Raw genomic sequence first — 57,671 nt, 5'->3', positions numbered from 1 at the left:
GACAGGCATGGCGGCTTCAAAAGTTGCTGCTTTACCTCGCGTTCGCGAAGCACTGCTTCGTCGTCAACGTGCATTCAGCGCTGCGCCTGGTTTGGTTGCAGATGGTCGTGACATGGGAACGGTTGTGTTTCCTGAAGCTGAAGCGAAAATATTTTTAGATGCAAGTGCTGAAGAGCGTGCGAGTCGCCGCCTTAAACAGTTGCAACAGAAGGGGTTAGATGTTAAATTTGACGACCTTTTGAGCGAGATCCAAGAGCGAGACGACCGAGATCGTAATCGCCCAGTGGCGCCACTTCGCCCTGCAGAGGATGCTCTAGTGCTTGATTCCACCTCAATGAATATTGAGCAGGTAGTAGAAAAAGCACTACACTATATTGAATCGAAACTGGCTGGGTAATTTCGCCGAGCTAGTACGAACGTTGGTCGCAAGGATGATGACCGGCGAATTTATCAACCCCATGCGGTAGGATACCCATGGACGTTTAATTATTGAAGATTAAATAATGACTGAATCTTTTGCTCAACTCTTTGAAGAGTTTCTATCTGAAACTGAATTCCAACAAGGCAGCATCGTTAAAGGTACTGTAGTAGCTATCGAGAACGGTTTCGTTCTTGTAGACGCTGGTCTTAAGTCTGAATCTGCTATCCCTGCTGAACAATTCAAGAACGCTGCTGGCGAACTTGAAGTTGAAGTTGGTGCTGAAGTAGACGTAGCTCTAGACGCTGTTGAAGATGGTTTCGGTGAAACTCAACTTTCTCGTGAGAAAGCTAAGCGTCACGAAGCTTGGATCGTACTTGAGAAAGCTTGCGAAGAAGCTGAAACTGTTGTTGGTATCATCAACGGTAAAGTTAAAGGCGGTTTCACTGTTGAACTTAACGGTATCCGTGCTTTCCTTCCTGGTTCTCTAGTAGACGTACGTCCTATCCGTGACACTGCTCACCTAGAAAACAAAGAGCTAGAGTTCAAAGTAATCAAGCTAGACCAGAAGCGTAACAACGTTGTTGTTTCTCGTCGTGCTGTTATCGAATCTGAAAACAGTGTTGAGCGTGACGAACTTCTTGAAACTCTACAAGAAGGTACTGAAGTTAAAGGTATCGTTAAGAACCTTACTGACTACGGTGCATTCGTTGACCTTGGCGGTGTTGACGGTCTTCTACATATCACAGATATGGCTTGGAAGCGCGTTAAGCACCCATCAGAGATCGTTAACGTTGGTGACGAAATCCTAGTTAAAGTTCTTAAGTTCGATCGTGAGCGCACTCGTGTTTCACTAGGTCTTAAGCAACTAGGCGAAGATCCATGGGTAGCAATCGCTAAGCGTTACCCAGAAGGTCACAAGCTTTCTGGTCGTGTTACAAACCTAACTGACTACGGCTGCTTCGTTGAAATCGAAGAAGGCGTTGAAGGTCTAGTACACGTTTCTGAAATGGATTGGACTAACAAGAACATCCACCCTTCTAAAGTTGTTAATGTTGGCGACGAAGTTGAGGTTATGGTTCTTGATATCGACGAAGAACGTCGTCGTATCTCTCTAGGTCTGAAACAGTGTAAAGCTAACCCATGGCAGTCATTTGCAGAAATGCAAGCTAAGGGCGACAAAGTTACTGGTAAGATCAAGTCTATCACTGACTTTGGTATCTTCATCGGTCTAGAAGGCGGTATCGACGGTCTTGTACACCTATCTGACATTTCTTGGAACGCTGCCGGCGAAGAAGCTGTACGTGAATACAAGAAAGGCGACGAAATCTCTGCTGTTGTTCTAGCAGTAGATGCAGAGCGTGAGCGTATTTCTCTTGGCGTTAAGCAAATGGAAAACGACCCGTTCAACGCATACGTTGCTGACAACAAGAAAGGTGTTCTTGTAAACGGTACTGTTACTGCAGTTGACGCGAAAGGCGCTACTATCGAGCTAATCGAAGGCGTTGAAGGTTACATCCGCGCTTCTGAAGTTTCTCGCGACCGTATCGAAGATGCATCTCTAATCCTAAGCGTTGGCGACAGCGTTGAAGCGAAGTTCACTGGTGTAGACCGTAAGAACCGCGTAATCAACCTATCTATCAAAGCTAAAGATGAAGCTGATGAGCAAGAAGCAATGGCTTCACTGAACAAGTCTGAAGAAGGCGCGTTCGGTAACGCAATGGCAGACGCATTCAAAGCTGCTAAAGGCGAATAATAGCTTCTCATTAAGAGAATTATAGCTATCTAGCCAAGAAAGGAGCCGTAAGGCTCCTTTTTTTTTGCTTATTTTTCCGATAGGTCTATAATTTCTAAAAAGAAAACCAACGAGGGTAACTATGACTAAGTCTGAATTGATTGAGAGACTGTGCGCTGAGCAAACGCATCTTTCTGCAAAAGAAATTGAAGACGCTGTAAAAGACATTTTAGAGCATATGGCTTCAACACTAGAAAGTGGTGATCGAATCGAAATTCGCGGTTTTGGCAGCTTTTCTCTGCATTATCGTGAGCCTCGTGTTGGACGTAACCCAAAGACTGGTGACAAGGTTGAGTTAGAAGGTAAATACGTTCCTCACTTCAAACCAGGTAAAGAGCTGCGTGAACGAGTAAACTCAGGAATGTAGCCTACTTATCGGAATTAAGAAAAGCGGCATACTATAATGTATGCCGCTTTTTTATGACCATAATATGGTGGTCTGATTAGTAATTTTCCTGCATAATCGTACAGCTAACCAACCAATGAGTGATGAACTATGAAAATTATAAAAATAGTCGCCGTTATCGCACTTTTCCTAATTGCACTGGCTTTAGGCTCTCAAAACCAAACAACTGTGAATTTCAACTATCTGCTAGCGCAAGGTGACTTCCACCTATCAAGTTTATTAGGTGTTGTATTCGTTTCAGGCTTCGCCCTTGCTTGGTTAGTCTTTGGTAATATGCACATGCGGTCTCAGCTAAAAATTCATCGCTTGAAGAAGCAACTCAATAAGCAATTAAAGCAGGTCCCTGCTGATACTAAAGCTTAAAGGCTATATTTGATGTTAGAGTTACTGTTCTTACTTTTGCCCATCGCAGCCGCTTATGGCTGGTATATGGGTAATCGTAACGCTCAGCAAGAAAAACAAAAGCAATCACACCAGATCTCCCGTCAATACGTGACGGGTTTGAACCTATTACTGTCAGATCAATCTGACAAAGCGGTTGATCACTTTATTGAACTGCTTCAAGTAGACAATGAAACCATCGATACTCACTTGGCTTTGGGCAACTTGTTCCGCTCAAGAGGCGAAGTCGACCGCGCTATTCGTATTCACCAAAATCTCATCTCTCGTTCGGGGCTTACCCTCGATCAGAAAAATCTCGCACTGCAACAATTAGCTAAAGACTACATGGTCTCTGGCTTCCTTGATCGCGCTGAAAAAATCTTTGAACAACTTGTAGAAGAACCTGATCATAAAGAGGGCGCTTTACAGCAGTTGGTGGCTATTTATCAGCAGACCCGTGAGTGGAACAAGGCTATCCATTACGGAAATATCTTAGTTAAGCTCGGCAAGAAAAAAATGAAGATGCGTGCCACAGTCGCGCATTTTTGGTGTGAGCTTGCAATGCAAGAACAAGCCGATGGTAATCGTTCTAAAGCGCTTCAGCATTTTAAGAAGGCGCTTTCTGAAGACCCTAAATGTGTTCGCGCAAGTATCGCACTAGGGAAGTTCCACTTAGCGAACGAAGATTACCAAAAGACAATTGATTGTCTTGAATCGGTACTTGAACAAGATATCGATTTTATCAGTGAGGTGTTGCCAACCCTTGCTGAGTGTTACCACAAGCTTGGACAAGAAGCTCAATTGGTCGAGTTCCTCAAAGCGTGTATTCAGAAGAAAGCCGGTGTATCTGCCGAACTGATGCTGGCGCAATTGGTTGCTCACCATGAAGATGTAGGCTCTGCTCAAGAGTTACTGACAAAGCAGCTTGTTAAAAATCCAACCATGAAAGGTTTTTATCGATTAATCGATTACCACCTAGCGGAAGCAGAAGAAGGCCGAGCAAAAGACAGCTTAACCACACTTCAATCTATGGTTGGTGAACAGCTTAAGGTTAAGCCTCATTACCGTTGTCGTCAGTGTGGTTTCTCGACACACTCTTTGTATTGGCACTGCCCTTCATGTAAAGGGTGGGGGACGATCAAGCCTATTCGTGGGCTTGATGGTGAATAGATTTGTGGTCACTTTAAGACCAAATTATTAATTGCAGCTTTCGGGCTGCATTTTTATGACTGTTATTTATCACCTGCTTAGGTGATTAGAAATTTTTAGAAAGTTAACTGCGTTAGGAGATGAAATGAACGACCAAAAAATCATTGTAGCCTTGGATTATGATAATCAAGCGGATGCGTTAGCCTTTGTCGATCGAATTGACCCAGCATCTTGCCGCCTAAAAGTGGGCAAAGAGATGTTTACCCTGTTTGGCCCTGAATTTGTTCGTGAATTACATAAGCGTGGTTTCTCAGTATTTTTAGACCTTAAATTCCACGACATCCCGAACACATGTTCAAAAGCAGTCCGTGCTGCCGCTGAACTGGGTGTTTGGATGGTGAACGTACACGCAAGTGGCGGTGAGCGTATGATGACGGCTTCTCGCGAAATCTTAGAACCTTATGGCAAAGATCGTCCACTGTTAATCGGTGTAACGGTACTCACCAGTATGGAGCAATCTGACTTAGCGGGTATCGGTCTGGATCTTGAACCACAACAACACGTGATGCGCTTGGCTTCTCTAACGAAAAACTCTGGCTTAGACGGTGTTGTATGTTCTGCACAAGAGGCTTCTTTGCTTAAAGGTGCACTTGGTCAAGAGTTCAAGCTAGTTACTCCAGGTATTCGTCCTGTCGGCGCAGATGTTGGTGACCAGAAGCGCATCATGACGCCTTCTAAAGCGATTGAATCAGGTTCAGACTACCTTGTTATTGGTCGTCCGATTACGCAAGCGATAGACCCTGCTGCTGTACTTGCAGAGATCAACGGTACGCTTGCTTAAGTCTATATTTGGATTGAGATATAAATAAAGAAGGCCAGCAAATTGCTGGCCTTAATTTTTTAGTCTGGATTAGTCTAAACTGGACTGAATGTTCTGTGTGGAGCCTAAACCGGAGCACCACTATGGAATTTGAAGTCGCTGTCTTCTGAAGTGATAAGATCAGCTTCTACTTGAGCAAAATGCGAAATACGCTCTGAAATATCTTTCCCTGCGATCTGTTCTGCTAGCTCAAGGTAATCTTGGTAGTGGCGAGCTTCTGAACGAAGTAGAGACACGTAAAACTTCTCCATGTCTTCTTCCAAGAAAGGAGCCAATTTAGCGAAGCGCTCACAAGAGCGAGCTTCAATAAACGCACCGATGATAAGCTTATCAACCAGAGCATCAGGCTCGTAAGTCTTAACTTGTTTGATCAAGCCCTTAGCGTAACGACCCGCCTCGATTGGCTGGTAAGTCACGCCTTTTTTCTCCATCAACTCCATGACTTGGTAGAAGTGATGCAGCTCTTCTTTGATCAGTAAAACCATCTTATCGATTAGGTCAGCACCGTAATTACAGCCTTCTTTCGCTGTGATTTGCTTGGATACGTTGCTTTTACCACGCAGAGACTCTAAGTCTCCGATACGACGGTAAGCAAATTGCTCGTATGGCAAAATCCATTCATTCAGTTGCTTCGCGCTTTCTTTATCGACGGCGTACTTGCGAATAAGGAATAAAGCACTCTGTGCCGCCTTAAGTTCACACAGCATGTGATCGCGTAGAATGATGTGAAGATTTTCTGGCTTTTTGGCTTCATCTATCCATGAATCTGGCGTTTCGGCTTTAAGAAAAGAGTGGATTGGAGCGAGTAATTCTTGATACATGGTCAGGGAAAGTTTGTTGATAATGCGGGGATTTTATCACAGCTCAAGAGATCTCCCTATACAGAGAAAGGAAATTCAACAGCTACAAAAAAGGCCGCCTATTTAATGTAAATAAGGCGGCCTTTAAGTGTTGAGTTAGACTGTTACCATTTCTTCTTCTGACCGAAGAGGGCATCCATATCGTCTTCTCGTTCTTTAGATTCCATCTGCTGCAAATCTTGAGCGTTTTTGTCTTGGCGTTTCTGGTCAAGCTCGTTAAGCATCTGTTGAAGCTTTTCTTTGGCTTGATTAGAGTACGAGTCGTTCTTAGTCGCCAAAGCATCAATACCTTTGCGTAATAGCTGAATCGCTGTTCCCGGTTGTCCGCGAGAAATCGAATCGTTTGCACGTTTGATAACATTTTCAATGTTAATACGGATTTGAATTGTTTCTAGGCGAGCATTTTCAACCACATAAGCTTGAGTCTCGAAACGGCCTTTATTGTGCTCGTTGCGCACCGTATCACGCAGGCGTTTAACTAACTTAAGCATCATGATCGCTTGCTTGTCACTACTTGGTACGCGGAAAGCGGTACTCTCGCCACCTTTGTAGTTCTCTTTTAGCTGAGTGATTTGTTGTTTTACGCTTTCAATGCGTTGGGCAAGCTGCTTATTTTTTGGATCGAGTTGATACATGTTTTCTAATGCATCAAGAATTCGATTGTTTAAGCATACAAGAAGATCTTGGCTAAACGGCATGTGATGAGCGTTGCCAATCAGTTCTTCTGTACCGTCAATAATGGTTAGATAACGAGAAGCTTCCTGTTTCTTCGCTGTTTCTACCTTAACTTTATATTGAAGCATGATGTTGTAGCCTAAAACTAACACCAAAAGAACGGCTACTAAGACGATTATTAAACCAATATTCATATATTTGAGTCTGCTTATTATTTTCTATAGCTAACTGGAGAGGATACACGATTCCATTGTGTATCGGCACTCGTAAATTGCAATTTCTGATTATCTCTTGTTGAGCGAAATCGGCAATCAAAACTTACCAACTAATGTATGAGAATGAGGGTTGGGTTGCAAAGCGTTAGTGATGTTTTTGTTTGTTAAGCTAGAAAAACTCAATTTTCCTGTCATTTTTGTGTTCGAAGCGTTATAACTATTAATTATATTACACGCGACTATAACGCTCTCTTTGCAAATAAGTTAGCACAGAAATGAGTAAAGGATTACGAGGTTAGATATGAAGTTACAGCAACTGAAGTACATTGTTGAGGTTGTAAACCATAACCTAAATGTTTCAGCTACAGCAGAGAGTTTGTACACATCTCAGCCTGGCATTAGTAAGCAAGTTAGATTACTTGAAGACGAACTAGGCATTCAGATTTTTGAGCGTAGCGGCAAGCATCTAACGCAGGTTACCCAAGCGGGTGAGGATATCATTCGTATCTCTCAAGAGATTTTGGCGCGCGTTGAAAGCATTAAAGCGGTAGCAGGTGAACACACACATCCAGAGATGGGTACATTGAATATTTCAACGACTCATACTCAAGCTCGTTATGCACTGCCTGATGTGATTAAAGGTTTCACGGCGCGCTATCCAAAAGTATCGCTTCACATGCACCAAGGTACGCCAAGCCAAATGTCAGAAGCCGTCGCTAAAGGTACAGCGAATTTTGCGATTGCAACGGAAGCGCTACACCTTTACCAAGATGCGATTATGCTGCCTTGTTACCACTGGAACCGTTCGATCGTCGTGACCAAAGATCATCCCCTGGCACAGAAGCGTAATATCACGATCGAAGATCTTGCGGCTTACTCTCTCGTGACTTATGTATTTGGTTTCACTGGCCGTTCTGAGCTTGATACCGCGTTTAACAAAGTAGGTTTAACACCGCGTGTTGTGTTTACTGCGACCGATGCAGACGTAATCAAAACCTACGTTCGTATGGGCATTGGTGTTGGTGTAATTGCAAGTATGGCTATTGACCACGAGCAAGATACTGATTTGGTTGCGATTGATGCGAGCCATCTATTTGGTGCGAGCACAACCAGCATTGGTTTTAGAAAAGGCACCTTCTTGCGTTCTTACATGTTTGATTTCATGGAGCGTTTTGCACCGCACTTAACTCGCCCTGTGGTTGAGCAAGCTATTTCTTTGAAATCGAACGAAGAGATCGAAGAGATGTTTAAAGATATCGAACTGCCAGTTCGTTAATCTCATCGTGTAAATTTTGATTCTTATTCGGCCTGTATTTGCAGGCCGTTTTTCTTTTGGGCTTTTAGTTTTCGTTTTCTTTATCGGGCCTTTCCATTTCGACCTCTTACCCCTACAATCCACGCATCATAGGGGGAAGCATGCATTCACGATTTAAAATACTCGATTCATTTTTGCTAGAGCACCAGATTTACTGGCGTTCAGAGCCTTTTCACCTATGCCAAACTCAACAGCAGCCGTGGAAAGAGGTCAATCGTCCACTCGTTGATTGGTTAGAAAGCTTAGATAATGAAAGCATTCAAACCTTAAAAGAGCAGCCTCAGCTTTTGATTGAGGAACTGACTCGTTTCCTACCTGAATTAGAAACTGCTACCCAAAACATCCAGTTCGATAACACTGCTTTGGTTGGTTTAGACCTCCCACGTGGTACTGCTGATGGTATTCCTGGCCGAAAGCTACATCAAATTGTCACAATGGGCGAGGCTGCATTATGCCATCACCATGGCAAAGAGTGGCTCGAGTGGTGTTCTGGTAAAGGCTTTCTTGGTCGAATCCTATCTCAGCAATCGGATCAAAAAGTCACTAGCTTTGAATGGCAGCAATCGTTATGCGAAAGCGGACAAAAGATTGCGGATGACCAGAAGTTAGCGATGGATTTTGTTCAAGGAGATGCGTTTTCAGACAAGGCCGATGACGTGTTTAATTCGTACCAACATGCCGTGGCCCTTCATGCTTGTGGTGATCTTCATGTTGAGCTAGTTAAAAAGTCAGTGTCACATGGGCTACCAGCGGTCACTATTTCTCCTTGTTGTTATCATCTTATTCGAGACGAAAACTATCAAGCGATGTCTTCTATCGCGAAAAGCTCAGCATTAACGTTAAGTAAGAGCGACTTGAGAATCCCGCTTCAAGAAACCGTTACTGGTGGTGAAAGAGTAAAAAGACATCGTCAACTAGAGATGAGCTATCGTCTAGGCTTCAGCCAGTTGCTTAAGGCTGAACTTAACATTGACGAATACATTCCTGTACCGAGCATCAAAAAATCAGAGTTAGCTGAGGGTTTTGAATCTTTCTGCCGTTGGGCATCTGAAGTGAAAGAGCTATCGCTGGGCTCAGATATTGATTTTGACTCTTATTTGATTCAAGGCGAAGCGCTTTTCTGGGAGATGGAAAAGCTGAGTTTGGTTCAACAAGTCTTTAGACGACCATTAGAGATATGGCTGGCTTTAGATCGCGCTATCTATCTGCAAGAGCAAGGTTATGAAGCTACGATTGAAGAGTTCTGTGAACGCAGTATTACGCCAAGAAATCTATTGATTCATGGGGTTAAAATCGAGCGCTAGTGGTAAACCGTACTGTTACGTGTTTTTACGAACTAAATCCATTAATGCAAAAAAGCCAGCGCGACATAATGTCGTACTGGCTTTTTGTTTAATGTGTATGAGTTAACTGAACGCTTCAACGAGAAGATTATTTCGTTCAGTTAGTCATTACATCATTAGTTAAACATTGCGATTGCTTCTGCTGGGTCTACGTATTCAAGGTCAAAGCTTTCTGCAACTTCTTTACAAGTTACTTTACCGTGAATAACGTTTAGACCTTCTAGGAAGCCTTCATCAGATAGAAGTGCTTCGCGGTAGCCTTTGTTCGCTAGCTTAACAATGTAAGGAAGTGTTGCATTGTTTAGTGCGTAAGTTGAAGTACGAGCAACAGCGCCAGGCATGTTTGCAACACAGTAGTGAACTACGTCATCAACAATGTAAGTTGGGTCTGCGTGAGTGGTTGCGTGAGAAGTCTCGAAACAACCGCCTTGGTCGATTGCAACATCAACAACTGCTGAACCTGGCTTCATCTTAGCGATGTGCTCTTTTGTAACCAATTTTGGAGCTGCTGCGCCAGGAATTAGTACTGCACCAATTACTAGGTCTGCTTCTAGAACATGCTTCTCAATGGCGTCTTCAGTAGAATAAACCACTTTTGCGCGACCTTGGAATTCTTCATCAAGTCGACGCAGTGTATCTACGTTACGGTCAAGAATTGTAACATCAGCGCGAAGGCCTACAGCCATACGTGCTGCGTTAGCACCTACAACACCGCCACCAACAACAACAACTTTTGCTGGTTCAACACCTGGAACGCCACCAAGAAGAAGACCACAACCACCGTTAGATTTCTCTAATGTTTGTGCACCTGCTTGAATAGACATACGACCAGCTACTTCAGACATTGGTGCTAATAGTGGCAAGCGACCCATATTATCTGTTACAGTCTCATAGGCTACGCAGACAGCTTTGCTCTTGATAAGCTCTTCAGTTTGTGGAAAATCTGGTGCAAGGTGTAAATAGGTAAATAATATTTGCCCTTCGCGAAGCATAGCTCGCTCGACAGCTTGAGGTTCTTTAACCTTTACAATCATCTCTGCTTTCGCGAAAACGTCAGCAGCAGTAGGAAGAATGGATGCGCCTACAGCGATGTAATCATCGTCTGAAAAACCGATACCAGTACCGGCATTGGTTTCTACAAAAACTTGGTGGCCGTGTGAGATTAGTTCTCTCACGCTAGCTGGGATCATACCAACGCGGTATTCGTGGTTCTTGATTTCCTTAGGTACGCCAATGATCATCCTGACTCCTCATTTTATTTTGGTTGTTTTATCTATGTGTAGGGTAATTCTGTCGAATTAATATCTAGTATAGATAGGTTTAGATAAAATTTGATACTGAATATTAAAAAGTTGTAGTATATTTTTTTGCAAGGAAGTAATAAGGTGGAATAAAAAATGGCAGACAATTATAAGAAGCCGTCCAAGGAACTAGATCGTATTGACCGCAACATTCTTAATGAGTTGCAAAAAGACGGTCGTATCTCAAACGTTGAACTCTCAAAACGAGTAGGACTTTCTCCAACTCCATGTCTTGAACGTGTTCGTCGTTTAGAACGTCAAGGTTACATTACTGGGTACACAGCGTTGCTGAACCCACAGTACCTTGATGCTTCACTTTTAGTGTTTGTTGAAATTACGTTGAACCGTGGTGCGCCAGATGTGTTCGAACAATTCAACACCGCTGTGCAGAAACTGGATGACATCCAAGAGTGTCATTTAGTGTCGGGTGATTTTGACTATCTTCTAAAAACACGTGTATCTGATATGGGTGCTTACCGTAAGCTACTGGGTGATACGTTACTTCGTCTACCGGGCGTAAACGACACTCGAACTTACGTAGTAATGGAAGAAGTGAAACAAACCAATCAACTTGTGATTAAAACTCGTTAGTCACAATTGGTGAAATGAAAGAAAGCGGACATTTGTTCCGCTTTCTTGCTTTCTGGAATTGGGTTTTTCTGTTTGATATGGTTAAATCAACAGTAGTTTCATTGAAACGAGCGGCTTTGGCCGCTCGAGATGTTTTTATCCCGTTTAATTATTAAGTTGGTTTATGTTCAAGCAGAGCAGTAATAAAGTAGAAACAATCATTAAAACGAGTGAAGAGCCTCAGTCTCCTCGTTTGAGTGGTTCTCAACGTCTCAAAGAGTGCAGTCTGATTCTCGGTGTTCTCTTCTCTATTCTACTTGCCGTTGCGTTATTAACTTTTAGTCCTGCAGACCCATCATGGTCGCAAACGGCGTGGGGTGGTGACATTCAAAATGCGGGTGGCTACCTAGGTGCTTGGTTGGCGGATACGCTTTTCTTCGTATTTGGCTCTTTGGCTTACCCTCTGCCTATCTTAGTGACGGTTGCTGCGTGGGTTTTATTCCGCAAACGTAATGAAGACGAGCAGATCGACTTCATGCTGTGGGGCACTCGCTTACTTGGCCTGACTATCCTAATTCTTACGAGTTGTGGTTTAGCGGATATCAACTTTGACGACATCTGGTATTTTTCATCCGGTGGCGTGGTAGGTGACGTTTTAACAAGCCTTGCACTTCCAACGTTGAATGTTCTTGGTAGTACGCTGGTTCTTCTTTTCTTATGGGGTGCTGGTTTCACTCTATTAACCGGTATCTCTTGGCTAAGCATTGTGGAATGGTTGGGTGAATGTGCCATCAAATTTTTCACGTCTACTGTTAATAAGGCTCGTGGCCAAGACCAAGAGCTGCTTGAGCCTCAATTAAGAGAATCAGCAGACCGCGATTTAATCGAAGAACGTCATCAGCAGCATCAAGCGCCAACTTACCGCGATGTTCCTGCTATAGAAGGCAACAAAGAATCAACAGAGCATGATCCGCTAGATCCTGCGATGAGTTTTTCTGCGACCAATGAGTCGGCAGACGTGGCGACAAATGCGCGAGACAATGCTGCATCGCCGAAGCGTCATTACAATATTCATATGCCTGTCGATGCTCCTGCGAAACAAGAAGCTCCTGTTCATGAAGAACCTCAGGTTCAGCCTCAAGCGGTAATTGAGTCAGAGCAAACGATCCCTGCAGCAGCTGCTTACCAAGCGCCAGAAGAACCGCTAGAAGAAGGTATTGAGCGCTCTAAACAGTTGAATGCAACGATAGAGCAGCTAGAAAATGCGGCCATGTATGAAGATGACCTAGCAGAACAAGATCAGGTTGACGCGCATGATTCTCAGGTTGCTTACCAACAATACATGCAGAACGAACAACCAGAAGTTGGCCCTGCTCATGCTGACCTTAGAAGTGCTGAACCAGAATTAGATAGCTCACCACAAGTAAATGGCGAATTTGGTTCTGAAGATGTTCAACCTGAATCTTTATACGCTTCACCTATGGGCGAGCCAGAAGCAACCGTGGAAGACGATTTCTCTGCACAACCTTCACCGTTTGATGTTACGGAAGAGCAAAGCTACCAACAGGGCTCAGAGCTTGAATCAGAACAGGCTGAAGCTGAATTAGCTGACGCAGCATTAATCGAAGAACAGTTTGAACCTTTCCCTTATCAAGAAGAACATTCAGAACCTGAACAGCCAACAGCACAAAACCTAGAGCCAACTGTTGATCTTCCTTGGGAAGAAGTAACGGAAGAAGAACCTGCGCATCAAGATCAAGATGTCGCCGCATTCCAAAGCATTGTCTCTGAAGCACAAGCGAATATGGCAGCGGCGCAGAACCCGTTCTTGGTTCAACAAGATGTTAATTTACCTAAGCCTGCTGAGCCATTACCCACGCTTGAATTGTTATTCCACCCTGAAAAGCGTGAAACCTTTATTGACCGTGATGCGCTAGAGGCAATTGCTCGTCTTGTTGAATCTAAGCTAGCGGACTACAAGATCAAAGCAGACGTTGTCGACATTTTCCCAGGTCCAGTAATCACTCGGTTCGAACTTGATCTGGCTCCAGGTGTGAAAGTAAGCCGTATTTCTGGCCTTTCTATGGACTTAGCGCGTTCGCTCTCTGCATTGGCAGTACGTGTCGTAGAAGTGATTCCGGGTAAACCTTATGTTGGCTTAGAACTGCCGAATATGAGTCGCCAAACGGTATTCTTCTCAGACGTGGTTGCTAGCCCTCAGTTCCAAGAAGCGAAATCGCCAACGACAGTGGTTCTAGGACAAGACATCGCTGGTGAAGCCGTTATTGCTGATCTATCGAAAATGCCTCACGTTCTGGTTGCAGGTACAACCGGTTCTGGTAAGTCGGTAGGTGTGAACGTAATGATTCTGAGTATGCTTTACAAAGCATCACCGGAAGATGTTCGCTTCATCATGATCGACCCGAAAATGCTTGAGCTATCGGTTTATGAGGGTATTCCTCATCTATTGTCTGAAGTGGTAACCGACATGAAAGATGCGTCGAACGCCCTTCGTTGGTGTGTTGGCGAGATGGAACGACGTTATAAGCTGATGTCAGCATTAGGCGTTCGTAACATTAAAGGGTACAACGATAAGCTTAAGATGGCAGCGGAAGCGGGTCACCCAATTCACGATCCACTGTGGAAGCCGGGCGACAGCATGGACCCAGAAGCGCCATTGCTTGAGAAGCTGCCTTACATTGTGGTTATCGTTGATGAATTTGCCGACCTAATCATGGTGGTTGGTAAGAAGGTTGAAGAACTGATTGCACGTTTGGCACAAAAAGCACGTGCGGCGGGTGTTCACTTGATCCTAGCGACGCAACGTCCATCAGTGGATGTTATTACTGGTCTTATTAAAGCGAACATTCCAACCCGTGTGGCCTTTACGGTATCAACTAAAACGGATTCACGAACTATCCTTGACCAAGGTGGTGCGGAATCACTATTGGGCATGGGTGATATGCTTTACTTGCCTCCTGGTTCTAGCCATACAACTCGTGTTCACGGTGCCTTTGCATCTGATGACGATGTACACGCAGTCGTGAATAACTGGAAAGCGCGTGGTAAGCCAAACTATATTGATGAAATCACCAACGGCGAACAAACTCCAGAAACCTTGCTTCCGGGTGAGAAGATGGAAGGTGATGAAGAGGTCGATCCTCTGTTTGATCAGGTGGTAGAACACGTTGTTCATTCACGTCGTGGCTCAGTTTCAGGTGTACAGCGTCGATTCAAGATTGGCTACAACCGTGCTGCACGTATTGTCGAGCAACTTGAAGCTCAAGGTATCGTAAGTGCTCCAGGTCATAACGGTAACCGAGAAGTCTTAGCACCAGCGCCACCAAAAGATTAGTTCCGGTAGGAACTCATAACTATTCAGTCGGTCAAATCGAAAATATGACCGACTTATGTTCTAACAGGATTATTGATGAAAAAAGTATTCGCACTTTTATTTATGAGCTTCTCAGTGTTTGCTTCTCCGAAAGAAGAGTTGAGTAGCCGCTTGGCATTAAACGCAGGCTTCAGCGCTGACTTTAAACAAGTCGTGACCAGCCCTGATGGTGATGTTGTTATGGAAGGTGAGGGCACGGTAGAGATTGCACGCCCAAGCCTGTTCCGCTGGGAGACCACGTTCCCTGATGAAAACTTGTTGGTATCTGATGGCCAAAGCTTGTGGTACTACAGCCCGTTCATTGAGCAAGTGAGCATTTATTGGCAAGAGCAAGCGACATCACAGACACCTTTTGTCCTGCTTACACGTAACCAAGAAAGTGATTGGGATAATTATAATGTGGCGCAAACGGGTAACCAATTCACGCTAACGCCAACTGCTGTCGATTCTAATCAGGGCGACTTCCAGATTAATATCACCGAAAAGGGCATTGTTCAGGGCTTTAATGTGATTGAACAAGACGGTCAAAAAGGTGAGTTTACCTTTAGCAATGTTGATTTGGGTAAACCTGCAGCAGACCGCTTTACTTTTGTGGCACCGGAAGGTGTCGAGGTCGACGACCAAAGAAACTGATCTAAACAAGCAGATCGTTTGGTAGTACGTCGATAGGCATTAATGCCATCAACGAATCAAGAGATTGCAATTGAGTAATTACAGCTTAGATTTTGCGGGGGACGAAGATTTTCGTCCCCTTGCTGCTCGTATGAGACCGGAAACTGTCGAACAGTACATCGGTCAGCAGCATATATTAGGCCCAGGTAAACCACTTCGCAGAGCGTTGGAAGCGGGCCATATCCACTCGATGATTTTGTGGGGGCCTCCGGGCACCGGTAAAACGACGTTAGCCGAAGTTGCAGCAAACTATGCGAATGCTGAAGTGGAACGCGTATCGGCGGTAACCTCGGGCGTAAAAGACATTCGTATTGCAATTGAAAAAGCGCGCGAGAACAAGCAAGCAGGGCGCAGAACCATCCTGTTTGTGGACGAAGTCCATCGCTTTAACAAAAGTCAGCAAGATGCTTTTCTGCCTCATATCGAAGATGGCACCGTGACCTTTATTGGTGCGACGACAGAAAACCCATCTTTTGAACTGAACAACGCTTTGTTGTCACGTGCGCGTGTCTACAAACTGACGTCCCTGAACACAGATGATATTTCTCTTGTCATTCGCCAAGCGATTGAAGATAAGCAACGTGGGTTAGGTGATGTGCCTGTTGATTTTGCTGATAATGTTTTAGATCGCCTTGCAGAACTGGTTAACGGCGACGCGCGTATGTCGCTTAACTACCTTGAACTGCTGTATGACATGGCAGAAGACAACGATAAAGGCGAGAAAGCGATAACCTTGCAGTTGTTGGCTGAAGTGGCTGGTGAGAAAGTCGCTCGTTTCGATAACAAGGGTGATATTTGGTACGACCTAATCTCCGCGGTTCATAAGTCAATTCGTGGCTCAAACCCTGATGCGGCGTTGTATTGGTCGGCGCGAATGATTGCTGCGGGTTGTGATCCTTTGTATATCGTTAGACGCTTGCTGGCGATTGCTTCTGAAGATATCGGTAACGCTGATCCTCGCGCCATGCAGGTAGCGATGTCGGCTTGGGATTGCTTCACGCGCATTGGCCCTGCTGAAGGGGAGCGTGCGATTGCGCAGGCGGTTGTTTATCTCGCATGTGCACCAAAGAGTAACGCCGTTTACACCGCGTGGAAGCAAGCGTTAACAGATGCTCACAATCTTCCTGAATATGAAGTGCCGCATCATTTGCGAAATGCACCGACAACTTTGATGAAGGACATGGGCTACGGGCAAGAATACCGTTATGCTCATGACGAACCAGGAGCCTACGCCGCTGGTGAAAAGTATCTGCCTCCTGAAATGGGAGAGAAGCAATACTATTTCCCAACAAAACGAGGCTTAGAGACCAAAATTGGCGAGAAGCTAGATTATCTGGCGGATTTGGACGCAAAAAGCCCACAAAAACGCTATGAAAAGTAGTCTTTTTTGGATATCGTTACCTAGTCATAAAATTTCAATTAAATCGTTATAAATTGGTCGAAATAACACCAGTTTTAGGGGTTTAGCAGTGATTCAGTAGCAAGCTACTGAATATTCAAATAACTAAAGCATAGGATTAGCAATGCTGGATTCTAAATTACTTCGAGCTGAGCTGGATGAAACAGCGGCAAAATTAGCACGTCGAGGCTTCACCCTTGATGTAGAGACAATTCGTGAACTTGAAGAAAAACGTAAGTCCCTTCAGATGAAAACTGAAGAGCTACAAGCGTTACGTAACTCTCGATCGAAGTCCATTGGTCAAGCGAAAGCAAAAGGCGACCATGAAGAAGCTGAGCGTATCCTTGCAGAAGTAGGCAACTTAGGCGCAGAACTAGACCAAGCTAAAGTAGCATTGGCTGATCTTCAATCTGAGCTAGAAACGATCACAATGTCTATTCCTAACCTACCTGATGCAGAAGTGCCAGATGGTAAAGATGAAGACGATAACGTAGAAGTTTCTCGTTGGGGTCAACCTAAGACTTACGACTTTGAAGTGAAAGATCACGTCGATCTTGGCGAAATGTCTGGCGGTCTTGATTTTGCTAGCGCAGTTAAAATCTCGGGTTCTCGTTTCATCGTGATGAAAGGCAAATTTGCACGTCTACACCGTGCTATTGCTCAGTTCATGCTGGACCTTCACACTGATGAGCACGGCTACACAGAAATGTACGTACCGTATCTAGTGAACCACGATAGCCTTTACGGTACTGGTCAACTTCCTAAGTTCGGCGAAGACTTGTTCCACACAAGCCCGCTAACTGAGCAAGTAAGTGACGTACCTCTTAAGACTTTATCGCTTATCCCTACTGCGGAAGTACCGGTAACGAACATGGTTCGTGACACGATCACTGATGAAGCTGAACTGCCACTTAAGATGACAGCTCACACGCCGTGTTTCCGTTCTGAAGCGGGTTCTTACGGTCGTGACACTCGTGGTCTTATCCGTATGCACCAATTCGATAAAGTTGAATTAGTACAAATCACTAAGCCAGAAGACTCAATGGCAGCGCTTGAAGAGCTAACTGGCCACGCTGAGAAAGTACTTCAACTTCTAGAGCTTCCTTACCGTAAAGTGATTCTATGTACAGGTGACATGGGCTTCGGTTCTGCGAAAACTTACGACTTAGAAGTATGGGTTCCAGCACAAGAGACTTACCGTGAGATTTCTTCTTGTTCAAACATGTGGGATTTCCAAGCGCGTCGTATGCAAGCTCGTTTCCGTCGTAAAGGCGAGAAAAAACCTGAACTTGTACACACACTAAACGGTTCTGGTCTTGCTGTTGGTCGTACTATGGTTGCTATCCTTGAGAACAACCAAGAAGCAGATGGCCGTATTGCTATCCCAGAAGTACTTCAACCATACATGGGCGGCGTAACGCACATCGGTTAATTAGATTGATTAAGCATTAGGTTACTTATAAAACCCAGCCAACAGGCTGGGTTTTTTATTGCCTATAGAATAGTGCAGTGGCGAGAAATAAATAATTTTTGTTACCTATGTGTAATAGTGTTTTATTGATTTTGATAATTATTACAATCCTTAAATGTGGCTATAATATGCTCTTACCGCGGTAGGTATAGATTTTCTCGTTCAAATACTGAGGAGGGCTTATGGCCGTAGGATGGGCTGGTGACGATAGTGTCAGCCAGCAAATACAAAATACCATTGATGATGAGATCTCTCGTGTAAGAGGAAACCTTCGAGGTGGTGAGGGTTTGCGTTATTGTGATGAGTGTGGTGATGAGATTCCGGAACAAAGACGACGCGCGATCAAAGGCGTTCGTTTGTGTATAGAATGTCAGTCAATATTAGAGCATGACGCACATCGACATTCATTGTTTAACCGTCGAGCAAGTAAAGATAGCCAATTACGTTAAACTGACGGTTACCTTCAAGCAGTTAAGGCCTTACTTTTATGTAAGGCCTTTTAGTTTAATTAAATGATTTATTAATGAAGATATATAGAAATAATCGTCGCTCTTGTTTAGAGCAATAAACGCCTTATTTAAAGCAATGAGTATTTTGTAATGCAGTGTCGATAGCAGCGACCAATTGCTCAATATGTTGTGGTTTGATAATAAACGGAGGCATCATATAAATTAGCTTACCAAACGGACGGATCCAAACGCCTTGCTCTACAAAGTGAGCTTGAATGGCTTCCATATCGACGGGTGTGTGAGTTTCAACGACACCAATAGCGCCTAACCAACGCACGTCTTTAACCAGTTCATGTTCTCGCAACGGTGGTAACAACTCAGAAAAGAGCTGTTCAATCTGTTGAGTCTGATTTTTCCAATGGCCTTGCTCGATGATGGATAAACTTGCCGCACCGACTGCGCAAGCCAATGGGTTGCCCATAAAGGTTGGCCCATGCATAAAGCAGCCTGCTTCACCGCCACATACCGTGTCAGCAACTTCCTTACTCGCAAGCGTCGCTGACAATGTCATATAGCCACCAGTTAAAGCTTTGCCTACGCATAATATGTCCGGTTGAACATCGGCATGCTCACAAGCGAACAGTTTCCCTGTGCGGCCAAATCCGGTCGCAATCTCATCCAAGATCAGCAATACGTTGAATTCATCACACAGCAAGCGAACTTGTTTTAGGAACTCAGGGTGGTAGATGCGCATGCCGCCAGCCCCTTGAACGATAGGCTCTAAGATCACCGCTGCGACTTCTTGATGGTGTGCTGCCAGCTTTTCTCGAAAACTATCGATGTCACTTGAGTTCCACTCATCCCAAAAGCCTGTTTTTGGCGAATCAGCGAAAATATGTTCCGGCAAAAAGCCTTTGTAGAGGCTGTGCATCGAATTGTCAGGGTCGGTCACTGACATCGCCGCAAAGGTATCACCGTGGTAGCCATCTCTTAGTGTGAGGAACTTTGAACGAGGTTGTCCTTTAGCGTGCCAATATTGCAATGCCATCTTGAGGCTAACCTCTACGGCAACTGAACCTGAATCGGCCAAAAATACATGCTCAAGATTACTTGGCGCGAGATTCAAAAGCTTCTTACATAGATCGATAGCGGGCTGGTGGGTGATGCCACCAAACATAACGTGTGAAACCTTATCGATTTGACTATGAGCTGCAGCGTTTAGCTCTGGATGATTGTAGCCGTGGATGGTTGACCACCAAGATGACATACCATCAATAATTCGTTTTCCGCCTTCTAATTCTAGGTAAACACCGTCTGCGTTGGTGACTGGGTAGCAGGTCAGAGGTGTTAACGTTGATGTGTAGGGATGCCAGATATGCTGGCGATCAAAGGCGAGATCCATAGTAACTTCCATTCTTGGTGTAATTAAAAAATAACCAGATGTAAACTTTTGATATTATCAATGTGTTGACAGTCTAAAGCTTGTCGGTAGACTAGCCAAGCATAAATGCAATCTCTATTGATAGAGATGAAACATCAAATAATAAAAAAGGATCGACACGTGGAAGTTCGTCATGACTGGACAGTTGCTGAAGTAACAGCACTGCTTGAAAAACCGTTTATGGATTTAATGTTTGAAGCTCAAGTGGTTCATAGACAGTACCAAGAGCACAACCACGTGCAGGTGAGTACGCTTTTATCGATAAAGACAGGTGCTTGTCCTGAAGATTGTAAGTATTGCCCTCAAAGTGCTCACTACCGAACGGATGTCGACAAAGAACGCTTAATGGAAGTTGAGCGTGTTTTGGATGCGGCGCAAAAAGCCAAGAATGCGGGCTCAACTCGCTTCTGTATGGGCGCGGCATGGAAAAACCCGAAAGAGCGCGATATGCCTCACCTAACTGATATGATCAAAGGTGTGAAAGGCATGGGTCTAGAAACCTGTATGACATTGGGCATGTTAACGCCGGATCAAGCAGGCGAGCTAGCCGACGCAGGTTTGGACTACTACAACCATAACCTTGATACGTCTCCAGAATTTTACGGCAGCATCATCACCACTCGTACTTACCAAGATCGTTTAGATACGCTATCTCACGTACGTGATGCCGGTATGAAGATCTGTTCTGGTGGCATTATTGGTATGGGCGAAAGTACCAATGACCGTGCAGGCCTGCTGGTAGAGCTAGCGAACCTTCCGGTACACCCTGAGAGTGTGCCAATCAACATGCTCGTGAAAGTGAAAGGCACACCGATGGAAAACGTCGATGATGTTGAATCTTTTGACTTCATTAAGTTGATTGCGATTGCTCGTATCATGATGCCAATGTCAGCGGTTCGTCTATCTGCAGGTCGCGAGAATATGAATGAACAGATGCAGGCGATGTGCTTCATGGCTGGCGCGAACTCTATCTTCTACGGTTGTAAGCTACTGACTACGCCAAACCCAGATGAAGACACGGACATGCAGCTGTTTAAGAAGTTAGGCATCAACAGCCAACAAGTGGCTCAGAAGCCTGATGAAATTCAAGAAAACGAACTGTTAGATCAAGTAGTGGAGCGCGTTGCTGCTCGTCCAACGAAAGATGACATGTTCTACGATGCCACTGTTTAAATCCCGTATCAAAGATGCCCTTGTTCAACGCCGTGAGCAGGGGCTAACTCGTCAACTTAAAGTGCTCGAAAACAGTAATGGTCCTTTGCTTAATTGCGAAGGTTCTCGCTTTATTAATTTTTCGAGTAATGATTACCTAGGCTTGGCGAACGACCCTGAATTGGTAGAGGCGTGGCAAGCGGGGCTTTCCCTTTATGGTGCTGGCAGTGCGGCATCGCCATTGGTCACGGGTTTTAGTCCTGCTCATAGAAATTTAGAAGCTCAGCTGTGTGAATGGTTGGGCTTTGAACGTGCGATTCTCTTTAGTTCTGGTTTCAGTGCGAACCAAGCCTTGTTGTTTTCTCTGCTCGAAAAAGACGACTCTCTGCTGCAAGACAAGCTTAATCACGCCTCTTTGATGGAAGCGGGGATGCTTTCTCATGCAACCATGAAACGCTTTAAACACAACGACACGCAGCATCTAGAGTCTCTATTAAGCCGATCTCTACAATCCTTGGTCGTCACTGAGGGCGTATTCAGCATGGACGGCGATCAAGCGCCTCTCAGCCAGATATCTAACCTGACTCATCAATACGACAGTTGGTTGGCGGTTGATGATGCCCATGGTATCGGCGTATTAGGTGATAAAGGAGCTGGGAGTTGCAGTGCAGCACAAATCTCCCCCGATATTTTGGTGGTGACCTTTGGCAAAGCATTTGGCGTTTCTGGTGCTGCGATTCTTTGTTCGTCAGAAGTGGGTGATTACTTAACTCAGTTTGCTCGTCATCATGTGTACTCGACGGCGATGCCACCTTCACAAGCGGTGGCTTTGTCTCATGCGTGTCAGATGATTCAGACGCAAGAGTGGCGGCGACAGAAGCTCATGGAGTTGGGTGCTCTTTATGCTGAGCAGATGAGTGGCGTGAAAGGTTTCATTGATACTCAGACTCCGATTAAGCCGTTTGTGATTGGCGAAGCCCAAGCAGCGCTTTCTATTGCAGAAGAGTTGAAGCATAAACAAGTTTGGGTAACGGCGATAAGGCCACCAACCGTGGCTACTGGGACAGCTCGTTTGCGCATTACCTTAACGGCCAACCATAGTCAGAAGCAGATTCTTCAGTTAACCCGTTCGTTACGTCAAGCAGTGGAAACAAATCTTGAATCAAGCTTTGAATCGAATAGTGAAACTCACATCGAAATAAATAATGAGGCTCAGTAAATGTCACAAGAAGCAGTCGTGCATAATTACGTAGGCCAAGATAAGAATGCGATTGCCGAAGCTTTCGGCAAAGCGGCAACAACCTATGACAAACACGCTGAATTTCAACGCGATGTTGGCCACCGATTACTGGATAAATTACCCAGCGATCTGTCAGGCTTTAAGGTGCTGGATCTAGGTTGTGGTACTGGCTATTTCTCCGAGCAACTTGTAAAACGAGGCGCCGAAGTGGTTTGCGCTGATCTTTCTGTTGGAATGCTAGCAACAGCAGAGAAGCGGTGTGGTGCATCTGTATCTTTATATCAACAAGCCGATGCCGAACAATTGCCGTTTGAAGATGGGTGCTTTGACATCGTTTTCTCTAGCCTTGCGTTGCAATGGTGTGACGATTTGTCGTCGCCTTTGAGAGAGATGAAGCGTGTTACAGCGGCTGGTGGGCGTGTTATTTTCTCAACTTTGCTTGATGGGTCGCTGTTTGAACTGAAAAAGTCGTGGTCCAAAATTGACGCACATCAACACGTTAACCATTTTATTACAATCAATAAGGTAAAAATTGCGTTAGCGCAATCTAGCTGTACCGTTCATCAACTAGACTTGCCCACCATCACCGTTTGGTACGACACTGCGTTTGAACTGATGCGCGACCTTAAAGGTATCGGCGCTAATCACGTAAGTGGTCGCTCACAAGGTTTAACAAGTCGTCGCATGTTGCAGCTTGTTGATCGGGAATATCGAGAGTTTAAGAACCATCAAGGTTTCTTACCAGCAACATATCAAGTTTGTTTAGGGGTTATTCAATTATGATTGATGCATTATTCATTGCAGGTACGGATACCGAAGTGGGAAAAACTGTGGTTTCAAAAGCGATTCTTCAAGCTTTGGCCGCACAAGATTTATCAACAATTGGTTACAAGCCAGTTGCTGCAGGGAGTGAAAAATCCCCTGAAGGACTACGTAATAGTGATGCACTGCATCTTCAAGAAGCGGCGACGCAAGATATTGCTTACGAAGACGTCAATCCATACGCGTTGTTGCTACCATCATCGCCTCACATCGCTGCTAAGCATGATGGTGTTGTAATTGATGAGGCGGTATTATCAGCGAAGCTAGAAGAGCATAAGAAAAACTCTGACATCGTGTTAGTTGAAGGTGCTGGTGGTTGGCGAGTCCCGGTTTCAGACGATGAATATCTTTCTAGCTGGGTTAAAAAAGAGCAACTGCCAGTGGTACTGACTGTGGGTATTAAACTTGGTTGTTTGAGCCACGCTCTATTAACGGCAGAAGCGATTCGTGCTGATGGCCTAAACCTAGTAGGTTGGGTCGCAAACCGTATCAATCCAGGTACTGAGCACTACGCAGATATTATTGCGATGCTTGAAGATAAGTTAGGTGCACCTAAGTTAGGTGAAATCCCTTACGTCCCAAAAGCGAAGTCTAAAAACATTGGTAAGTACATTGATGTGCAGCCTTTGCTTGCGCTTTAATTACCACGTTATGTACTAAATAAGAAAAGGGCTGCGATTGCAGCCCTTTTGCTATTTTAAGCCTTTAGACCTTGAGTTGATAAACAACCGGTCTTTTAATAAACAAGCTTAGAACTAATGTTCTTTAGTCAGTCCCATTAAAGCTTGCTGAGTTTCTGTGATTTTTGTCTGTGCCGTTTGCGGTGTTAGGATTCCAACCTGCTTTTTCGCTTCTTCTTCAGTAATCCCTAGGTGACAGCACAGTAAATCGATAGCCATTTGAGTGTTAGTACCTTCAACCATGATCCTTTCCTTTTTGTACATGGACTAGCCAATAAATCATCTGAAGTCACTGTAAACGGATTGTTATATCGACACCATACGACTTAGGTCTAATAGAGTGGATTTAATTCGGATACGGTCTCGTAATCAAATGTTGCAATTTAATGCTTAACCTTGTTTTCTTAATCTAAGACTATATGTATAAGTAAGTATAAGTCTTCAAGGTTGGAATCTATTGCTGTCTGCCTTGTCTATAACAATAAGTTTTATAAAAACAGCTTTCATGCGGAGATAAGTAATGAAGCGAGTAATGTTGTTCCTTGCAACTAACCTAGCGGTTGTATTGGTACTAAGTGTTGTTCTTAATGTTGTATACGCAGTTACAGGTATGCAACCCGGTAGCCTCTCAGGTTTATTGGTGATGGCTGCGGTATTTGGTTTTGGCGGCTCATTCATTTCATTAATGATGTCGAAGAAAATGGCGCTACGCTCGGTAGGCGGCATGGTCATTGAAAGCCCACGTAACGAAACAGAACATTGGTTGATGGAGACGGTAAGCCGTCAATCTCAACAAGTTGGTATTGGTATGCCAACAGTGGCGATCTACGACTCGCCAGACATCAACGCATTCGCGACAGGTGCTAAGCGTGACGATTCATTGGTAGCAGTATCAACAGGCCTGCTGCACAACATGACGCGTGATGAAGCTGAAGCAGTATTAGCGCATGAAGTGAGCCACATCGCGAACGGTGATATGGTGACCATGACGTTAATGCAAGGTGTAGTGAACACGTTCGTTATCTTCCTATCTCGTTTCATCGCCAACGTTGTTGCGTCGAATGACAACGAAGAAGAGGGTGGCAGCAACATGATGGTGTACTTCGGTGTGTCTATGGTGTTGGAATTGGTATTTGGTTTCTTAGCAAGCTTCATTACGATGTGGTACAGCCGTCATCGTGAATTCCATGCCGATGCAGGTGCAGCGAACCTAGTAGGTAAAGAGAAGATGATTGCAGCGCTAGAGCGCCTAAAGGTGAGCCATGAGCCACAACTAGAAGGTTCTATGATGGCATTTGGTATCAACGGTAAGAAGTCTCTAACAGAGCTTCTAATGAGCCACCCACCGCTAGATAAACGTATTGCGTCTCTACGTAACATGTAATTTCTAACACAAGCTGCTTTTGTTAAGCGGTAATATGTATTCTAAAGGCTTCCTTCGGGAGGCCTTTTTTGTACTTGCTGCTTAAGAAAAGGAACGGGTGTTTGTTTAATACGACTTACAGTACTTGAATGGGAGAGGCTAGTTGGATATGCCAGGTTTGATTGACGGCTGTTGCTTTACTTAGGGCACTGCTGTTCGAGATATTTGTTCTACGCAACAAAAAGGCTTCCACATGGGAAGCCTTTGTTTATTCGTTTGTTCGAATCTTACAGTTTGTCAGTCAGCTCGATTGCTTGACCAATGTAGTTCGCTGGTGTCATCTCTTTCAGGCGAACTTTCTCGTCTGCAGGGATTTCAAGACCGTCGATGAATGCACGCATGCCCTCGCCATCTACACGCTTACCACGAGTTAGCTCTTTTAGCTTCTCGTATGGCTTCTCGATACCGTAACGACGCATTACTGTTTGTACTGGTTCAGCCAGTACTTCCCAGTTCTTGTCCAGTTCAGCAAGTAGCGCTTCACGGTTAACTTCTAGCTTGCTAATACCTTTCAGAGTTGAAGTGTATGCAATGATTGCGTAGCCAACACCAACACCTAGGTTACGAAGAACCGTAGAGTCAGTTAGGTCACGTTGCCAGCGAGAAACTGGAAGTTTTTGTGCAAGGTGGCTAAATACTGCGTTAGCTAGACCAAGGTTGCCTTCAGAGTTTTCGAAGTCAATTGGGTTAACTTTATGCGGCATTGTAGAAGAACCGATTTCGCCAGCAATAGTCTTCTGCTTGAAGTGACCAAGAGCGATGTAGCCCCAAACGTCACGGTCGAAGTCTAGAAGGATCGTGTTGAAACGAGCAACAGCGTCGAATAGCTCAGCGATGTAATCGTGAGGTTCGATTTGAGTTGTGTACGGGTTCCAAGTTACGCCAAGAGATTCAGTGATGAACTCTTCGCTAAACTGGTGCCATTCAACTTCTGGGTATGCAGAAAGGTGTGCGTTGTAGTTACCTACAGCACCGTTGATTTTCGCTAGGATCTCAACGTTTTCGATTTGCTTGTATTGACGTTCCATACGGTACGCAACGTTAGCCATCTCTTTACCCATAGTAGAAGGAGAAGCTGGCTGACCGTGTGTACGAGACAGTAATGGAATATCACGGTACTCGTTCGCAAGTGCTTTGATAGCATCAATTACGTTACGGATTTCTGGAAGAATCACTGTGTCACGAGCTTCTTTAAGCATAAGCGCGTGAGAGGTGTTGTTGATGTCTTCAGAAGTACATGCAAAGTGAATAAATTCGTTTACAGCGTGAAGTTCAGGAACGCCAGCAACTTTCTCTTTCAAGAAGTACTCAACCGCTTTAACGTCGTGGTTAGTCGTGCGCTCGATCTCTTTGATACGTAGAGCATCTTCTTCGCTGAAGTTAGCGGCTAGTTCATCAAGAAACTGGTTAGCTTCTGCACTGAACGCTGGTACTTCTTTGATTGCATTAGTTGCTGCAAGCTTTTGTAACCAACGAATTTCAACGATAGAGCGGTACTTTAGTAGTCCAAACTCACTAAAGATGCTGCGTAATGCAATAGTCTTACTTCCGTAACGGCCGTCTACTGGTGAAACAGCAGTCAATGCTGACAGTTCCATGGTGTTCTCCTGAATTGAGTTTTCTAAATTTTGAGAGGTTTATACCAGTAACAATCTCAATTGTCACGCACATTGCGCAATCGTTTGCGTGAGAGTTGTGTTGATACAAAAAACAAGCTCGCGACGAGGCGCGAGCTAATAAACTACATTCGAGCTAGTAGGATTTGAGCCTGCTCGATCATCTTCTTACGACCGAAGATAAGGTGGCGACGTTTACCGCCAACTTGACGCCATAACACAGCGCTTCGAATCCCTGATAGAAGCAGTGCGCGAACCTTATGTTGGCTCGATGTCTGCTGAAGTACAGACGGAGTACCAGAAACCTGAATGCGAGGGCCGATAGGGCTGACGACATCAAGGTAGATACTTGCAAGGTTGCTGATCATTTGCTCGTCAAACAGATCAAAGTGTTCAGTTTGGCGCTCTGCAGTTTGAATGCGGTCACCAAGCTGAGACATAGAGTCGTTGCGAGAAGACAGCTTACGCTCAAGCGCCATCAAGCTGATGATGTAACGCGTGATATCGCTACCTGCTGGAGTACTATCGATACCTTTTACTAAGCACTCAAGGCCAAGCTTTAGGTTCGCTTCACGTCCAAATACGCCCACGGTATTCGATGGGTTGGTATTTAAAATGGCACTGAGTGAAGCTTCAAAGGCATCTTTATCACAATGGCCGTCTTTCGCTACTTGTTGAACCAAAGCCACAGCTTGGCAAATTCCGGCGAAAGCAATAGTACGGTCATAAAGTGTATTAGCCACGTAGTAACTCCTAGTTGTCTTCTATCGTTTGTCGTTTGATTGATTAGATGCGCTTTTCGATGATACCACCACCAAGACATACTTCGCCTTGGTAGAACACTGCAGATTGACCTGGGGTCACTGCGATTTGTGGCTCATCAAAAATAACCTTAATGTTCTCATCATCAATTGGGATGATTGTACAAGGAATATCTGTTTGACGGTAACGTGTTTTTACCGTGCATGTCATAACTTCAGTAATTGGTGTGCGATTTACCCAATGAAGTTGAGATGCGATCAAGCCTTCTGATTTCAGAAGAGGGTGGTCTTTACCTTGTACTGCGATAAGTACATTACGCTTAAGGTCTTTTTCACCAACAAACCATGGTTCTTCGTTACCGCCACCACCTTTAGTGCCGCCAATATGAAGGCCTTTACGCTGACCTAGCGTGTGGTACATCAAACCTTGGTGTTGACCAATCACTTGGCCTTCAGGTGTTTCGATGTTACCCGGTTGTGCTGGTAGGTATTTGCCTAGGAACTCAGTGAACTTGCGCTCACCGATAAAGCAGATGCCTGTTGAATCTTTCTTCTTAGCTGTGATCAAGTCTTGCTCTTCAGCAATACGTCGCACTTCTGGCTTCTCTAATTCACCGACAGGGAATAGGCTGCGTGCCACTTGATCTGAGCTTAGCGTGTATAGGAAATAACTTTGGTCTTTGTTGCTGTCTAGACCGCGTAGCATTTCTGGTTTTACGCCAGCATCAAGCTCTTCTTGAGTTGGGAAAGTACGACGAACGTAGTGACCCATCGCAATGTAGTCTGCGTCTAGCACTTCATCCGCAAACTCTAAGAATGCTTTAAATTTGATTTCTTTGTTACAAAGAATATCTGGGTTAGGTGTACGACCTGCTTTGTACTCTTCAAGGAAGTATTCGAATACGTTGTCCCAGTATTCTGCAGCAAAGTTGATAGTGTGAAGGTGGATACCTAGTTTGTCACATACCGCTTGAGCATCAGCAAGATCTTCAGCTGCCGTGCAGTATTCTTCGTTATCGTCTTCTTCCCAGTTTTTCATGAAAAGGCCTTCTACCTGATAGCCTTGTTGCTGAAGAAGATACGCCGATACTGACGAATCTACACCGCCGGACATACCGACAATTACTTTCTTTTCGCTGTTTCCAGAGCTGATATCTGACATGTCTAAACACCGTTACTATTACTTGGTCGCAGATTCTAACAGAAAGAGAAACGCCGTGACAGATCCGAGACCGGAATCACAGTTTCATTTGCACAAATAGTGCGCTGACTTTGTTAGAGAATCGCATGAGAGCGAGGTGAGTCGCTAGGATGTCAGAAGTATATGTGGCATAGTCGCTCGAAATCCAAGACCTGAGATAAAAAAATGTCTGAACAAAATGAATTTATGCAAGAAGAAGAGCTGATTGAGATCATCGAGAACCAGCTTGAAGATGGCGAACCAGTGAAAGTGAAAGAGACGTTGATGCGTTTAATGATGACAGGCACTCCACGTGAAGAAGCAATTGCGGCTATGGCATGTGCACTGGCAATTGAAGTATTTGACGTTATGAAAAACGGCGCGGAGTTTAATCAAAAACGGTACGCAGAGCATTTGGGCATGCTGCCTGATTTAAGCTTTATGGAAGGCGAATAAAAAAAACCTTCAGCAAACGTTTGCTATAGTTTGAAAGATTGCCGCGTTAAATATAGCGCGGTAGAATCCGCCACCTATTTCCCCTTGACTTAGACTAGCCCTATGAAATTCCCTGGACAACGTAAATCAAAGCACTACTTTCCGGTTCACGCTCGTGATCCTCTAGTGAGCCAAGCTCAAAGCAGTAAAAGAATGTCACGCACTCATATTATCGGTATTGACCAAACATTGGTGGATATTGAAGCAAAGGTGAGTTCTGAACTTATTGAGAAGTATGGTTTGAGCAAGGGACATTCACTGGTTATTGGCGACGCAGCCGCTGAATCTTTGTATCAAGAATTAAAAGAGCAGTGCCTGATTACCAATGAATACGCTGGTGGCACAATTGGTAACACATTACACAACTATTCAGTGCTAGCGGATGACCGTTCTACACTGTTAGGTGTAATGAGCCAAGATATTAAGATTGGTAGTTACGGTTATCGCTATTTATGTAATACATCAAGCAGAATGGATCTGAACCATTTACAAGGGGTAGATGGCGCAATTGGTCGCTGCTTTGCATTAATTACAGAAGACGGTGAACGTACTTTCGCAATTAGCGAAGGACAAATGAACCAATTAAAACCAGAAAGCATTCCTGAAAAAATCTTCAAAAGTGCTTCTGCTTTAGTTTTAACGGCTTATTTAGTTCGCTGTAAGCCAGGCGACCCGATGCCTGAAGCAACAATGAAAGCGATCGAATACGCGAAGAAATACGATGTGCCAGTCGTTCTTACACTAGGTACTAAGTTCGTTATTCAAGATGATCCAGAATTCTGGAAAGATTTCCTTGAGCAACACGTAACGGTTGTTGCAATGAATGAAGACGAAGCTGAAGCGTTAACGGGTGAAAGCGATCCACTGGCTGCATCAGATAAAGCGCTAGACTGGGTAGACCTTGTTCTATGTACTGCGGGACCTGTTGGCCTATTTATGGCTGGTTATACAGAAGATGCAGCTAAGCGTGAAACGTCACTGCCTTTACTTCCAGGTTCAATTGCGGAATTCAACCGTTTTGAATTTAGCCGTCCTGCGCATAAAGATTTATGTGAAAACCCAACTAAAGTGTATTCGCACATTGCGCCATACATGGGTGGACCAGAAAAGATCAAAAATACCAATGGTGCAGGTGATGCTGCGTTATCAGCTTTATTACATGATATGGCTGCTAATAAGTACCACAAAGAAAACGTGCCAAACTCAAGTAAACACCAACATTCATTCTTGACGTACTCTTCGTTCTCACAAGTTTGTAAATATTCTAACCGTGCTAGCTATGAAGTGTTGGTTCAACACTCTCCACGTTTATCTCGTGGCCTTCCTGAAAGAGAAGATAGCCTAGAAGAAGCGTACTGGGAAAGATAAGTTACTTTCTTTAATCAGTAGTACTATCAGTATCAGTTGGTTTCTAATACTGATAGTACAAATATAAAAAAGGCTCCGAAAGGAGCCTTTTTTGTTTCTGAATATATTGAAGTCGTAAATAATACTTTGGTCGACTTAAATATTAATTCTATCGCTTAGCGTGTAATTGATTACTCACTAAGTAAACTAAATGTTTAGATAGCAAACTCTTCTAGAGATTTACCAGCATCTAGCTGTTCTTGGATAGCTGAAGGCGTACGGCCTTGACCTGTCCAAGTCTTCTCGTCGCCGTTTGCGTCTACGTATTTGTATTTCGCTGGGCGAGGAGCGCGTTTAGCTTTTGTTGTTTTAGATTTTGCTTCACCAGAAAGTGCAGCAATAAGATCGGCAACATCAATTCCGTCTTTTGCAATTTGTTCAGCAATAGCAGAAAGCTTAGCTTCTTGCTCTGCTTTAGCAGCACGCTCTTCAGCTTCAGACTCTTGACGCTCTTGTACAACAATAGTCAGCTTGTCTAGCGCTTCTTCAAGTTGCTCAAGAGTTAATTCACGTGAGAACGCACGAAGGCTGCGGATATTTAATAGAGTTTTTGTTAATTCAGACATGATATTTTCCATCAAGGTAAACTAAATAATCTTCCTAATAATAAACAGAGCCTAGGAATAAAACAAATAGTATTTCTTCTATTACATATTTAAATATAAAAGTGAGATGAATAGTTGAAAATTCAGAGCAGTATTTCTATTGAATTTATAATAATTATTAAGAATATCTTAAAAAATGATATGTGACAGGTGGAGTAGTCAACTTATGTAGACTATTCTTCTATTGATTAGTTCATTAACAAAAAGCTATTTTTCTCGGAATGATATGTTGCATTGTTGCTCTTGATGAGTACAATTGCGGCTACCTGATGCGAGGTGTTGGTTAATTTGTTGTTAAACTCAGGTTTACACGGTTAATAATGTTATCGCACGTAGAGGTGCAATTATAAAAAGTAACTTCCGTTGGGGTGATGCCAATGAACGGGAATGAAAGGTGTAATTGCCGAAGTAAATTGTATATCTAAGCAATTTGCTGGGGTTGTGCTCAATAGGTACAACACTGCCATAGTCTTAATTTTAAACTATGGAGCGCTACTGTAGGGTTGGGTGAAGTGTTCACTTCCCTTTCGCTTAGTTCAACATGAGCTTGGTCAGCCGTATCAAGTTTGTCTGCAGTAGATCTCTAGCCAAATAAAAAACTGGTTTTTGAAGATCATGAATTTAATAGATTTTGCAACATCACCTTTATCTTTGCTTCCGCCCCTTGTGGCTTTGAGCCTTGCTATTGTTACCCGCCGTGTATTGGTTTCTTTGGGTGTAGGTATCATCATGGGTGCGATTCTACTTGCTGATTACTCAGTAGGTAACGCAGCTAGCTACGTGTTTACTAAAGCATCTGGTGTTTTCATCGAAGATGGTGGCATCAACACTTGGAACATGAGCATCATTGCATTCCTAATTATTCTTGGAATGACAACGGCATTATTAACACTGTCTGGCGGTACTCGCGCATTCGCGGAGTGGGCACAGTCTCGCGTTAAGAGCAAACGTGGTTCAAAACTACTTGCTGCTTTCTTAGGTGTATTCATCTTTGTTGATGACTACTTTAACAGCCTAGCGGTTGGTGCTATCTCTCGTCCTGTAACAGACCGCTTCTATGTATCTCGCGCTAAGCTTGCTTATATCCTAGATTCAACTGCTGCTCCTATGTGTGTGATCATGCCTGCTTCTAGCTGGGGTGCTTACATCATCACGATCATTGGTGGCATCTTAGTGACACACGGTGTGACAGAGTATTCTGCACTGGGTGCTTACGTTCGTCTTATCCCAATGAACTTCTACGCTGTATTCGCACTACTAATGGTGTTCGCAGTAGCATGGTTCGGTCTAGACGTTGGTAAGATGCGTGAGCATGAGATCGAAGCATCTCAAGGCCGTGGCTTTGAAGGTGACAACGATCAAAAGCAAGCTCACGATCTAAACGAAGAGTTAGATATCGAAGAGAGCGAAAACGGTTCAGTTTCTGATCTTGTTATGCCAATCGTATCGCTAATTGTAGCGACAGTGGCTGCAATGCTTTACACAGGCGGCCAAGCGCTGGCTGCTGATGGCCAAGCATTCAACCTTCTAGGCGCATTTGAAAACACGGATGTAGGTAAGTCTCTTGTTTACGGTGGTGTTATTGGCTTACTAGTAGCACTAGCGACAGTATTCAAGCAAAAGCTATCTATGACTGATATCGCAAGAACAATGTGGATCGGTGCTAGCTCTATGTTTGGCGCGATTCTGATTCTTGTGTTTGCATGGACTATCGGTTCTGTTATCGGCGACATGAAAACGGGTTCTTACCTATCGTCTCTAGTAACAGGCAGCATTGATTACCACTGGTTACCGGTTATGTTGTTCCTTCTAGCGGGCGTTATGGCGTTCTCTACAGGTACATCTTGGGGTACGTTCGGTATCATGCTACCAATCGCGGGTGATATGGCTGCAGCATCGGATATCGCACTGATTCTTCCAATGCTAAGTGCGGTTCTAGCGGGTGCAGTATTTGGTGACCACTGTTCTCCAATCTCAGATACGACGATTCTGTCTTCTACTGGTGCTCGTTGTAACCACATCGACCACGTCTCGACTCAGCTTCCATACGCGTTGTCTGTAGCGTTCGTATCGTGCATTGGTTTCATCACTCTAGGTATGACATCTTCAATTGGCATCGCATTTGGCGCAGCGTCTCTAACGTTTGTTGCTGTATGTTTTGCATTGGCTTACTTCTCTCGCTGCAAAATGGCGACGTGCAAAAGCTAAAATTGAAAGTTAATCAGTAAACTATCAGGGAGGCGTTTGCCTCCCTTTTTTGTGCCTGTTAATTTAATTTTAAGTTTCGTGAAAAAAGTTCGAATAAATGGTTGAAAAAGGATGTCAGCTTAGTTAGTGTGGAGACAAGACAGCAAACAACCTAAGAGCTGATAAGTATGCGTAAATTAATAATGAACATTCATCACCATCATCACCCTATCTAGTCTTTCGGGGAGATTTACGTATACCCGGGAGCAAGATTACTCCCGGAGGTTAAGTCAAAAGAATTTAGATTTAAACCCTCGGGATGACAAAGTCCCCGAGGGTTTTTTAGTTTTAGCGCTTTTAAATAATCAATAAATTCAAATATTTGCACAGGGATACAGCAATGCAGACACAACGCCTAAGAATCGCAATTCAAAAGAAAGGTCGCTTAAGTAAAGAGTGCCAAGACCTACTTAAAAAATGTGGTGTTAAATTTAATATCATGGGTGAGCGCCTAGTGGTTCACTCACTAAATATGCCAATCGACTTGTTACTCGTTCGTGATGACGACATCCCAGGTCTTATCATGGATGGTGTAGTTGACCTTGGTTTCATCGGTGAAAATGAACTAGAAGAAGTTCGTCTAGATCGTGTTGCTCTTAAAGAGCCTTCAGAGTTCCGCACACTACGTCGTTTAGACTTCGGTGGTTGCCGCCTTTCAATCGCTATTAATAAAGACGAAGAATACAACGGCCCACAAGACTTAGCGGGCAAACGTATTGCGACAACCTACCCACAACTACTTAAAGCCTACATGGACGAGCAGGGTGTTGAGTTCAGCACTTGTATGCTAACAGGTTCGGTTGAAGTCGCGCCTCGCGCTGGCCTTGCAGACGCTATCGCTGATTTAGTTTCTACAGGTGCAACGCTTGAAGCGAACGGCCTAAAAGAAGCAGAAGCTATCTTCCAATCGAAAGCAACACTGATTCAACGTGTTGGCGACTTCGACGCAGACAAGACCGCACTGATTGAAAAACTACTGACTCGTATGCAGGGTGTTCAACAAGCGAAAGAGTCGAAGTACATCATGCTTCACGCGCCAACCTCTCAACTAGAGCAAATCAAAGCACTACTGCCTGGTGCTGAAGATCCAACGGTTCTTCCTCTATCTACAGACAAAGACAAAGTTGCCGTGCACCTAGTAAGTACAGAGAACTTGTTCTGGGAAACAATGGAACAGCTGAAAGAGTTGGGTGCAAGCTCGATTCTAGTATTACCAATCGAAAAAATGATGGGGTAGTGACGATGAGAACCGTTGTTTGGCAATCTTTAAGTGAATCACAGCAAGACTCGGTATTAGAGCGTCCAGCTATTACTGAAGGTGCAAACATCACAGCGACTGTTTCTGATGTTATTGCAAAAGTACGAAATGAAGGCGATGCCGCGCTTAAAAAGCTGACTGCAAAGTTTGATGGTGTAACTCCAGAATCTATCCGAGTCAGTTCGGGTGAGATTGAAGAGGCGTGTGCTCGTCTAACACCAGAGATGAAGCAAGCGTTAGAGCAAGCTTATAGCAACATTGCTAAGTTTCACGAAGCTCAAAAGCCGCAGCCAATTAAGGTTGAGACACAGCCTGGTGTTGTGTGTGAGCAAGTGACGCGCGCGATTAATACTGTTGGCCTTTATATTCCCGGTGGCAGTGCGCCACTACCGTCAACGGTTCTTATGTTAGGTGTTCCTGCTCAAATCGCAGGTTGCCGTAAGGTTGTGCTTTGTTCACCTCCGCCAATCGCTGATGAAATCTTGTATGTCGCTAAGCTTTGTAAGATCGACGAAGTTTACAACGTTGGTGGTGGTCAAGCGGTTGCAGCAATGGCTTACGGTACCGAGAGTGTGGCTAAAGTCGATAAGATCTTCGGCCCAGGTAATGCCTACGTTACGGAAGCAAAGCGCCAAGTGAGTAATGACTTCCGCGGAGCAGCTGTTGATATGCCAGCTGGCCCATCTGAAGTGTTAGTGATTGCTGATGAAACGGCTGATGCAGACTTCATTGCAGCGGATTTGTTGAGCCAAGCGGAACACGGGCCTGACTCTCAAGTAGTATTGGTAACTCCATCTCCAGTGGTTGCAGACCAAGTAACAGAAGCGGTTCAAAAGCAACTGAAAGAACTGTCTCGTGCGAACATCGCTCAGCAAGCATTGGCTTCAAGCTTAATCATCATTGCTGAATCGATCACTCAAGCGATTGCGATTTCGAATTTCTACGGTCCTGAGCACTTGATCGTTCAAACCAAGAACCCACGTGAATTGCTGCCATTGCTAGATAATGCAGGCTCAATTTTCCTTGGTGACTGGTCTCCAGAATCTGCAGGTGACTACGCATCCGGCACAAACCACGTTCTTCCGACTTACGGTTATACCAAGACGTATTCAAGCCTAGGTTTGGCTGATTTCTCTAAGCGAATGACGGTGCAGGAGCTAACAGCCGATGGGTTGAAAGGCCTAGCGCCAACAGTAGTAACAATGGCGGAAGCCGAAGGTTTGGATGCACACAAACGCGCTGTGACTATCCGAGTTGAAAAGTTAAATAAAGCGAAATAAGGGTAGGGCATGGAAAAGTTAGCAAGAAAACAAGTTCAGGCTCTAACACCTTACTTGTCTGCAAGACGCATAGGCGGTACTGGTGATGTATGGCTAAACGCCAACGAATCTCCGTTTGATAACGAGTACAACCTGAACTTGTCTCGTCTTAACCGTTACAGCGAATGTCAGCCAAAAGAGCTGATTGATGCTTACGCTCAATACGCAGGCGTGAAATCAGAGCAAACTCTGACAACGCGTGGTGCTGACGAAGGTATTGAATTACTGATTCGTGCTTTCTGTGAGCCGAACGAAGACGCTATTCTTTACTGCCCACCCACTTACGGTATGTACGCAATCAGTGCAGAGACGATTGGTGTTGAGCGTAAGGTTGTGCCTCTGACTTCTGAATGGCAATTGGATCTTCCAGCTATCGAAGCTAAGCTCGACAACGTAAAAGTGGTGTTTGTTTGTAGCCCAAATAACCCAACCGGTAATTTGGTTGATCGCAAAGACATCATCAAGTTGCTTGAAATGACACAAGACAAAGCGATTGTGGTGATGGATGAAGCGTATATCGATTTTTGTCCAGAAGCGTCAACCGTTGATTTGCTTGAGCAATATCCAAACCTAGCGATTCTGCGCACCTTGTCGAAGGCCTTTGCTTTGGCGGGCTTACGTTGTGGCTTTACGCTAGCGAATAAAGAGCTTATCGATGTACTGTTGAAAGTGATCGCTCCTTATCCTGTGCCAATCCCTGTTGCTGACATTGCCGTTCAAGCTCTCTCAGAGCAAGGACTCGCGCGAGCTAAGTTCCAAGTTCTGGATTTAAGTGCTAACCGAGCGTATTTGCAGGCGGGTCTATTAGGTATGCCTCAAGTGACGGTTTTTGATGGCTGGGGTAACTACTTACTGGTGAAATTCCCGAACGGCGATGAGTTATTTAAAGCGGCTTGGGATACGGGCATTATTTTGCGTAATTCACCTATTGAAGACTGTGTTCGTATTAGTATTGGTAACCGCGAAGAGTGCGAAAAGACACTTGGATTCATTCGTAACTTTTATCAGTAATGAAAGGCTTACCAGTAATAACATTTGCCAGTTTGAGTTGATTAATTGGGCTGGCAAGTGAAACCAATATTTTGGGTTAGCGTTTGATTTTAGCTAGGCCACCAGATTTAAAATTAAAAGGAAGTTCAAGTGAGTAAACAACAGAAAATACTTTTTATAGACCGTGACGGCACCTTAATTGTAGAGCCGCCAGTTGACTTTCAAGTAGATCGTTTAGACAAGCTAAAATTCGAACCGCGAGTAATTCCTAGCCTACTTGCACTGCAAGACGCTGGTTACCGTCTAGTGATGGTGACTAACCAAGATGGTCTAGGTACCGATAGCTACCCACAAGAAGATTTCGATGCACCACACAATATGATGATGGAGTTCTTCGAATCTCAAGGCGTTAAGTTTGACGACGTGCTTATTTGCCCTCACTTTGACGAAGACAACTGCTCTTGCCGTAAGCCTAAACTGGGTATGGTTAAAGAGTACCTACAAGGCGGTAAAGTCGATTTCCAACACTCTGTTGTGATTGGCGACCGAATGACGGATCTTCAACTGGCAGAGAACATGGCAATCCGCGGTATTCAATATAGCCCGGATGCGGAAACTGAAGGCACGCTTAACTGGCCACAAATCGTTAAAGATCTGACGGTTAATGCGCGTATTGCTGAAGTAGTTCGTACCACTAAAGAAACAGATATCAAGGTTGCAGTAAACCTTGATGAAACCGGTGGCAACAAGATCGATACCGGCATGGGTTTCTTCGACCACATGCTTGATCAAATCGCGACACACGGTGGTTTCCAAATGAACCTGACTGTGAAAGGCGATCTGCACATCGATGATCACCACACGGTAGAAGATACCGCTCTTGCTTTAGGCCAAGCATTGAAAGATGCACTAGGCGACAAACGTGGTATTGGCCGTTTTGGTTTCAGCCTACCAATGGATGAGTGTTTGGCTCAGTGTGCGTTAGACCTTTCTGGTCGCCCATACCTGAAGTTCGATGCTAAATTCAGCCGTGAGCAAGTGGGTGATCTTTCAACCGAGATGGTGGTTCACTTCTTCCGTTCTCTAACTGACACATTGGCTTGCACGCTACACCTTTCTTCTGATGGCAATAATGATCACCACATCATTGAGAGCCTGTTCAAAGCGTTTGGCCGTACTCTTCGCCAAGCAATCAAAGTTGAAGGTAACGAGTTACCAAGCAGCAAAGGCGTTCTGTAAGGCTAACGTTAGCAAGGAAAAACAATGAAAGATCAAAAAATTGTCATTATTGATACTGGTTGTGCCAACGTTTCTTCGGTGAAATTTGCCATTGAGCGTTTAGGCTACGCAGTTGAAATTTCAAAAGAACCAGAAGTTGTTCTTGCTGCCGACAAGCTATTCCTACCCGGCGTAGGTACAGCAAGTGAGGCAATGAAGAACCTGCAAGAGCGTGACCTTGTTACCCTTGTCAAGCAAGTTGAGAAGCCTCTGCTGGGTATCTGTTTAGGTATGCAGCTGTTAGGCAAACTGTCTCAAGAGAAAGGTCAAAAGGCTGATGAGTTAGTTGAATGCCTAGGTTTGTGTGATGGCGAAGTTCGTTTACTTGAAACGGGCGACTTACCATTACCACACATGGGTTGGAACACAGTAACAGCAACGCCTAATCACCCGCTATTTAAAGACATTGAAGAAGGCGAATACTTCTACTTTGTTCATAGCTTCGCAATGCCAGTGGGCGACTACACAATCGCACAATGTGATTACGGTAATCCGTTCACTGCGGCGGTTCAAAGTGGCAATTATTATGGTGTTCAGTTCCACCCAGAGCGATCTTCGAAAGCTGGCTCTAAGCTGATTCAGAACTTCTTGGAATTGTAATAAGGATTAGGCAGCGGCTAACGTTGCCATATAAGGAATGTAAATGATTATTCCCGCGTTAGATTTAATTGAAGGCCAAGTAGTTCGCTTATTCCAAGGAGACTACGGGCAAGTAACAGAATACAAAGTAGACCCAGCAGAGCAGTTTAATCTGTACCACCAAGCTGGCGCTGGCTGGCTGCACCTTGTTGACTTAACGGGCGCAAAAGACACAACGGCTCGTCAGTTAGACTTGATTGCTAAGCTCCTTGCTAGCACGCCTGCGAACATCCAGATTGGTGGTGGCGTGCGTAACGAACAAGATGTCGTTGATCTGCTAGAAGCTGGCGCACAGCGCGTTGTGGTTGGTTCTACAGCCGTTAAGCAACCTGAGTTGGTGAAAGGTTGGATGGAGAAGTATGGCGCGGAAAAAATCGTGCTGGCTCTAGACATCAACATTGATGAAAGCGGCACACGTAAAGTGGCGATTTCAGGTTGGCAAGAAGATTCAGGTGTGACTATTGAAGCGCTGATTGAAGACTACCTCACGGTTGGCCTTAAACACGTGCTGTGTACCGATATTTCACGTGACGGCACGCTAGAAGGATCAAACGTAGAGCTCTATGTTGATCTTTGTAAGCAGTACCCACAAGTGCAATTCCAATCATCGGGCGGCATTGGCAGCCTAGCTGATATCGAAGCGCTTAAAGGCAGCGGTGTTGCGGGTGTGATTGTGGGTCGTGCGCTACTTGATGGCAAGTTTACCGCAGAGGAGGCATTTGCATGTTGGCAAAGCGAATAATCCCTTGTTTGGATGTCCGTGACGGACAAGTGGTTAAGGGCGTTCAGTTCCGTAACCACGAAATTATTGGTGACATCGTTCCGCTAGCACAACGCTATGCAGAAGAGGGCGCCGATGAATTGGTATTTTATGACATCACCGCATCAAGTGATGGCCGTGTGGTCGATAAAAGCTGGGTGAAACGCGTAGCTGAAGTGATCGATATCCCTTTCTGTGTCGCTGGTGGTATTAAATCAGCAGAAGATGCAGCGCGCATTCTTGAGTTTGGTGCGGATAAAGTGTCAATCAACTCACCGGCATTGGCTAATCCACAGCTGATTACTGACCTTGCTGATAAGTTTGGCGTTCAGTGTATCGTTGTCGGTATCGATTCATACTTCGACAAAGAAACCGGTAAATATCAGGTTTACCAATTTACAGGCGATGAAGCGCGTACTAAAGCAACCAAATGGGAAACCAAAGATTGGGTGCAGGAAGTACAGAAGCGTGGCGCAGGTGAGATTGTGTTAAACATGATGAACCAAGATGGCGTTCGTAACGGCTATGATATCGATCAGTTAAACATGGTGCGTGAAGTGTGTAATGTGCCATTGATTGCCTCTGGTGGCGCTGGTGCAATGGAGCACTTTGCTGAAGCTTATAAAAAGACCAACGTGGATGGAGCACTTGCGGCTTCGGTATTTCACAAACAAGTCATCAATATTGGTGAACTTAAACAGTATTTAAAACAACAAGATGTAGAGGTGCGACTATGAGTTTTGAACCCGTAAGCTTATCAAAAACAGAAGTAGGCGCATTGTCAGAGCGTATTAACTGGGAAAAAGTAGATGGCTTAGTGCCAGCGATTGTTCAAGATTACCAGTCAAGCCAAGTGCTAATGATGGGATACATGAACCCAGCCGCACTTGAGAAAACGGGTGAAACTGGCAATGTGACGTTTTTCTCTCGCACAAAAGAGCGTCTTTGGACGAAAGGTGAAACGTCGGGCAATGTATTGCAACTGCAAAACATCGCCTTGGACTGTGACAGCGACACCTTACTGGTTAAAGTTAATCCCATTGGTCCAACGTGCCACACAGGTACAACAACGTGTTGGGATGGAGACAAGCAAGAAGAGTCTCAGATGGTGTGGCTTCATCAGCTTGAGCAGCTATTGGCTGCCCGCAAGGACGCCGATCCTGAATCTTCTTATACTGCCAGTCTATATGCCCGTGGCACCAAGCGTATTTCGCAAAAAGTGGGCGAAGAAGGCGTTGAAGTCGCGCTTGCGGCGACGTCGGGCGATAAGGCGGAGTTAGTGTGTGAATCAGCAGATTTGATTTACCACCTAATGGTTCTTCTTCAAGACCAAGGCTTATCGATGGATGATGTGGTAAACAAGCTGAAAGAGCGTCATAAGTAAGCTCTCTTTAGATTAATAGAACCGCGTAAAAGACAGACAAAAGCCCCGCAAACAAACATGTTTACGGGGCTTTTTAGTTTTTTAATTTTCAAGATTTCAAGATTTCAAGATTTCAAGATTTCAAGATTTCAAGATTTCTAAGCCCTACGTCACTTTTCTAACCTCTGACTTTGCGTCATTCCGAGGAGCCTAAGCGACATCAGGAATCTCTTCTCTTAATCTGACTTCTTAGTCGAACGAGTTACCCGCAGCACTTCTTGTATTTCTTACCACTGCCACAAATACACGGATCATTACGGCCGATTTTAAAGCTCTCAACGGTTTGATTTAAGCGTGGGTCAATTTCTGGTTGTGTAGTTTGTTCCTGCTCTGGGAAGGTACCATCAATGTAGTACCAAAGACCGTCTTCCCGTATAAAGCGAGAGCGTTCTTGCATGCAGTATTGTGCGCCTTCTTCATTGAAGTAAGCTTTAAACTCAACAAAGCCTTCGTCTTGGTGCGAGCCTACCGCAGTATCGATGACTTCTAGTCCTGCCCAATCACTGTTGATAGATTCGGCAATACCTTCTCTTTGCGCTTCTGCGTTGCAGCTAGGGTGGTAAGTCGCAACAACATAGTCAACTAAACCCAACACGTGCGCTGAATAACGAGAGCGCATCAACTGTTCAGGCGTTTCAACAGCACTGTGGTGAAGGTGCGCTGATTCACAGCACTGTTGGTAAGTATTTTTGCTACCGCATGGGCATAAAGACATAGTCAGATCCTGTAAAAATGGCCTCTATTAAGAGGCCATAAGTGAATGCGTGGGAGTTTATCAAGAAACGATCGCTCACCAAAGCTTAGTTTCTATTGAAACTATTAAAGCTATAGTACGAAGTATGTTATTTCAGGGCTGGAGCCAATAGCTCTTGGGCCCAAGTTGTCGCTTCGTCATAAGCTTGACCAAGTTGAGCTTCACTCAGTTTGAGAAGCTGGCGAATACGAGTCGCTTCATCCCAACGAGCTTGTTCATAAGCAACGACCATCGCCAATACAGCACCTAACACGCCTTTACGTTGAATTAAGGCTTGTTTGATCTCTACGTCTATCGGCACTGAATCGAGTACTTGTTTCAACGGTTGGTCAAACAGTGAATCCAGTAGCGAGAACATACCGGTCAAAAAGGCTTGTCCTGGCTCAACCTTCACATTCATCTTCTCGACTAAGAGCTCACATTGACGCGCGCGTAATACCGCTAAACCGTAGAGTGAGTCCGGCTTGTCTTCTTTCGCTGATGCGATCGCCACAAGTGAAACGAATTTACGCAGCTTTTGTTCACCAAGGTAAATAAGCGCTTGGCGGAATGAACGAATCGTTGTTGGTGAACCGCCAGCGGAGTTTACGTAGGTAAGTAGCTTATACGACATGGTCACATCGAGCGTAATCAAACGCTCTACTTCACCAAAGTCGATAGGGTCGTGCGCAATCTCTTTTAACAGCTGAACGGTCGTCAGGAATGCCGGGTTGAGCGCACGCGTTTGGATCATCTCTGGCTTGCTAAAGAAATAACCTTGAAAGTAGGTGAAGCCTGCTTTTTTCGCTTCTTGGTATTCTTCGTACGTTTCTACTTTCTCAGCAAGGAACTTGATATCTAGCCCTTTGAGAGAGTTCATAAACATCGCTGCTTTGGCAATTGGCGTCAAACGGATATCGAACTTGATAATTGAAACGTAGGGTAAGAAGCGCTTCCAAGCTTTACTTGGCACAAAGTCGTCTAGCGCAATGGTATAACCCGCGTCAAAGATGGTTTTGATTGCTTCAAGTAATTCGTCTGTTGGTTCGCAGTCTTCAAGAACCTCAACAACGAGGCTTTCTTTGGGGAACAGAGTAGGGACTAAGTTGATTAGGCTTGCATATGGGAAGTTCACGAACCCAAGCTTATCACCCAACGTATTATAGTGGGTCGATAAGAAGTGATCGGAAAGCAAACGGCTAGTAGCGAGCTCCGGCTCTACTTCAGGGAAAGTGTTCTTAGGACCATCCCTGAATAGCAACTCGTAACCTATGGTTTTCTTGCCTGTGTCGAGTATTGGTTGACGCGCTACGTATGAATATTTCAACTTGGTACTGTGTTCGGTTTATTTCTGGTAGAGAGATAATAGCTAATTCACTAGAAATTACCATACACTTTCTAAGAAAGTCTGACCGACAATAATAATCAAAGTGAAAGTTTAAGCGTGATGTTAAAAGCTATTGCTAAACGCTCGATTCTGTAGTTCAAAACTTTGCGGCGTGAACACCAGCACTGAGCCTTGCGTATACCAATCGCCAAGTACGATACGGGTTTTAGTACAATTGTTAGCATTAAATGTATGGATGTCTGGGCGGTGAGTATGGCCGTGGATCATCAGATCGACATTGTTTCGTTCCATCACATCTTCGACTTCTTGCTGTGTCACATCCATGATGTCGAGAGACTTGGTCTGCTTGTCATCTTTGATATCTGATTGAACCTTTGAAACAATTTTCTTCTTGATGAAAAATGGAATTCGGTTGAAGACCCATTGTAACCATGGCTGATGCACTTTTTCGCGAAAGGCGAGGTACTTTACATCTTCAGTACATAGGGTATCTCCATGCAATACTACCGCTTTTTGCCCGTAGATATCGATCGTAGAAACTTCGTCGAGAAGTTGTACGCCCGTTTGCTTAGCAAATTTTTTGCCGACTAAGAAGTCGCGGTTCCCTTGAGTAAAGTAACAAGGCACGCCTGTTTTCACTAAGTCGATAAACGCTTGGCGGATAGAAGTCGCGAATTCACTCTTATCATCGTCACCAATCCAGAATTCGAAAAGGTCACCTAATACGTAAAGTGCATCCGCTTCTACGGCTTCTTTCTTCATAAAGGTTAAGAAGCAGTCTGTGATGTCTTCTCGTGACGGAGAAAGGTGCAGATCTGATATAAAATATGTTTTCATAGGTCTAAAAAAAGGGAGCGATTCGCTCCCTATATCCTGATTTTATCGGCTCATCAATACTAACCGAAAGCGATGAATTAAGCTTCGATTGTAGTACCAGTGATGATCACTTCTTCTAGAGGTACATCTTGGTGCATACCCATAGAACCAGTGCTAACACCTTTAATCTTGTTTACGATGTCCATGCCTTCAACAACTTCTGCGAATACACAGTAGCCCCAACCGTCTAGGCTTTCGCTACGGAAGTTTAGGAAAGAGTTGTCGTTAACGTTGATGAAGAACTGAGAGCTCGCTGAATGCGGTTCCATAGTACGAGCCATTGCTAGCGTACCAACTTTGTTCGCTAGACCGTTGTTTGCTTCGTTCTTGATCGTTGCACGAGTTGCCTTTTCTTTAAGGCCAGAAGTCATGCCGCCGCCTTGAATCATGAAACCATCGATAACACGGTGGAATAGTGTGTTGTCGTAGAAACCGTCACGGCAATACTGTAGAAAGTTTGCGCTTGTTTCTGGTGCTTTTTCTTCGTTAAGTTGAACTTTGATATCACCAAAATTTGTGTGAAGGATGATCATGATTGTTACCTTACTGTCTTTTTAATATGAAAAGCGATTCTAGCCTAGTTTGATTGAGTTTCAAAATACGAAATCGTCAATAGATAACAAGGAGTTGCCGATTTGGTGGTGAAAGGTATTACCTATTAAGGTATGACTTGTTATACTGCGAGCTTATTTTGATTAATCCATAAAATAGATAGAGATCATGCTGAAGATATATAACACGCTCACAAGACAGAAAGAGGAATTCAAACCAATTACAGCTGGCAAAGTCGGCATGTATGTCTGTGGGGTAACCATATACGATCTCTGTCATATTGGTCATGGTCGTACGTTCGTTTCTTTCGACGTAGTAACTCGTTACCTTCGTTACCTTGGTTACGATTTGAATTTCGTTCGTAACATCACAGATATCGATGACAAAATCATCAAACGCGCTAACGAAAACGGTGAGTCTTGTGACTCTCTGACTGAGCGTTTAATCGGTGAGATGCACGCTGACTTTGATGCATTGAACATGAAGCGTCCAGATGTTGAGCCTCGTGCGACAGAATACATCACTGAAATCATCGAGCTTGTTGAAAAGCTGATTGAACGTGGTTTCGCATACGTTGCAAGCAACGGCGACGTGATGTTTGAAGTAAAGAAATTCGACGAATACGGTAAGCTTTCAAAGCAAGACCTTGATCAGCTTCAAGCGGGTGCTCGCGTTGATGTTGAATCTGCAAAACGCAGCCCACTAGACTTCGTTCTTTGGAAGATGTCTAAGCCAGGTGAACCTACATGGGAATCGCCATGGGGCCCGGGTCGTCCAGGTTGGCACATCGAATGTTCAGCAATGAACTCGTCTATTCTTGGTAACCACTTCGATATCCACGGTGGTGGTTCAGATCTGCAGTTCCCTCACCACGAAAACGAAATCGCACAGTCTTGCTGCGCGCACGGCACTCAGTATGTAAATACTTGGATGCACAGTGGTATGGTGATGGTAGACAAAGAGAAGATGTCTAAGTCACTAGGTAACTTCTTCACTATCCGTGACGTGCTAGCACATTACGATGCTGAAACGGTACGTTACTTCCTAATGTCTGGTCACTACCGTAGCCAGCTAAACTACAGCGAAGATAACCTAAACCAAGCTCGCGCATCACTAGAGCGTCTATACACGTCACTTCGTGGCCTAGACCTTACAGCCGCTCCTGCCGGTGGCGAAGAGTACGTGACTCGATTCTCTACAGCGATGAACGATGATTTCAACACACCTGAAGCTTATTCAGTACTGTTTGAAATGGCTCGTGAAATCAACCGTATCAAGCCTGAAAGCATTGAAAAAGCAAGCGGACTGGGTGCATTGATGCGTGAACTAGCAGACATCATCGGTATTCTTCACCAAGAGCCAGAAGCCTTCCTACAAGGTGATGCGGCAGGTAACGACGACGAAGTGGCTGAAATCGAAGCGTTGATCAAACTGCGTAACGACTCTCGTGCTTCAAAGGATTGGGCAAATGCCGACCTTGCACGTGATAAGCTAAACGAGTTGGGTATTGTTCTGGAAGATGGCCCAGAAGGCACGACTTGGCGTCGTAAGTAAATCTTATAAAAAGGGCTGATTTTCAGCCCTTTTTTCTAGCACGAATTCTCTATTTTCACCTTTTCTATCTTCAACTTTTAATTAACAGGAATATTTCTGTGGCTCAGATGTATTTTTATTACTCGGCAATGAATGCGGGTAAATCAACAACGCTTCTTCAATCTTCATTCAACTACCAAGAACGTGGCATGACGCCAGTGATCTTTACGGCAGCTTTGGACGATCGCTATGGTATCGGTAAAGTGAGCTCACGAATTGGTCTGCAATCTGAAGCTCAGCTGTTTAAAAATGACACCAACATGTTTGATGCGATCAAAAAGCTCAATGAGGAAGAAAAGCGTCATTGTGTTTTGATCGATGAGTGCCAATTTTTATCGAAGGAGCAGGTGTACCAATTAACAGAAGTGGTTGATAAGCTGCACATCCCTGTACTTTGTTACGGCCTACGTACCGATTTCCTGGGTGAACTGTTTGAAGGTAGCCGTTACTTACTGTCTTGGGCAGATAAACTTGTTGAGCTTAAAACAATTTGTCACTGTGGCCGTAAAGCGAACATGGTAATTCGTACCGACGAGCACGGTGTGGCGATTGCTGAGGGCGACCAAGTGGCTATTGGCGGTAACGACAAATACGTTTCTGTTTGCCGTCTGCACTACAAAGAAGCGTTAGGTAAATAAGCAGCTCTATTTGCTAACGCGAAAGAACGAAAAACGGTGACCAAGTGTCACCGTTTTTGTTTATTGGGCCTGTGTTTTGCTTTCTTCCAAGCCGAGCTTTTGTTTTATTTCCTGCCGAGCTTTTACTTTGTTCAAAGTCTAACTTTTGCTTATTCGAAACCGAGCTTCTTCAATGCTTGATAGGCGTGGTCAACGTCGTCGGGGATCGGCATCTCAATCTGAAAGCCTTTCTCTGGGTAGGATTTGATTCGCTCGTAATCAGCAATTAATGCGCCTAACACCATATCTAACGGCAACTCTTCGTTAAAGTAATCATCCCAAGTTTGCCATCGCGACGTCACGGTAATCTCGGAAGTTTCGTCAGGCCATTGTTTACTGAAGGTTGCGTAGGTACGTTTCTCCATGAAGGGCTTCTGAACTAAGGTTAGCCTCTTCGGCGATAACCCTTTTTCTGTCAGCAACTCATGAGTGAATCGTACATTTTCCCCAGTATTTGTTGCGTGTTTCTCTATGATAATGTCAGAGTCAGGCACGCCACAATCTCGTGCGATAGAAGCGAATGTTTCTGCTTCTGAGCGTTCAAAGCTTCTTTCGGTAAAGCGCCCCACACCGCCAGAAAAAACGATGTAAGGCGCGATCTGTTGGTGATAAAGCTCGGCTGCATATTCAGCTACGCGAGTATCGTTGCTACACAATACAAAGATACAGTCGGAAGGCGTAACCTTGTGACCCATCGACATAAAGTTCCAAAGGGTGTCGACTGAGCGATGCAGTTTTATGTTGGGATTTTTGTTAGCAATAGATTGTTCAGTCATGAAGTGCGTCCAGTGTGGATTCGAATTTAAATGAATAACCTAAGTCGAGAATCTTCTTCGAAGAGATTAACTTGTCTGGGGTATCAACAACAGCGGGCAGAGGCTCACTGCTGTTGGCGCTTTTCAGTGCCGCGGCATAAAACTCCGCCTTACTGACTGTATTTGGTGTGGTCACGTTAACTATTTCATTGTGCAGTTGACTGATAGCGAAATCGACAGCACCAATTGCATCATCAAGGTGCAGCATGTTGGCTGGAGCTTGAGTGCTGACTTGTTTTAACTTGCTTGCGAAGCGTGATGGGTGACGGCTTGGGCCGATTAAGCCACTAAAGCGAAGAATGGTGTAGTCGATACCGGAATCAATCACTGACTGTTCAGCTTGCAGCATGATTCGTGCGTTATCGGAAAATAAAGACGCGTGCTCGTTATCTGAGGTCGAAAGGGGGAGTGATGCATCCAGCTCGTTCAGCACACCCGGCTTAGTTGGGTATACCGTAGTTGAACTAACCATAATGAGCTTTTTAATGTTGGCCTTTTGGCATGCATTGGTGAGTTGCTGCCAGTGGTCGGCATACTCTTGTCCTGCTCCTTTTCTAAAGCCAGGAGGGAAGCTGCCAATCACAATTTCAGTGTTGTTTTCGAGTAACAATGAATAGAGTCGCCCGATAGTCTGTTGTGGATCGGATGAATCAAAGCTAAACACTTCACATGGAATTTGTTCGCTACCAATGGCATCTGCTCCCGCTTGGGTCGTTTTCGTGACCACTACTCGGTTACCATGTTTTTCTAAATGTTCAGATAAAGGTGCACCTACCCATCCTGCACCGACAATAAATATAGAAGCCATGTGTTCCTCACAACTGCAAATGACGAATTTACAATAAGCCTAACAAAGCTTTGCCCAAAAATGAAAAAACTCCACGGCCGAAGCAAGTGGAGTTTTTACTAGAACAATGGAGCTTTAGTTTAGTACGCGAAGAAGCTTGTCTGCGCGCTCTGCCATCTCGATACCTTCATCTGTTAGGTAACCGCCGTCTGGCTGAGTACAAAGGTTTTTTTCGAATAGGCGCTTAACAGCGTCTTGAGTTTCTTGAGCTGCCTCTTGATGGACTTTAATTCCAGTAGCTGCACTACTTACATCAAATTGAAGAAGGAGGTTTAAATCAGCAATATGTTCAGCGTTGTACTTCATAATTGACCTATATATTCATAACGTTCTCTACCTTCACCTTAGTGCGCATTCTCGGCTCAGGCAATAGCAAATAAAGAGAATTGATAAGTGATACCAAATTGATTGATTAATCATCGAGTGATGAGTTTATTTTGGTTATATTGGGTGATTTGCACCCACTTAAATCATCAGTGATGTTTATTGCTAAGTGGTTGTAATATATTGTGACTAGAAATAATTTGCATTGAGCGAATATTGTATAAAAAGGATATGCATAAGTGAGAGCGAACAAAGTAGCATTAACGATCAGTATGCTATTTGCTATCTCAGGTTGTCAAAGTACACCCTCAGAGCAGACAGACGCGAACCAAACCACAAACAACAATAATGAATCGACAATAGAGGTCCGTTCATTTCAGTCTGTCCAAAGCGTTTACTCCGAATGGGAAGTTAAGCTTGAAGACCATGCTCAATTGTCTCTCTATGCACCAGAGAATTACAATGAACTATTAGACGCATGGGATGATGCTGAAAGCATTTATGCGGACTTACTTAAAGACGAAACTCGGATAACCAAGAGTTACTCCATTTTTTCGAGCCTAACTTACGCTGAAGCCTTCGATGAAAAAATCGCTTTGATCAAATCAAACTATGACTCGATCTTAGTGTTAAAGAAGAAGGCTGATCGAGTACTCGCGGATTCGATTGTCCAAATGGATTACCTGAAGTTTCTTGGCGCAGATACCATGTTTACCTCGAGCTACAAACGTTTGTATTCAGAATACAGCGAGTTGTTCGAGTATGTGCTGGTCGATGAGCTTGAAGACGCTCAAGAAGCGCAGGTGGAATTTCTTAACAATGCTCGCTTACTAGAAGTTAAAGTGGCGTATAAGAAATACATCGAACCTTTGAAGAACGAATTAGAGTTCTTGGAAGATGAAGATTTCGATGACGTTGTTCCACTGACGTTTGCTAAAGCGGCATCTCAAATTGCTTTGGCAGAAAGCCAAGTGAAAGCCAGTCCCCGTGAAAAGTCTATCATTGAAGACGCAGTTCACGCTGCGGAGTTCGAATTAAACCACGTACGCAGTGTTGCTCATGAAGTCAAAGTGCTGGCGAGCGTAAAAGGCGACCAGTTCGAACAGTCGGTTTTGAATGCAGAGAACCAGTTATTGAGCATTTCACGAGTGGTTAATGATGAAGATCACCGTGATGTTGTATTGCGTCTTCAGTCTCAAAAAATTGTAGCGAGTGTTAAAGCGCTGAAAGGCTCAGACATGACGGCGTCATTAAAGTCAGAGATTAAAACTTTGACTGAGCAATTAGCTAAGCTGGAGTCTGAAAACCAGAAGCAAGCGCAGCAACTGTCTGAAGCAACCAAGCACAGTGAGTTGCTCGGTGAGCAGATTACCAAGAGTGATGCTCACATTAAAAGCTTAGAAGAGTTAGTGGATAGTTTGAAAAGCTTAGGTGGCAAAGTGGCCAACGAAAGTGACTCTGATGTGATGTCCCCAGCTGTTGAATCTACTCTAGAGGATTCAACCCTAGAACAATCATCAGAAGAAGTGATTGAACCTTCGGTTTAGCATCACTAATTTCTTTATTTGTGATTGAGTTAAAAGCGCCTTAGGGCGCTTTTTTACGTTCTGTTGATCTATGTCAAAATCTAGAAATAAAAGCGCTCTGTGAGCCATTTTAGTGTACGTTATTCTTTGATTTTTAACGTAACTTGTTGATATTTATAGATTTGTTATTTTCTATGCTGATAACTAATCATTCAGCAGAGTTTTCTTTTTACTACTAAAGTCGTATGAATTTGGAATAACTCGGACTATTTGCTTTCAACAAGGCTGTGAGAGCTATTTTGTGCCTAAAATAGCTCTTGAATTCAGAAATGAAAGAGAGGATTATCGCGCTCCCGACGACATGTTTCAAAATGTAAATCATCATGAATCTAAACCAATTTGACTCATTATTACCGCCACAAATGGCTGAGCGCGCTGCAGATATTGGCGTAGGTAAAGCAACCAAAGATCCAATCAAATCTTTTCTCCTAGCGATTTCCGCTGGCATACATATCGGTATTGCGTTTGTGTTTTACACCATCGTAACGACTGGTGCTGGTGATTTGCCGTGGGGTATTACTCGCTTATTAGGTGGCCTTGCATTTAGCTTGGGCTTAATTCTCGTTGTTGTTACCGGTGGTGAGCTATTTACCAGTTCGGTGCTGACTCTGGTTGCTCGTGCAAGTGGCAAGATTAGTTGGCGCACGCTCGTTAAGAACTGGGCTACAGTTTATGTAGGTAACTTGATTGGCGCATTGCTGCTGGTGGCTTGTATGTTACTGACCAAACAGTACATGTTCGACCACGGTCAAGTGGGTTTGAATGCAATGGCGATCTCCCAACATAAGATGCACCACGATTTTATCCAAGCTATCGCGCTCGGCATCATGTGTAATGTATTGGTTTGTATCGCGGTATGGATGACGTTTAGTGGACGCACACTGACTGACAAAATTGCGGTAATGATTTTACCTGTAGCGATGTTCGTATCGGCTGGTTTTGAGCACTGTATTGCAAATATGTTCCAAGTGCCTTTAGCTATCGGCATCAAAACATTTGCTCCAGCTGAATTTTGGACAATGACGGGCGCTAATCCTGCGGACTATGTTGATCTGAACATGGCGGACTTTTTGATGAACAACTTGCTGCCCGTTACCATCGGTAACATCATTGGCGGCGGTATCTTTGTTGGTATGTGGTACTGGTTGATCTACCTACGTGACTAATAAAGGTGGCGCTATCGACAAAGATGGCGTGACTAACTCAGTTGACGAGATGAGTTAACGCTCTGTGGAAACACTGAACTGACTTATGACAATTACAAGACGGCCTGCATTGCAGGCCGTTTTTTATTTGTGGAAAACCTACTTCTTCATCTCTCTAATGATCATCTGAAAATTCAACAGCGCTGATTACCATGTGTGTATATGTCTTTGAAATCACCCAAAGATCGAAGGCGATGATCTTTCCTTGGGTCGAAATGGACAAAAAAGGATCTATATTGATTTGGTTATCCACAGTTTCTGTGGATAACCTGTCTCAAATTCAGTGAGTAACCAGATCTAAGTGGAGTAGGGAGGTTATTTCGAAGGCTGTATTTGAGCGAGAACTCGCCCTTCTTTGGTCAGAGATGTCTTCAATGAGAGGTGAAGTACAAGGGCTAGAGAGCAGCTCATCATCACGAAAATCGCCAGCATGATCATCAGTTGATACTTAATCGCGATCATCGGTGAAGCACCACCTAAGATCTGTCCAGTCATCATTCCCGGCAGCGTTACTAAGCCTGTGGTTGCCATAGAGGCCATGATAGGGGACATCGCTTTCTGTATTGCATTACGTACAAAAGGCGCAGCAGCATAAGTAGGAGACGCGCCTAACGCGATTGCTGCTTCATATTCTGATTTCTGTGTTTCAAAGGCACCAAACAGGTTCTGCAATGCCACGATATTACTGCTTAAGCTATTACCCAATAACATCCCTGCGATTGGGATAAGGTACTGCGCGTTAAAAACCGGTGTCGGCTTAATGATGAAAAAGCAGATGAACAAGACAATAGGTACACAAGTTACCGCAAGGCTAACGGCGACAGGAGCCAAAAGTAGGTTTCTTGGCAGTCTAGATTTTTCAACAATCGAGCTTGCACCGACGATAATCATAGTAAATAACCACAGCAAATTGACCCACAAACTATTCAAAGTGAACAAGTATTCTAGGTAAAGTCCCACCAGAAATAGCTGAATAACCATACGAATGATGCTGATAGAAGCCTCTTTGCCAAGGCCGAGTTTTAACTTGTGGTTGATGGTAATGGGTAGCAAGAGAAGTGAGCTGAAGAACAATAACTGCCACCAAGATATATCAATAACGTCTTGCATAATGTTTCCTTTTAAGTAGGTCCCCATCATATCTGAAAGTGCCAAATGATGCATTTCAGCTTCTCAGCCGTTGCTTTAAAAAATACTCAATAATTTAACAATCAAACCACAGAATATTGGTTTTTTGAGGCATTTTTGGCTACTACTTAGTAGGTAAAACGTTAAAATTGGTTACAATACGGTTGCGTAGGTGTTGGAATTTAACATTTGTGAAATATACTTAATTCTTCACATTTGTTAATACTTTTTAATAACTTTGTTTAACTAAAAACAACTTTGGATGAGCTCAAAAAAGTATTGATTAGCAAGGGTTATAACGGGAGATTTGATTGAACCCTACTTTGAGTATGGTCTAAAATTTGTCGTTAGATACTTAAGAACTTTAGCCCCATAGAATGGGTTACTCGAAATTACTAAATACAAAATAGGCAAAATGTATGAGTGATGTTAATAAAATTGAAACTAGCGAAAAACATTCGCTGGAGTGGAAGTCTTTCCTCTTCATCGCGGTGGTTCTCTTCCCAATATTAAGTGTGGCTTTTGTAGGCGGTTACGGCTTCCTAGTTTGGGCACTGCAAGTGTTTGTATTCGGACCTCCAGGTGCTCACGGCGGCATGTAATGCCCTCTAAGTAACAACATTTTTTAAAATCAATATTTAAGAGAGCTAAACATGAAATCATTTTTAGTTAAATTATGGCGCACAATGACTCGCCCAGCAGTACACATCAGTCTTGGTGTACTAACTATGGGTGGCTTTATCGCCGGTGTTATTTTCTGGGGCGGTTTTAACACAGCTCTAGAGCACACAAATACAGAAGAATTCTGTGTAAGCTGTCACACCATGCGTGACAACGTATACGTAGAACTACAAGAAACGGTTCACTGGAAAAACACTTCTGGTGTACGTGCTACTTGTCCTGACTGTCACGTTCCACATGAATGGACAGCAAAAATCGCTCGTAAGATGCAAGCTTCTAAAGAAGTATTCGCTCAAGTATTTGGTGACCTAGATACGCCTGAGAAATTCGAAGCTCGTCGTATCGAACTGGCTAAACACGAATGGGATCGCTTCTCTTCGAACAAATCTCTAGAGTGTAAAAACTGCCACAACTACGATTCAATGGATTTCGAAAACATGCGCCCAACAGCGCGTATCCAGATGAAGAACGCGGCAGAGCGTGATCAAAGCTGTGTTGACTGTCACAAAGGTATTGCTCACAACCTTCCATTAGATATGGCATCAGCGAGCGGTATTGTTGGCGAGCTAGAAAACGTAGCAAGCAGCACATCTTACGCAAATGGTTCAGACGTGATCTCTATTCGTCACCTACCAATGTACACAGATGAAACAGCTGAAGTTGAAGCGGGTCTATTAAGCCCTGCAAGTAAAGTTGCGGTTATCGACGAAAAAGGCGATATGATCAAGATTCAAATCGACGGTTGGCGTAAAGCGAAAGGCTTCGGACGTGTAATCCAAGAAGACTTCGGTATGAACATCTCAACTGCAATCTTGACGAAAGAAGTATCTCAAAGTGACGTTATCACTGTTGGTGAGAAGAAAGAAGATGAGCTTACTGGCCTTCCATGGGAAGAAGTTAACCTAGCACTTTGGATGAAGAAAGAGTCTATGGTTGATAACTTCGATCCAATCTGGAACGCAGCGGGTCAAGCGTACCAATCTAACTGTTCAACGTGTCACTCACAGCCAGATGAAGCTCACTTCAGCGCTAACGGTTGGGTAGGCATGCTAGATGGTATGATTGCGTTCGTTAACTTCGATACAGATACAGAAGCACTTGTTCTTAAGTATCTACAGAAGCATTCATCAGATTTTTCTGAAGGCCATCACTAATAAGACGTCAATTGGAGTAACACAATGGCAATTACAAGAAGAAGTTTTCTGAAAGGTGTCGCTACTACAAGTGCGGCATCGGTTATCGGTCCAAGCTTATTGGCGTCGGCATCAGCGTCTGCTGCAGAAACAGACGGTGCGTGGAAAGTCTCTGGTTCTCACTGGGGTGCATTCCGAGCTCGTGTTTATGCGGGTAAAGTACAAGAAATTAAACCTCTAGAAATCGATCAACACCCAACTGAGATGTTGAAAGGTATTAAAGGTATTATCTACAGCCCATCACGTGTGCGTTACCCAATGGTTCGCCTAGATTGGTTGAAGAAGCATAAATACAGCGCAGACACGCGTGGTAACAACCGTTTTATTCGTGTGACTTGGGATGAGGCACTAGACCTTGTTTACCGCGAGCTAGAGCGCGTACAGAAAGATTACGGTCCATGGGCGCTTCACACAGGTCAAACTGGTTGGAGACAAACGGGTCAGTTCCACAGCTGTACTAACCACATGCAACGTGCAATGGCACTTCACGGTTACTCTGTGAAGAAAATCGGTGACTACTCAACAGGTGCTGGTCAAACGATCATGCCTTACGTGCTAGGTTCTACTGAAGTTTACGCACAAGGTACATCTTGGGAACTTATCCTAGAAAACAGTGACAACATTGTTCTTTGGGGTAACGATCCAGTTAAAAACCTTCAAGTAGGTTGGACATGTGAGACTCACGAGTCGTTCGCATACCTAGAACAGCTGAAAGAAAAAGTTGCTAAGAAAGAGATCAACGTTGTTTCTGTTGACCCTGTTAAAAACAAAACAGGTCGTTACCTAGAAAATGAGCAAATGTACATCAACCCACAAACTGATGTGGCGTTCATGCTTGGTGTTGCTCACGTTCTTTACAACGAAGGCCTATACGACAAGAAGTTCATCGAAACTTACTGTCTAGGTTTTGAAGATTTCATCAAGTACGTTCAAGGTGAAACGAAAGACAGAGTTGAGAAGACGCCAGAATGGGCTTCTGCTATCTGTGGCGCAAGCGCGGACTCTATTCGTGACTTCGCTAAGATGCTGGTTAACGGTCGTACACAGATTCTTGTTGGTTGGAGTATCCAACGTCAAGAGCACGGTGAACAGCCTTACTGGATGTGTGCAGTTATCGCAGCAATGGTTGGCCAAATTGGTCTACCGGGCGGTGGTATCTCTTACGGTCACCACTACTCTGGTATCGGTGTATCTTCAACTGGCTTCGCTGCTCCGGGTTCTTTCCCGCTGAACATCGACCAAGGTCAATCACCTAAGTACACCAACACAGATTACAACGGCTACAGCCGCGTAATCCCAGTTGCTCGTTGGGTTGATAGCTTGCTAGAGCCAGGTAAGAAGATCAAAGCAAACGGCGCAACAGTGACACTGCCTGACATCAAGATGATGGTATTCAGTGGTAACAACCCGTGGCACCACCACCAAGATCGCAACAAGATGCGTAAAGCATTCAAGAGCCTACAAACTGTAGTTGCTGTTGATTTTGCTTGGACTGCAACTTGTCGTCACTCTGACATCGTGCTTCCTGCATGTACTCAGTGGGAACGTAACGATATCGATGGTTACGGCGCATACTCTGGTCGTGGTTTGATCGCGATGCATAAACTAGTGGATCCTCTGTTCCAGTCTAAGACTGACTTCGAGATCATGTCTAGCCTAACTAAACGTTGGGGTCGTTACGACGATTACACGCGTGGTATGGACGAAATGCAGTGGGTTAAATCTCTGTACGACGAATGTCGCGCAGCAAACGAAGGCAGCTTCGAAATGCCTGAGTTCGCTGAGTTCTGGGAAAAAGGTTTCCTAGACTTCGGTAAAGGTAAGCCATGGACTCGTCACGCTTCATTCCGTGAAGATCCAGAGATCAACGCACTAGGCACGCCTTCTGGTTTCATCGAAATCACAAGCCGTACTGTTGGCAACATGGGTTACGAGCACTGTCAAGAACACCCAATGTGGTTCGAGAAATCTGAACGTTCACACGGTGGTCCAGGCTCTGACAAGCACCCGTACTGGCTACAATCTTGTCACCCAGACAAGCGTCTTCACTCTCAGATGTGTGAATCTGAAGAGTGGCGTGCGACTTACGCGGTACAAGGCCGTGAGCCAATCTACATCAACCCAGTAGATGCTAAGAAGAAAGGCATCAAAGATGGCGATGTAGTACGTGTGTTTAACGACCGTGGTCAACTACTAGCAGGTGCTGTTCTAATGGATAGCTACGCTCCTGGTGTTGTTCGTATCGAAGAAGGTGCTTGGTACGGTCCGATCAACGAGAAAGTGGGCGCGCTAGATACATACGGCGATCCAAACACACTGACTCAAGATATCGGTACGTCTGAACTTGCTCAAGCAACGTCAGCAAACACATGTTTGGTTGATTTCGAGAAGTTCCAAGGCAAACTGCCTCCAGTAACTTCATTCGGTGGTCCAATCGAAGTTTCTTAAGCATCTCGCTTAAAAGATAAGATTAAAGCTTGAATTAAAGCCCCTGTAAGCACTCTTACAGGGGCTTTTTGTATTTTTGATATCAGTGTTGGTGTTTCTAAATAAGCATTATACAGGGCTAATAGAGGGCGTTTTTGAGACAGGCTGTAAGGCGCTGTTTGAGAGAGGTGGTATAAGCAGTGAAGCAGGAAGGGAATGTAAAAAGAACCTGTGGAAAGTATCCGCCCCATGAACCC

General features: G+C 44.4%; 55 protein-coding genes, 1 riboswitch and 1 other annotated feature (1 of these 57 running past the window's edge). Of the genes, 37 read left to right on the top strand and 18 right to left on the bottom strand.

Annotated elements, in window-relative coordinates; all coding sequences use genetic code 11:
* The 6 genes from cmk to pyrF all read left to right on the top strand — a co-directional run.
* Positions 1-397, top strand: partial view of a (d)CMP kinase gene (gene cmk / locus AB4375_RS12950; protein WP_017060237.1) — the 3' portion only. 284 nt of this gene lie to the left of the window's left edge; 397 of the gene's 681 nt are visible here — the last part of the coding sequence; its start codon lies beyond the left edge, outside the window; the stop codon is at positions 395-397.
* Between the two features lie 106 nt (positions 398-503).
* Entirely contained in the window at positions 504-2,174 is a 1,671-nt protein-coding gene (gene rpsA / locus AB4375_RS12945) for a 30S ribosomal protein S1 (protein WP_010439921.1), read from the top strand.
* Positions 2,175-2,295: 121 nt separating this feature from the next.
* A complete protein-coding gene (ihfB, locus tag AB4375_RS12940) occupies positions 2,296-2,580 on the top strand; it encodes an integration host factor subunit beta (RefSeq protein ID WP_017060238.1) in 285 nt (94 codons plus the stop codon).
* 129 nt (positions 2,581-2,709) lie between these two features.
* Positions 2,710-2,982, top strand: a complete 273-nt coding sequence (locus AB4375_RS12935; RefSeq protein ID WP_372051736.1) for a LapA family protein — start codon at positions 2,710-2,712, stop codon at positions 2,980-2,982.
* A 12-nt stretch (positions 2,983-2,994) separates the two neighbouring features.
* Positions 2,995-4,170, top strand: coding sequence for a lipopolysaccharide assembly protein LapB (gene lapB, locus AB4375_RS12930; protein ID WP_017060240.1), 1,176 nt, complete (start codon positions 2,995-2,997; stop codon positions 4,168-4,170).
* A 124-nt stretch (positions 4,171-4,294) separates the two neighbouring features.
* Positions 4,295-4,990, top strand: coding sequence for an orotidine-5'-phosphate decarboxylase (gene pyrF, locus AB4375_RS12925; protein WP_017060241.1), 696 nt, complete (start codon positions 4,295-4,297; stop codon positions 4,988-4,990).
* Positions 4,991-5,094: 104 nt separating this feature from the next.
* On the opposite strand, the gene miaE is transcribed toward pyrF, so the two are convergent.
* Both miaE and AB4375_RS12915 read right to left on the bottom strand, forming a co-directional pair.
* Positions 5,095-5,850: a tRNA isopentenyl-2-thiomethyl-A-37 hydroxylase MiaE gene (miaE, locus tag AB4375_RS12920; RefSeq protein WP_017060242.1), complete on the bottom strand. Its 756-nt coding sequence runs from the start codon at positions 5,848-5,850 to the stop codon at positions 5,095-5,097.
* Positions 5,851-5,993: 143 nt separating this feature from the next.
* Entirely contained in the window at positions 5,994-6,758 is a 765-nt protein-coding gene (locus AB4375_RS12915) for a hypothetical protein (RefSeq protein WP_017060243.1), read from the bottom strand.
* Between the two features lie 322 nt (positions 6,759-7,080).
* On the opposite strand from AB4375_RS12915, the gene cysB reads away from it, so the two are divergent.
* Positions 7,081-8,055, top strand: a complete 975-nt coding sequence (cysB, locus tag AB4375_RS12910) for an HTH-type transcriptional regulator CysB (RefSeq protein WP_017060244.1) — start codon at positions 7,081-7,083, stop codon at positions 8,053-8,055.
* Positions 8,056-8,195: 140 nt separating this feature from the next.
* A complete protein-coding gene (locus AB4375_RS12905) occupies positions 8,196-9,398 on the top strand; it encodes a methyltransferase (protein ID WP_372051735.1) in 1,203 nt (400 codons plus the stop codon).
* 155 nt (positions 9,399-9,553) lie between these two features.
* Here AB4375_RS12905 and ald read toward each other — a convergent pair whose 3' ends face one another.
* Positions 9,554-10,678, bottom strand: coding sequence for an alanine dehydrogenase (ald, locus tag AB4375_RS12900; RefSeq protein WP_372051734.1), 1,125 nt, complete (start codon positions 10,676-10,678; stop codon positions 9,554-9,556).
* 156 nt (positions 10,679-10,834) lie between these two features.
* On the opposite strand from ald, the gene lrp reads away from it, so the two are divergent.
* The 6 genes from lrp to AB4375_RS12870 all read left to right on the top strand — a co-directional run bounded on the left by lrp (position 10,835) and on the right by AB4375_RS12870 (position 18,693).
* The gene (gene lrp / locus AB4375_RS12895) at positions 10,835-11,329 is read left to right on the top strand and encodes a leucine-responsive transcriptional regulator Lrp (protein WP_004734558.1); all 495 of its coding nucleotides are present in this window, start codon (positions 10,835-10,837) and stop codon (positions 11,327-11,329) included.
* A gap of 163 nt (positions 11,330-11,492) precedes the next feature.
* On the top strand, positions 11,493-14,663 hold the full coding sequence (locus tag AB4375_RS12890) for a DNA translocase FtsK 4TM domain-containing protein (RefSeq protein WP_372051733.1): 3,171 nt from the start codon (positions 11,493-11,495) through the stop codon (positions 14,661-14,663).
* 75 nt (positions 14,664-14,738) lie between these two features.
* Positions 14,739-15,335 (top strand): outer membrane lipoprotein chaperone LolA, encoded by a 597-nt coding sequence (gene lolA / locus AB4375_RS12885; protein ID WP_017060248.1) that lies wholly within the window; start codon positions 14,739-14,741, stop codon positions 15,333-15,335.
* Between the two features lie 64 nt (positions 15,336-15,399).
* Positions 15,400-16,755 carry a replication-associated recombination protein A gene (locus AB4375_RS12880; protein WP_017060249.1) on the top strand — a complete coding sequence of 452 codons (1,356 nt, stop codon included), beginning with the start codon at positions 15,400-15,402 and terminating at the stop codon, positions 16,753-16,755.
* Positions 16,756-16,897: 142 nt separating this feature from the next.
* Positions 16,898-18,205: a serine--tRNA ligase gene (gene serS / locus AB4375_RS12875; protein ID WP_017060250.1), complete on the top strand. Its 1,308-nt coding sequence runs from the start codon at positions 16,898-16,900 to the stop codon at positions 18,203-18,205.
* 221 nt (positions 18,206-18,426) lie between these two features.
* Positions 18,427-18,693, top strand: a complete 267-nt coding sequence (locus AB4375_RS12870; protein ID WP_017060251.1) for a DksA/TraR family C4-type zinc finger protein — start codon at positions 18,427-18,429, stop codon at positions 18,691-18,693.
* Positions 18,694-18,817: 124 nt separating this feature from the next.
* On the opposite strand, the gene bioA is transcribed toward AB4375_RS12870, so the two are convergent.
* A complete protein-coding gene (gene bioA / locus AB4375_RS12865) occupies positions 18,818-20,095 on the bottom strand; it encodes an adenosylmethionine--8-amino-7-oxononanoate transaminase (RefSeq protein WP_372051732.1) in 1,278 nt (425 codons plus the stop codon).
* Between the two features lie 159 nt (positions 20,096-20,254).
* On the opposite strand from bioA, the gene bioB reads away from it, so the two are divergent.
* Genes bioB through bioD form a run of 4 tightly spaced genes read left to right on the top strand, consistent with a single transcriptional unit; the run spans position 20,255 to position 23,989 of the window.
* On the top strand, positions 20,255-21,307 hold the full coding sequence (gene bioB, locus AB4375_RS12860) for a biotin synthase BioB (protein ID WP_016792500.1): 1,053 nt from the start codon (positions 20,255-20,257) through the stop codon (positions 21,305-21,307).
* Entirely contained in the window at positions 21,294-22,505 is a 1,212-nt protein-coding gene (gene bioF, locus AB4375_RS12855) for an 8-amino-7-oxononanoate synthase (protein ID WP_372051740.1), read from the top strand. The genes bioB and bioF overlap by 14 nt, the downstream gene beginning before the upstream one ends.
* Positions 22,506-23,309: a malonyl-ACP O-methyltransferase BioC gene (gene bioC, locus AB4375_RS12850; protein WP_372051731.1), complete on the top strand. Its 804-nt coding sequence runs from the start codon at positions 22,506-22,508 to the stop codon at positions 23,307-23,309.
* The gene (gene bioD / locus AB4375_RS12845) at positions 23,306-23,989 is read left to right on the top strand and encodes a dethiobiotin synthase (RefSeq protein WP_017060255.1); all 684 of its coding nucleotides are present in this window, start codon (positions 23,306-23,308) and stop codon (positions 23,987-23,989) included. Before bioC ends, bioD begins: the two co-directional genes overlap by 4 nt.
* Positions 23,990-24,103: 114 nt before the next feature.
* Here the strand turns inward: bioD and AB4375_RS12840 are convergent, their stop codons facing one another.
* Positions 24,104-24,271, bottom strand: coding sequence for a hypothetical protein (locus AB4375_RS12840; protein WP_017060256.1), 168 nt, complete (start codon positions 24,269-24,271; stop codon positions 24,104-24,106).
* A 277-nt stretch (positions 24,272-24,548) separates the two neighbouring features.
* On the opposite strand from AB4375_RS12840, the gene htpX reads away from it, so the two are divergent.
* On the top strand, positions 24,549-25,412 hold the full coding sequence (gene htpX, locus AB4375_RS12835) for a protease HtpX (protein ID WP_372051730.1): 864 nt from the start codon (positions 24,549-24,551) through the stop codon (positions 25,410-25,412).
* Between the two features lie 266 nt (positions 25,413-25,678).
* Here htpX and purB read toward each other — a convergent pair whose 3' ends face one another.
* From purB to mnmA, 3 genes are all read right to left on the bottom strand, one after another.
* Positions 25,679-27,049 carry an adenylosuccinate lyase gene (gene purB / locus AB4375_RS12830; protein WP_372051729.1) on the bottom strand — a complete coding sequence of 457 codons (1,371 nt, stop codon included), beginning with the start codon at positions 27,047-27,049 and terminating at the stop codon, positions 25,679-25,681.
* Positions 27,050-27,192: 143 nt separating this feature from the next.
* Positions 27,193-27,810, bottom strand: coding sequence for a high frequency lysogenization protein HflD (gene hflD, locus AB4375_RS12825; RefSeq protein WP_017060259.1), 618 nt, complete (start codon positions 27,808-27,810; stop codon positions 27,193-27,195).
* 43 nt (positions 27,811-27,853) lie between these two features.
* Positions 27,854-28,990 carry a tRNA 2-thiouridine(34) synthase MnmA gene (mnmA, locus tag AB4375_RS12820; RefSeq protein WP_017060260.1) on the bottom strand — a complete coding sequence of 379 codons (1,137 nt, stop codon included), beginning with the start codon at positions 28,988-28,990 and terminating at the stop codon, positions 27,854-27,856.
* Positions 28,991-29,194: 204 nt separating this feature from the next.
* Here mnmA and AB4375_RS12815 point away from each other — a divergent pair, with 204 nt between their 5' ends.
* Together AB4375_RS12815 and AB4375_RS12810 are read left to right on the top strand one after the other, a co-directional pair.
* On the top strand, positions 29,195-29,464 hold the full coding sequence (locus AB4375_RS12815; RefSeq protein ID WP_010439986.1) for a hypothetical protein: 270 nt from the start codon (positions 29,195-29,197) through the stop codon (positions 29,462-29,464).
* A gap of 102 nt (positions 29,465-29,566) precedes the next feature.
* Positions 29,567-30,871: an inosine/guanosine kinase gene (locus AB4375_RS12810; RefSeq protein WP_017060261.1), complete on the top strand. Its 1,305-nt coding sequence runs from the start codon at positions 29,567-29,569 to the stop codon at positions 30,869-30,871.
* 194 nt (positions 30,872-31,065) lie between these two features.
* Here AB4375_RS12810 and AB4375_RS12805 read toward each other — a convergent pair whose 3' ends face one another.
* Entirely contained in the window at positions 31,066-31,476 is a 411-nt protein-coding gene (locus AB4375_RS12805; RefSeq protein WP_017060262.1) for an H-NS family nucleoid-associated regulatory protein, read from the bottom strand.
* A 364-nt stretch (positions 31,477-31,840) separates the two neighbouring features.
* A riboswitch (Lysine riboswitch) is annotated at positions 31,841-32,018 on the top strand.
* A 112-nt stretch (positions 32,019-32,130) separates the two neighbouring features.
* On the opposite strand from AB4375_RS12805, the gene AB4375_RS12800 reads away from it, so the two are divergent.
* The 9 genes from AB4375_RS12800 (at position 32,131) to hisIE (ending at position 41,390) form a co-directional block, all read left to right on the top strand.
* The gene (locus AB4375_RS12800; RefSeq protein ID WP_017060263.1) at positions 32,131-33,723 is read left to right on the top strand and encodes a Na+/H+ antiporter NhaC family protein; all 1,593 of its coding nucleotides are present in this window, start codon (positions 32,131-32,133) and stop codon (positions 33,721-33,723) included.
* Positions 33,724-33,913: 190 nt separating this feature from the next.
* Positions 33,914-34,049 (top strand) — a sequence feature (His leader region).
* 53 nt (positions 34,050-34,102) lie between these two features.
* The gene (gene hisG, locus AB4375_RS12795) at positions 34,103-34,999 is read left to right on the top strand and encodes an ATP phosphoribosyltransferase (RefSeq protein ID WP_017060264.1); all 897 of its coding nucleotides are present in this window, start codon (positions 34,103-34,105) and stop codon (positions 34,997-34,999) included.
* Positions 34,999-36,300: a histidinol dehydrogenase gene (gene hisD / locus AB4375_RS12790; RefSeq protein ID WP_372051728.1), complete on the top strand. Its 1,302-nt coding sequence runs from the start codon at positions 34,999-35,001 to the stop codon at positions 36,298-36,300. Before hisG ends, hisD begins: the two co-directional genes overlap by 1 nt.
* A gap of 9 nt (positions 36,301-36,309) precedes the next feature.
* A complete protein-coding gene (hisC, locus tag AB4375_RS12785; protein ID WP_372051727.1) occupies positions 36,310-37,350 on the top strand; it encodes a histidinol-phosphate transaminase in 1,041 nt (346 codons plus the stop codon).
* 129 nt (positions 37,351-37,479) lie between these two features.
* The gene (gene hisB / locus AB4375_RS12780; RefSeq protein ID WP_017067390.1) at positions 37,480-38,568 is read left to right on the top strand and encodes a bifunctional histidinol-phosphatase/imidazoleglycerol-phosphate dehydratase HisB; all 1,089 of its coding nucleotides are present in this window, start codon (positions 37,480-37,482) and stop codon (positions 38,566-38,568) included.
* Between the two features lie 24 nt (positions 38,569-38,592).
* Positions 38,593-39,207: an imidazole glycerol phosphate synthase subunit HisH gene (gene hisH, locus AB4375_RS12775; protein WP_017068073.1), complete on the top strand. Its 615-nt coding sequence runs from the start codon at positions 38,593-38,595 to the stop codon at positions 39,205-39,207.
* 43 nt (positions 39,208-39,250) lie between these two features.
* A complete protein-coding gene (gene hisA, locus AB4375_RS12770) occupies positions 39,251-39,988 on the top strand; it encodes a 1-(5-phosphoribosyl)-5-[(5-phosphoribosylamino)methylideneamino]imidazole-4-carboxamide isomerase (protein ID WP_012604374.1) in 738 nt (245 codons plus the stop codon).
* A complete protein-coding gene (gene hisF / locus AB4375_RS12765) occupies positions 39,970-40,743 on the top strand; it encodes an imidazole glycerol phosphate synthase subunit HisF (RefSeq protein WP_017060270.1) in 774 nt (257 codons plus the stop codon). Before hisA ends, hisF begins: the two co-directional genes overlap by 19 nt.
* Positions 40,740-41,390, top strand: coding sequence for a bifunctional phosphoribosyl-AMP cyclohydrolase/phosphoribosyl-ATP diphosphatase HisIE (gene hisIE / locus AB4375_RS12760; protein ID WP_017060271.1), 651 nt, complete (start codon positions 40,740-40,742; stop codon positions 41,388-41,390). Before hisF ends, hisIE begins: the two co-directional genes overlap by 4 nt.
* A gap of 241 nt (positions 41,391-41,631) precedes the next feature.
* On the opposite strand, the gene AB4375_RS12755 is transcribed toward hisIE, so the two are convergent.
* The 4 genes from AB4375_RS12755 to AB4375_RS12740 all read right to left on the bottom strand — a co-directional run bounded on the left by AB4375_RS12755 (position 41,632) and on the right by AB4375_RS12740 (position 44,919).
* The gene (locus tag AB4375_RS12755; RefSeq protein WP_017060272.1) at positions 41,632-42,144 is read right to left on the bottom strand and encodes a YchJ family protein; all 513 of its coding nucleotides are present in this window, start codon (positions 42,142-42,144) and stop codon (positions 41,632-41,634) included.
* A 127-nt stretch (positions 42,145-42,271) separates the two neighbouring features.
* A complete protein-coding gene (locus AB4375_RS12750) occupies positions 42,272-43,489 on the bottom strand; it encodes an EAL and HDOD domain-containing protein (protein ID WP_372051725.1) in 1,218 nt (405 codons plus the stop codon).
* Positions 43,490-43,612: 123 nt separating this feature from the next.
* Positions 43,613-44,347 (bottom strand): UDP-2,3-diacylglucosamine diphosphatase, encoded by a 735-nt coding sequence (lpxH, locus tag AB4375_RS12745; RefSeq protein ID WP_017060274.1) that lies wholly within the window; start codon positions 44,345-44,347, stop codon positions 43,613-43,615.
* Positions 44,348-44,424: 77 nt separating this feature from the next.
* Entirely contained in the window at positions 44,425-44,919 is a 495-nt protein-coding gene (locus AB4375_RS12740; protein WP_017060275.1) for a peptidylprolyl isomerase, read from the bottom strand.
* Between the two features lie 187 nt (positions 44,920-45,106).
* On the opposite strand from AB4375_RS12740, the gene cysS reads away from it, so the two are divergent.
* Both cysS and AB4375_RS12730 read left to right on the top strand, forming a co-directional pair.
* Positions 45,107-46,492, top strand: a complete 1,386-nt coding sequence (gene cysS, locus AB4375_RS12735) for a cysteine--tRNA ligase (protein WP_017060276.1) — start codon at positions 45,107-45,109, stop codon at positions 46,490-46,492.
* 98 nt (positions 46,493-46,590) lie between these two features.
* Entirely contained in the window at positions 46,591-47,169 is a 579-nt protein-coding gene (locus AB4375_RS12730; protein ID WP_017060277.1) for a thymidine kinase, read from the top strand.
* 149 nt (positions 47,170-47,318) lie between these two features.
* On the opposite strand, the gene AB4375_RS12725 is transcribed toward AB4375_RS12730, so the two are convergent.
* The 3 genes from AB4375_RS12725 to AB4375_RS12715 form a co-directional block, all read right to left on the bottom strand.
* Positions 47,319-47,984: a YdcF family protein gene (locus tag AB4375_RS12725; RefSeq protein ID WP_032545711.1), complete on the bottom strand. Its 666-nt coding sequence runs from the start codon at positions 47,982-47,984 to the stop codon at positions 47,319-47,321.
* Complete coding sequence (locus tag AB4375_RS12720; RefSeq protein WP_136981596.1) at positions 47,977-48,831, bottom strand: NAD(P)H-binding protein; 855 nt, start codon at positions 48,829-48,831, stop codon at positions 47,977-47,979. Before AB4375_RS12720 ends, AB4375_RS12725 begins: the two co-directional genes overlap by 8 nt.
* Positions 48,832-48,945: 114 nt before the next feature.
* Positions 48,946-49,176, bottom strand: a complete 231-nt coding sequence (locus tag AB4375_RS12715) for a TIGR02647 family protein (RefSeq protein WP_017060280.1) — start codon at positions 49,174-49,176, stop codon at positions 48,946-48,948.
* 257 nt (positions 49,177-49,433) lie between these two features.
* On the opposite strand from AB4375_RS12715, the gene AB4375_RS12710 reads away from it, so the two are divergent.
* Together AB4375_RS12710 and focA are read left to right on the top strand one after the other, a co-directional pair.
* A complete protein-coding gene (locus AB4375_RS12710; RefSeq protein ID WP_372051722.1) occupies positions 49,434-50,741 on the top strand; it encodes an ATPase in 1,308 nt (435 codons plus the stop codon).
* Positions 50,742-51,103: 362 nt separating this feature from the next.
* On the top strand, positions 51,104-51,946 hold the full coding sequence (gene focA, locus AB4375_RS12705) for a formate transporter FocA (protein ID WP_017060282.1): 843 nt from the start codon (positions 51,104-51,106) through the stop codon (positions 51,944-51,946).
* 354 nt (positions 51,947-52,300) lie between these two features.
* Here the strand turns inward: focA and AB4375_RS12700 are convergent, their stop codons facing one another.
* A complete protein-coding gene (locus AB4375_RS12700; protein ID WP_017067668.1) occupies positions 52,301-53,095 on the bottom strand; it encodes an ABC transporter permease in 795 nt (264 codons plus the stop codon).
* A 437-nt stretch (positions 53,096-53,532) separates the two neighbouring features.
* Here AB4375_RS12700 and torE point away from each other — a divergent pair, with 437 nt between their 5' ends.
* From torE to torA, 3 genes are read left to right on the top strand one after another with little or no spacing between them, the layout of a single operon-like run.
* Complete coding sequence (gene torE, locus AB4375_RS12695) at positions 53,533-53,715, top strand: trimethylamine N-oxide reductase system protein TorE (protein WP_017060298.1); 183 nt, start codon at positions 53,533-53,535, stop codon at positions 53,713-53,715.
* A gap of 51 nt (positions 53,716-53,766) precedes the next feature.
* Positions 53,767-54,948, top strand: coding sequence for a pentaheme c-type cytochrome TorC (torC, locus tag AB4375_RS12690; protein ID WP_017060299.1), 1,182 nt, complete (start codon positions 53,767-53,769; stop codon positions 54,946-54,948).
* Between the two features lie 24 nt (positions 54,949-54,972).
* Positions 54,973-57,435 carry a trimethylamine-N-oxide reductase TorA gene (gene torA, locus AB4375_RS12685; RefSeq protein WP_017068070.1) on the top strand — a complete coding sequence of 821 codons (2,463 nt, stop codon included), beginning with the start codon at positions 54,973-54,975 and terminating at the stop codon, positions 57,433-57,435.
* On the opposite strand, the gene AB4375_RS12680 is transcribed toward torA, so the two are convergent.
* Positions 57,432-57,671, bottom strand: a 240-nt coding sequence (locus AB4375_RS12680; protein WP_372051720.1) for a hypothetical protein, incomplete at its 5' end; no start/stop codon positions are given. The two genes, torA and AB4375_RS12680, sit on opposite strands and share 4 nt — an antisense overlap.

Origin of the sequence: Vibrio sp. 10N.261.51.C6 (assembly GCF_041471785.1) — a bacterium.
In the GTDB taxonomy this organism is placed as follows: domain Bacteria; phylum Pseudomonadota; class Gammaproteobacteria; order Enterobacterales; family Vibrionaceae; genus Vibrio; species Vibrio crassostreae_C.
Note: the sequence above shows the minus strand (reverse complement) of the source record. Positions and strands in the feature narration are given on the sequence as shown.

Excerpts from the sequence above, each read along its gene's own strand:
- rpsA (WP_010439921.1), top strand. The coding sequence starts at position 504 with ATGACTGAATCTTTTGCTCAACTCTTTGAAGAGTTTCTATCTGAAACT.
- ihfB (WP_017060238.1), top strand. The coding sequence starts at position 2,296 with ATGACTAAGTCTGAATTGATTGAGAGACTGTGCGCTGAGCAAACGCAT.
- AB4375_RS12935 (WP_372051736.1), top strand. The coding sequence starts at position 2,710 with ATGAAAATTATAAAAATAGTCGCCGTTATCGCACTTTTCCTAATTGCA.
- lapB (WP_017060240.1), top strand. The coding sequence starts at position 2,995 with ATGTTAGAGTTACTGTTCTTACTTTTGCCCATCGCAGCCGCTTATGGC.
- pyrF (WP_017060241.1), top strand. The coding sequence starts at position 4,295 with ATGAACGACCAAAAAATCATTGTAGCCTTGGATTATGATAATCAAGCG.
- miaE (WP_017060242.1), bottom strand. The coding sequence starts at position 5,850 with ATGTATCAAGAATTACTCGCTCCAATCCACTCTTTTCTTAAAGCCGAA.
- AB4375_RS12915 (WP_017060243.1), bottom strand. The coding sequence starts at position 6,758 with ATGAATATTGGTTTAATAATCGTCTTAGTAGCCGTTCTTTTGGTGTTA.
- cysB (WP_017060244.1), top strand. The coding sequence starts at position 7,081 with ATGAAGTTACAGCAACTGAAGTACATTGTTGAGGTTGTAAACCATAAC.
- AB4375_RS12905 (WP_372051735.1), top strand. The coding sequence starts at position 8,196 with ATGCATTCACGATTTAAAATACTCGATTCATTTTTGCTAGAGCACCAG.
- ald (WP_372051734.1), bottom strand. The coding sequence starts at position 10,678 with ATGATCATTGGCGTACCTAAGGAAATCAAGAACCACGAATACCGCGTT.
- lrp (WP_004734558.1), top strand. The coding sequence starts at position 10,835 with ATGGCAGACAATTATAAGAAGCCGTCCAAGGAACTAGATCGTATTGAC.
- AB4375_RS12890 (WP_372051733.1), top strand. The coding sequence starts at position 11,493 with ATGTTCAAGCAGAGCAGTAATAAAGTAGAAACAATCATTAAAACGAGT.
- lolA (WP_017060248.1), top strand. The coding sequence starts at position 14,739 with ATGAAAAAAGTATTCGCACTTTTATTTATGAGCTTCTCAGTGTTTGCT.
- serS (WP_017060250.1), top strand. The coding sequence starts at position 16,898 with ATGCTGGATTCTAAATTACTTCGAGCTGAGCTGGATGAAACAGCGGCA.
- AB4375_RS12870 (WP_017060251.1), top strand. The coding sequence starts at position 18,427 with ATGGCCGTAGGATGGGCTGGTGACGATAGTGTCAGCCAGCAAATACAA.
- bioA (WP_372051732.1), bottom strand. The coding sequence starts at position 20,095 with ATGGATCTCGCCTTTGATCGCCAGCATATCTGGCATCCCTACACATCA.
- bioF (WP_372051740.1), top strand. The coding sequence starts at position 21,294 with ATGCCACTGTTTAAATCCCGTATCAAAGATGCCCTTGTTCAACGCCGT.
- bioC (WP_372051731.1), top strand. The coding sequence starts at position 22,506 with ATGTCACAAGAAGCAGTCGTGCATAATTACGTAGGCCAAGATAAGAAT.
- bioD (WP_017060255.1), top strand. The coding sequence starts at position 23,306 with ATGATTGATGCATTATTCATTGCAGGTACGGATACCGAAGTGGGAAAA.
- AB4375_RS12840 (WP_017060256.1), bottom strand. The coding sequence starts at position 24,271 with ATGGTTGAAGGTACTAACACTCAAATGGCTATCGATTTACTGTGCTGT.
- htpX (WP_372051730.1), top strand. The coding sequence starts at position 24,549 with ATGAAGCGAGTAATGTTGTTCCTTGCAACTAACCTAGCGGTTGTATTG.
- purB (WP_372051729.1), bottom strand. The coding sequence starts at position 27,049 with ATGGAACTGTCAGCATTGACTGCTGTTTCACCAGTAGACGGCCGTTAC.
- mnmA (WP_017060260.1), bottom strand. The coding sequence starts at position 28,990 with ATGTCAGATATCAGCTCTGGAAACAGCGAAAAGAAAGTAATTGTCGGT.
- AB4375_RS12815 (WP_010439986.1), top strand. The coding sequence starts at position 29,195 with ATGTCTGAACAAAATGAATTTATGCAAGAAGAAGAGCTGATTGAGATC.
- AB4375_RS12810 (WP_017060261.1), top strand. The coding sequence starts at position 29,567 with ATGAAATTCCCTGGACAACGTAAATCAAAGCACTACTTTCCGGTTCAC.
- AB4375_RS12805 (WP_017060262.1), bottom strand. The coding sequence starts at position 31,476 with ATGTCTGAATTAACAAAAACTCTATTAAATATCCGCAGCCTTCGTGCG.
- AB4375_RS12800 (WP_017060263.1), top strand. The coding sequence starts at position 32,131 with ATGAATTTAATAGATTTTGCAACATCACCTTTATCTTTGCTTCCGCCC.
- hisG (WP_017060264.1), top strand. The coding sequence starts at position 34,103 with ATGCAGACACAACGCCTAAGAATCGCAATTCAAAAGAAAGGTCGCTTA.
- hisC (WP_372051727.1), top strand. The coding sequence starts at position 36,310 with ATGGAAAAGTTAGCAAGAAAACAAGTTCAGGCTCTAACACCTTACTTG.
- hisH (WP_017068073.1), top strand. The coding sequence starts at position 38,593 with ATGAAAGATCAAAAAATTGTCATTATTGATACTGGTTGTGCCAACGTT.
- hisA (WP_012604374.1), top strand. The coding sequence starts at position 39,251 with ATGATTATTCCCGCGTTAGATTTAATTGAAGGCCAAGTAGTTCGCTTA.
- hisF (WP_017060270.1), top strand. The coding sequence starts at position 39,970 with ATGTTGGCAAAGCGAATAATCCCTTGTTTGGATGTCCGTGACGGACAA.
- hisIE (WP_017060271.1), top strand. The coding sequence starts at position 40,740 with ATGAGTTTTGAACCCGTAAGCTTATCAAAAACAGAAGTAGGCGCATTG.
- AB4375_RS12755 (WP_017060272.1), bottom strand. The coding sequence starts at position 42,144 with ATGTCTTTATGCCCATGCGGTAGCAAAAATACTTACCAACAGTGCTGT.
- lpxH (WP_017060274.1), bottom strand. The coding sequence starts at position 44,347 with ATGAAAACATATTTTATATCAGATCTGCACCTTTCTCCGTCACGAGAA.
- AB4375_RS12740 (WP_017060275.1), bottom strand. The coding sequence starts at position 44,919 with ATGATCATCCTTCACACAAATTTTGGTGATATCAAAGTTCAACTTAAC.
- cysS (WP_017060276.1), top strand. The coding sequence starts at position 45,107 with ATGCTGAAGATATATAACACGCTCACAAGACAGAAAGAGGAATTCAAA.
- AB4375_RS12725 (WP_032545711.1), bottom strand. The coding sequence starts at position 47,984 with ATGACTGAACAATCTATTGCTAACAAAAATCCCAACATAAAACTGCAT.
- AB4375_RS12720 (WP_136981596.1), bottom strand. The coding sequence starts at position 48,831 with ATGGCTTCTATATTTATTGTCGGTGCAGGATGGGTAGGTGCACCTTTA.
- AB4375_RS12715 (WP_017060280.1), bottom strand. The coding sequence starts at position 49,176 with ATGAAGTACAACGCTGAACATATTGCTGATTTAAACCTCCTTCTTCAA.
- focA (WP_017060282.1), top strand. The coding sequence starts at position 51,104 with ATGAATCTAAACCAATTTGACTCATTATTACCGCCACAAATGGCTGAG.
- AB4375_RS12700 (WP_017067668.1), bottom strand. The coding sequence starts at position 53,095 with ATGCAAGACGTTATTGATATATCTTGGTGGCAGTTATTGTTCTTCAGC.
- torE (WP_017060298.1), top strand. The coding sequence starts at position 53,533 with ATGAGTGATGTTAATAAAATTGAAACTAGCGAAAAACATTCGCTGGAG.
- torC (WP_017060299.1), top strand. The coding sequence starts at position 53,767 with ATGAAATCATTTTTAGTTAAATTATGGCGCACAATGACTCGCCCAGCA.
- torA (WP_017068070.1), top strand. The coding sequence starts at position 54,973 with ATGGCAATTACAAGAAGAAGTTTTCTGAAAGGTGTCGCTACTACAAGT.